This is a genomic window from Peribacillus tepidiphilus (assembly GCF_009466385.1).
Taxonomy (GTDB): Bacteria; Bacillota; Bacilli; order Bacillales; family DSM-1321; genus Bacillus_BN; species Bacillus_BN tepidiphilus.
Map to the genome: position 1 here is coordinate 1 of NZ_WIAQ01000003.1, position 57,671 is coordinate 57,671.

At 37.1% G+C, this 57,671-nt stretch carries 64 protein-coding genes (1 of these 64 running past the window's edge); all 64 read left to right on the forward strand.

The window, feature by feature from the left end; all coding sequences use genetic code 11:
* Nucleotides 1–159: 159 nt before the first annotated feature.
* The gene (gene ftsY / locus GD441_RS03205; RefSeq protein ID WP_153123634.1) at nt 160–1,155 is read left to right on the forward strand and encodes a signal recognition particle-docking protein FtsY; all 996 of its coding nucleotides are present in this window, start codon (nt 160–162) and stop codon (nt 1,153–1,155) included.
* Nucleotides 1,156–1,255: 100 nt separating this feature from the next.
* The gene (locus GD441_RS03210; RefSeq protein WP_153123636.1) at nt 1,256–1,588 is read left to right on the forward strand and encodes a putative DNA-binding protein; all 333 of its coding nucleotides are present in this window, start codon (nt 1,256–1,258) and stop codon (nt 1,586–1,588) included.
* 12 nt (nt 1,589–1,600) lie between these two features.
* Entirely contained in the window at nt 1,601–2,941 is a 1,341-nt protein-coding gene (gene ffh / locus GD441_RS03215; RefSeq protein WP_153123637.1) for a signal recognition particle protein, read from the forward strand.
* Nucleotides 2,942–3,071: 130 nt separating this feature from the next.
* The gene (gene rpsP, locus GD441_RS03220) at nt 3,072–3,344 is read left to right on the forward strand and encodes a 30S ribosomal protein S16 (RefSeq protein WP_153123640.1); all 273 of its coding nucleotides are present in this window, start codon (nt 3,072–3,074) and stop codon (nt 3,342–3,344) included.
* Nucleotides 3,345–3,355: 11 nt separating this feature from the next.
* Nucleotides 3,356–3,586: a KH domain-containing protein gene (locus GD441_RS03225; RefSeq protein WP_153123642.1), complete on the forward strand. Its 231-nt coding sequence runs from the start codon at nt 3,356–3,358 to the stop codon at nt 3,584–3,586.
* Nucleotides 3,587–3,721: 135 nt separating this feature from the next.
* On the forward strand, nt 3,722–4,108 hold the full coding sequence (locus GD441_RS03230; protein WP_153123644.1) for a YlqD family protein: 387 nt from the start codon (nt 3,722–3,724) through the stop codon (nt 4,106–4,108).
* An 85-nt stretch (nt 4,109–4,193) separates the two neighbouring features.
* Nucleotides 4,194–4,712, forward strand: coding sequence for a ribosome maturation factor RimM (gene rimM / locus GD441_RS03235; RefSeq protein WP_153123646.1), 519 nt, complete (start codon nt 4,194–4,196; stop codon nt 4,710–4,712).
* Complete coding sequence (trmD, locus tag GD441_RS03240; protein WP_153123648.1) at nt 4,709–5,443, forward strand: tRNA (guanosine(37)-N1)-methyltransferase TrmD; 735 nt, start codon at nt 4,709–4,711, stop codon at nt 5,441–5,443. The genes rimM and trmD overlap by 4 nt, the downstream gene beginning before the upstream one ends.
* A gap of 132 nt (nt 5,444–5,575) precedes the next feature.
* Complete coding sequence (rplS, locus tag GD441_RS03245) at nt 5,576–5,920, forward strand: 50S ribosomal protein L19 (RefSeq protein ID WP_153123650.1); 345 nt, start codon at nt 5,576–5,578, stop codon at nt 5,918–5,920.
* A 203-nt stretch (nt 5,921–6,123) separates the two neighbouring features.
* Entirely contained in the window at nt 6,124–6,675 is a 552-nt protein-coding gene (gene lepB, locus GD441_RS03250) for a signal peptidase I (RefSeq protein ID WP_153123652.1), read from the forward strand.
* A gap of 86 nt (nt 6,676–6,761) precedes the next feature.
* A complete protein-coding gene (gene ylqF, locus GD441_RS03255) occupies nt 6,762–7,619 on the forward strand; it encodes a ribosome biogenesis GTPase YlqF (RefSeq protein WP_153123654.1) in 858 nt (285 codons plus the stop codon).
* 162 nt (nt 7,620–7,781) lie between these two features.
* The gene (locus GD441_RS03260) at nt 7,782–8,555 is read left to right on the forward strand and encodes a ribonuclease HII (protein WP_153123656.1); all 774 of its coding nucleotides are present in this window, start codon (nt 7,782–7,784) and stop codon (nt 8,553–8,555) included.
* Nucleotides 8,548–10,557, forward strand: a complete 2,010-nt coding sequence (locus GD441_RS03265) for a hypothetical protein (RefSeq protein ID WP_153123658.1) — start codon at nt 8,548–8,550, stop codon at nt 10,555–10,557. Before GD441_RS03260 ends, GD441_RS03265 begins: the two co-directional genes overlap by 8 nt.
* Nucleotides 10,554–10,823 carry an EscU/YscU/HrcU family type III secretion system export apparatus switch protein gene (locus tag GD441_RS03270; RefSeq protein WP_153123660.1) on the forward strand — a complete coding sequence of 90 codons (270 nt, stop codon included), beginning with the start codon at nt 10,554–10,556 and terminating at the stop codon, nt 10,821–10,823. The genes GD441_RS03265 and GD441_RS03270 overlap by 4 nt, the downstream gene beginning before the upstream one ends.
* 342 nt (nt 10,824–11,165) lie before the next feature.
* The gene (gene sucC / locus GD441_RS03275) at nt 11,166–12,326 is read left to right on the forward strand and encodes an ADP-forming succinate--CoA ligase subunit beta (protein ID WP_153123662.1); all 1,161 of its coding nucleotides are present in this window, start codon (nt 11,166–11,168) and stop codon (nt 12,324–12,326) included.
* A gap of 18 nt (nt 12,327–12,344) precedes the next feature.
* Nucleotides 12,345–13,247, forward strand: coding sequence for a succinate--CoA ligase subunit alpha (sucD, locus tag GD441_RS03280; RefSeq protein ID WP_153123664.1), 903 nt, complete (start codon nt 12,345–12,347; stop codon nt 13,245–13,247).
* Nucleotides 13,248–13,333: 86 nt separating this feature from the next.
* Nucleotides 13,334–14,206, forward strand: coding sequence for a DNA-processing protein DprA (gene dprA, locus GD441_RS03285; protein ID WP_153123666.1), 873 nt, complete (start codon nt 13,334–13,336; stop codon nt 14,204–14,206).
* A gap of 420 nt (nt 14,207–14,626) precedes the next feature.
* Nucleotides 14,627–16,702 (forward strand): type I DNA topoisomerase, encoded by a 2,076-nt coding sequence (gene topA, locus GD441_RS03290; RefSeq protein WP_153123668.1) that lies wholly within the window; start codon nt 14,627–14,629, stop codon nt 16,700–16,702.
* A 282-nt stretch (nt 16,703–16,984) separates the two neighbouring features.
* On the forward strand, nt 16,985–18,292 hold the full coding sequence (gene trmFO / locus GD441_RS03295) for an FADH(2)-oxidizing methylenetetrahydrofolate--tRNA-(uracil(54)-C(5))-methyltransferase TrmFO (RefSeq protein WP_153123670.1): 1,308 nt from the start codon (nt 16,985–16,987) through the stop codon (nt 18,290–18,292).
* A gap of 60 nt (nt 18,293–18,352) precedes the next feature.
* The gene (xerC, locus tag GD441_RS03300) at nt 18,353–19,261 is read left to right on the forward strand and encodes a tyrosine recombinase XerC (RefSeq protein WP_153123672.1); all 909 of its coding nucleotides are present in this window, start codon (nt 18,353–18,355) and stop codon (nt 19,259–19,261) included.
* Between the two features lie 19 nt (nt 19,262–19,280).
* The gene (hslV, locus tag GD441_RS03305; RefSeq protein WP_153123674.1) at nt 19,281–19,823 is read left to right on the forward strand and encodes an ATP-dependent protease subunit HslV; all 543 of its coding nucleotides are present in this window, start codon (nt 19,281–19,283) and stop codon (nt 19,821–19,823) included.
* A 27-nt stretch (nt 19,824–19,850) separates the two neighbouring features.
* Nucleotides 19,851–21,257, forward strand: coding sequence for an HslU--HslV peptidase ATPase subunit (gene hslU, locus GD441_RS03310; protein ID WP_153123676.1), 1,407 nt, complete (start codon nt 19,851–19,853; stop codon nt 21,255–21,257).
* A 161-nt stretch (nt 21,258–21,418) separates the two neighbouring features.
* Entirely contained in the window at nt 21,419–22,198 is a 780-nt protein-coding gene (gene codY / locus GD441_RS03315) for a GTP-sensing pleiotropic transcriptional regulator CodY (RefSeq protein ID WP_153123678.1), read from the forward strand.
* A 688-nt stretch (nt 22,199–22,886) separates the two neighbouring features.
* Entirely contained in the window at nt 22,887–23,276 is a 390-nt protein-coding gene (gene flgB, locus GD441_RS03320; protein ID WP_153123680.1) for a flagellar basal body rod protein FlgB, read from the forward strand.
* Nucleotides 23,277–23,278: 2 nt separating this feature from the next.
* Entirely contained in the window at nt 23,279–23,737 is a 459-nt protein-coding gene (gene flgC, locus GD441_RS03325; protein ID WP_153123682.1) for a flagellar basal body rod protein FlgC, read from the forward strand.
* A gap of 15 nt (nt 23,738–23,752) precedes the next feature.
* Entirely contained in the window at nt 23,753–24,064 is a 312-nt protein-coding gene (gene fliE / locus GD441_RS03330) for a flagellar hook-basal body complex protein FliE (RefSeq protein ID WP_153123684.1), read from the forward strand.
* Nucleotides 24,065–24,143: 79 nt separating this feature from the next.
* Nucleotides 24,144–25,736 carry a flagellar basal-body MS-ring/collar protein FliF gene (gene fliF / locus GD441_RS03335; RefSeq protein WP_153123687.1) on the forward strand — a complete coding sequence of 531 codons (1,593 nt, stop codon included), beginning with the start codon at nt 24,144–24,146 and terminating at the stop codon, nt 25,734–25,736.
* A gap of 11 nt (nt 25,737–25,747) precedes the next feature.
* The gene (gene fliG / locus GD441_RS03340) at nt 25,748–26,767 is read left to right on the forward strand and encodes a flagellar motor switch protein FliG (RefSeq protein WP_153123689.1); all 1,020 of its coding nucleotides are present in this window, start codon (nt 25,748–25,750) and stop codon (nt 26,765–26,767) included.
* Nucleotides 26,760–27,527 (forward strand): flagellar assembly protein FliH, encoded by a 768-nt coding sequence (gene fliH, locus GD441_RS03345; protein WP_153123691.1) that lies wholly within the window; start codon nt 26,760–26,762, stop codon nt 27,525–27,527. The genes fliG and fliH overlap by 8 nt, the downstream gene beginning before the upstream one ends.
* A 3-nt stretch (nt 27,528–27,530) precedes the next feature.
* A complete protein-coding gene (gene fliI / locus GD441_RS03350) occupies nt 27,531–28,850 on the forward strand; it encodes a flagellar protein export ATPase FliI (RefSeq protein WP_153123693.1) in 1,320 nt (439 codons plus the stop codon).
* 3 nt (nt 28,851–28,853) lie between these two features.
* Complete coding sequence (gene fliJ, locus GD441_RS03355; protein ID WP_153123695.1) at nt 28,854–29,297, forward strand: flagellar export protein FliJ; 444 nt, start codon at nt 28,854–28,856, stop codon at nt 29,295–29,297.
* A gap of 8 nt (nt 29,298–29,305) precedes the next feature.
* Nucleotides 29,306–29,938 (forward strand): MotE family protein, encoded by a 633-nt coding sequence (locus GD441_RS03360; protein WP_153123697.1) that lies wholly within the window; start codon nt 29,306–29,308, stop codon nt 29,936–29,938.
* Between the two features lie 24 nt (nt 29,939–29,962).
* Entirely contained in the window at nt 29,963–31,303 is a 1,341-nt protein-coding gene (locus tag GD441_RS03365; RefSeq protein ID WP_153123699.1) for a flagellar hook-length control protein FliK, read from the forward strand.
* Nucleotides 31,304–31,311: 8 nt separating this feature from the next.
* Nucleotides 31,312–31,953, forward strand: a complete 642-nt coding sequence (gene flgD, locus GD441_RS03370; RefSeq protein WP_153123700.1) for a flagellar hook assembly protein FlgD — start codon at nt 31,312–31,314, stop codon at nt 31,951–31,953.
* Between the two features lie 14 nt (nt 31,954–31,967).
* The gene (locus GD441_RS03375) at nt 31,968–32,360 is read left to right on the forward strand and encodes a TIGR02530 family flagellar biosynthesis protein (protein WP_153123702.1); all 393 of its coding nucleotides are present in this window, start codon (nt 31,968–31,970) and stop codon (nt 32,358–32,360) included.
* A 70-nt stretch (nt 32,361–32,430) separates the two neighbouring features.
* A complete protein-coding gene (locus GD441_RS03380; RefSeq protein WP_153123704.1) occupies nt 32,431–33,630 on the forward strand; it encodes a flagellar hook protein FlgE in 1,200 nt (399 codons plus the stop codon).
* Between the two features lie 50 nt (nt 33,631–33,680).
* Nucleotides 33,681–33,905 (forward strand): flagellar FlbD family protein, encoded by a 225-nt coding sequence (locus GD441_RS03385; protein WP_153123706.1) that lies wholly within the window; start codon nt 33,681–33,683, stop codon nt 33,903–33,905.
* Nucleotides 33,895–34,323: a flagellar basal body-associated protein FliL gene (gene fliL, locus GD441_RS03390; RefSeq protein WP_153123708.1), complete on the forward strand. Its 429-nt coding sequence runs from the start codon at nt 33,895–33,897 to the stop codon at nt 34,321–34,323. The genes GD441_RS03385 and fliL overlap by 11 nt, the downstream gene beginning before the upstream one ends.
* A 45-nt stretch (nt 34,324–34,368) precedes the next feature.
* The gene (gene fliM / locus GD441_RS03395; protein WP_153123709.1) at nt 34,369–35,367 is read left to right on the forward strand and encodes a flagellar motor switch protein FliM; all 999 of its coding nucleotides are present in this window, start codon (nt 34,369–34,371) and stop codon (nt 35,365–35,367) included.
* Nucleotides 35,357–36,712 carry a flagellar motor switch phosphatase FliY gene (fliY, locus tag GD441_RS03400; protein ID WP_153123712.1) on the forward strand — a complete coding sequence of 452 codons (1,356 nt, stop codon included), beginning with the start codon at nt 35,357–35,359 and terminating at the stop codon, nt 36,710–36,712. The genes fliM and fliY overlap by 11 nt, the downstream gene beginning before the upstream one ends.
* An 18-nt stretch (nt 36,713–36,730) precedes the next feature.
* A complete protein-coding gene (locus tag GD441_RS03405; protein WP_153123714.1) occupies nt 36,731–37,093 on the forward strand; it encodes a response regulator in 363 nt (120 codons plus the stop codon).
* Between the two features lie 32 nt (nt 37,094–37,125).
* A complete protein-coding gene (locus GD441_RS03410; RefSeq protein ID WP_153123716.1) occupies nt 37,126–37,779 on the forward strand; it encodes a flagellar biosynthetic protein FliO in 654 nt (217 codons plus the stop codon).
* Nucleotides 37,776–38,441, forward strand: coding sequence for a flagellar type III secretion system pore protein FliP (gene fliP, locus GD441_RS03415; RefSeq protein WP_153123718.1), 666 nt, complete (start codon nt 37,776–37,778; stop codon nt 38,439–38,441). The genes GD441_RS03410 and fliP overlap by 4 nt, the downstream gene beginning before the upstream one ends.
* A 12-nt stretch (nt 38,442–38,453) precedes the next feature.
* Nucleotides 38,454–38,723 carry a flagellar biosynthesis protein FliQ gene (gene fliQ / locus GD441_RS03420; RefSeq protein ID WP_153123720.1) on the forward strand — a complete coding sequence of 90 codons (270 nt, stop codon included), beginning with the start codon at nt 38,454–38,456 and terminating at the stop codon, nt 38,721–38,723.
* Between the two features lie 4 nt (nt 38,724–38,727).
* Entirely contained in the window at nt 38,728–39,504 is a 777-nt protein-coding gene (gene fliR / locus GD441_RS03425; protein ID WP_153123723.1) for a flagellar biosynthetic protein FliR, read from the forward strand.
* Nucleotides 39,505–40,587 carry a flagellar biosynthesis protein FlhB gene (gene flhB / locus GD441_RS03430; RefSeq protein WP_153123725.1) on the forward strand — a complete coding sequence of 361 codons (1,083 nt, stop codon included), beginning with the start codon at nt 39,505–39,507 and terminating at the stop codon, nt 40,585–40,587.
* Between the two features lie 43 nt (nt 40,588–40,630).
* Nucleotides 40,631–42,667: a flagellar biosynthesis protein FlhA gene (flhA, locus tag GD441_RS03435; RefSeq protein WP_153123727.1), complete on the forward strand. Its 2,037-nt coding sequence runs from the start codon at nt 40,631–40,633 to the stop codon at nt 42,665–42,667.
* Complete coding sequence (gene flhF / locus GD441_RS03440; RefSeq protein ID WP_153123729.1) at nt 42,664–43,860, forward strand: flagellar biosynthesis GTPase FlhF; 1,197 nt, start codon at nt 42,664–42,666, stop codon at nt 43,858–43,860. The genes flhA and flhF overlap by 4 nt, the downstream gene beginning before the upstream one ends.
* Complete coding sequence (locus tag GD441_RS03445; RefSeq protein ID WP_153123731.1) at nt 43,844–44,710, forward strand: MinD/ParA family protein; 867 nt, start codon at nt 43,844–43,846, stop codon at nt 44,708–44,710. The genes flhF and GD441_RS03445 overlap by 17 nt, the downstream gene beginning before the upstream one ends.
* Before the next feature lie 10 nt (nt 44,711–44,720).
* Nucleotides 44,721–45,812, forward strand: coding sequence for a protein-glutamate methylesterase/protein-glutamine glutaminase (locus tag GD441_RS03450; RefSeq protein ID WP_153123733.1), 1,092 nt, complete (start codon nt 44,721–44,723; stop codon nt 45,810–45,812).
* Between the two features lie 24 nt (nt 45,813–45,836).
* Nucleotides 45,837–47,897: a chemotaxis protein CheA gene (locus GD441_RS03455; RefSeq protein ID WP_153123735.1), complete on the forward strand. Its 2,061-nt coding sequence runs from the start codon at nt 45,837–45,839 to the stop codon at nt 47,895–47,897.
* Between the two features lie 101 nt (nt 47,898–47,998).
* A complete protein-coding gene (locus tag GD441_RS03460) occupies nt 47,999–48,451 on the forward strand; it encodes a chemotaxis protein CheW (RefSeq protein ID WP_153123984.1) in 453 nt (150 codons plus the stop codon).
* A 5-nt stretch (nt 48,452–48,456) separates the two neighbouring features.
* Complete coding sequence (locus tag GD441_RS03465; protein WP_153123737.1) at nt 48,457–49,095, forward strand: chemotaxis protein CheC; 639 nt, start codon at nt 48,457–48,459, stop codon at nt 49,093–49,095.
* The gene (locus GD441_RS03470) at nt 49,088–49,585 is read left to right on the forward strand and encodes a chemotaxis protein CheD (protein ID WP_153123739.1); all 498 of its coding nucleotides are present in this window, start codon (nt 49,088–49,090) and stop codon (nt 49,583–49,585) included. The genes GD441_RS03465 and GD441_RS03470 overlap by 8 nt, the downstream gene beginning before the upstream one ends.
* Entirely contained in the window at nt 49,585–49,920 is a 336-nt protein-coding gene (locus tag GD441_RS03475) for a hypothetical protein (protein WP_153123741.1), read from the forward strand. Before GD441_RS03470 ends, GD441_RS03475 begins: the two co-directional genes overlap by 1 nt.
* Nucleotides 49,921–50,146: 226 nt before the next feature.
* A complete protein-coding gene (locus GD441_RS03480; RefSeq protein WP_153123743.1) occupies nt 50,147–50,911 on the forward strand; it encodes a FliA/WhiG family RNA polymerase sigma factor in 765 nt (254 codons plus the stop codon).
* A 28-nt stretch (nt 50,912–50,939) separates the two neighbouring features.
* Nucleotides 50,940–52,301 carry a FapA family protein gene (locus tag GD441_RS03485; RefSeq protein ID WP_153123745.1) on the forward strand — a complete coding sequence of 454 codons (1,362 nt, stop codon included), beginning with the start codon at nt 50,940–50,942 and terminating at the stop codon, nt 52,299–52,301.
* Between the two features lie 67 nt (nt 52,302–52,368).
* Entirely contained in the window at nt 52,369–52,680 is a 312-nt protein-coding gene (locus GD441_RS03490) for a hypothetical protein (RefSeq protein ID WP_153123747.1), read from the forward strand.
* 9 nt (nt 52,681–52,689) lie between these two features.
* On the forward strand, nt 52,690–53,328 hold the full coding sequence (locus GD441_RS03495) for a DUF6115 domain-containing protein (RefSeq protein WP_153123749.1): 639 nt from the start codon (nt 52,690–52,692) through the stop codon (nt 53,326–53,328).
* Nucleotides 53,329–53,486: 158 nt separating this feature from the next.
* Nucleotides 53,487–54,197, forward strand: coding sequence for a 30S ribosomal protein S2 (rpsB, locus tag GD441_RS03500; RefSeq protein ID WP_153123751.1), 711 nt, complete (start codon nt 53,487–53,489; stop codon nt 54,195–54,197).
* Nucleotides 54,198–54,480: 283 nt separating this feature from the next.
* Nucleotides 54,481–55,365, forward strand: a complete 885-nt coding sequence (gene tsf, locus GD441_RS03505) for a translation elongation factor Ts (protein WP_153123753.1) — start codon at nt 54,481–54,483, stop codon at nt 55,363–55,365.
* Between the two features lie 251 nt (nt 55,366–55,616).
* Nucleotides 55,617–56,339, forward strand: coding sequence for a UMP kinase (gene pyrH / locus GD441_RS03510; protein WP_153123755.1), 723 nt, complete (start codon nt 55,617–55,619; stop codon nt 56,337–56,339).
* 1 nt (nt 56,340) lies between these two features.
* Nucleotides 56,341–56,898: a ribosome recycling factor gene (gene frr, locus GD441_RS03515; RefSeq protein ID WP_153123756.1), complete on the forward strand. Its 558-nt coding sequence runs from the start codon at nt 56,341–56,343 to the stop codon at nt 56,896–56,898.
* 348 nt (nt 56,899–57,246) lie between these two features.
* Nucleotides 57,247–57,671: the 5' portion of an isoprenyl transferase gene (locus GD441_RS03520; RefSeq protein WP_153123758.1), read on the forward strand. The gene runs 352 nt beyond the window's last position; the window shows 425 of its 777 coding nt (coding positions 1–425); it begins with the start codon at nt 57,247–57,249; its stop codon lies off the right edge, out of view.

Here is a 57,671-nt window from a genome sequence, read left to right on the forward strand (position 1 = left end):
CCTTTATTTAGGGATTTAGTGTCGGTGTGGTAACCTCACTATTACCTAAATTTCAGGGGGTGGCAATTTTTTTGCTCAAAAAGCCCTCTAATATAGGATTTACTAACCTATTTACTATAAAAGTTTTGACAATACGAAACGAAATAGGGAAGTGGAAATATGAGTTTTTTTAAAAAGCTGAAAGAAAAGTTCACAGCTCAAACTGATAGTGTGACTGAAAAATTCAGACAAGGCTTAACAAAAACTAGAGACTCTTTTGCAGGCAAAGTAAACGATTTAATTGCTCGCTATCGAAAAGTAGATGAGGAATTTTTTGAGGAGCTTGAAGAGATTCTGATCTCAGCTGATGTTGGCTTCGATACGGTCATGCAGCTTGTTGAAGAGTTGAAAATGGAAGTGAAAAGAAGAAATATTTCTGACACAATGGAAATACAATCGGTTATTTCCGAAAAGCTCGTTGAAATTTACCAAGGAGGAGAAGAAAAATCCTCAGACTTAAATATGCAAACAGACGGCTTGACTGTTATATTATTCGTCGGTGTCAACGGGGTAGGAAAAACCACTACGATTGGAAAGCTAGCCCATAAATTTAAGCAGGAAGGAAAGAAGGTGATCCTTGCGGCTGGAGATACATTCCGTGCAGGAGCTATTGAGCAGCTGGAGGTTTGGGGGGACCGTGTTGGAGTTGAAGTAATCAAGCAGGCTGCAGGAAGCGACCCTGCTGCAGTTATGTTTGATGCTATTCGTTCTGCCAGATCGAAAAATGCTGATGTACTTATTTGCGATACGGCTGGCCGCCTGCAAAATAAAGTGAATTTGATGAAAGAGCTTGAAAAAGTAAAACGTGTTATTGAAAGAGAAGTGCCAGGGGCTCCTCATGAGGTTTTATTAGTATTAGACGCAACAACAGGTCAGAACGCACTGATTCAGGCTAAAACATTTAAGGAAGCAACAGATGTTACAGGCATCGTATTAACAAAGCTAGATGGAACAGCAAAAGGCGGGATCGTCTTAGCGATTAAGAAAGAGCTCGGAATACCAGTAAAATTCGTCGGTCTCGGTGAAAAAATGGATGATTTACAAGAATTTGATGCTGAAAAATATGTTTATGGCCTGTTTGCCGACCTTGTTGATAAAGAGGAAACAATTGAGTAAATGAACAAAAGTGTAAAGATAAAAACTTGACAGAAAGCTATAAGATCGGTAAACTATACAATGTAAAGGTTTTTCACTTAACACAAGGGAGGGGAGCTTTATGCTTGAGAAAACGACAAGAATGAACTATTTGTATGATTTTTATCAGTCGTTGTTAACAGAAAAGCAACAAAGCTACATGTCGCTTTATTATTTAGACGATTACTCCCTTGGAGAGATCGCCGAGGAATATGATGTTAGCCGGCAGGCGGTCTATGACAATATTAAAAGAACCGAAGCGATGCTTGAGGAATATGAAGCAAAGCTCCATTTATTTGAAAAATTTCAACAGCGCTCAAAGATTATTTCTGAAATAAAAGAAGAACTTTTGAAGTCCTCTTCCCTCAATGCAAAGTTGGAAGAATTGCTTGAAGTGCTTGAGAAATTAGATTAGGAGGCGGCAAGTATGGCATTTGAAGGATTAGCCGACCGACTGCAAAATACCATTCAAAAAATTCGCGGCAAAGGAAAAGTAACTGAAGCCGACGTCAAAGACATGATGAGAGAAGTACGACTTGCACTTCTCGAAGCGGACGTTAACTTCAAAGTCGTGAAAGATTTTGTAAAGCGTGTCCATGAACGCGCGGTAGGTCAGGAAGTGCTTAAAAGCTTAACCCCTGGTCAACAGGTTATCAAGGTTGTAAAAGAAGAACTGACACAATTAATGGGCGGAGAGCAAAGCAAAATTGCTGTTGCGAACCGACCGCCGACTGTCATCATGATGGTTGGTCTGCAAGGTGCCGGTAAAACAACAACGACAGGAAAACTTGCAAACCTTCTTCGAAAAAAATACAACCGTAAGCCATTGCTAGTTGCAGCGGATATTTATCGTCCGGCAGCGATTAAACAGCTTGAAACACTCGGTAAGCAATTGGATATGCCTGTATTCTCTTTAGGTGATCAGGTAAGTCCAGTTGAAATTGCCAAGCAAGCAATCCAAAAAGCCAAAGAAGAGCATCGTGATTATGTGCTAATTGACACAGCAGGTCGTTTGCACGTAGATGAAGCTTTAATGGACGAGTTAAAAGATATTAAAGAGCTAACAAAGCCCGACGAGATCTTTCTTGTGGTAGATGCTATGACAGGCCAGGATGCGGTAAATGTTGCACAAAGCTTCAACGAACAGCTTGGATTAACAGGAGTTATTCTTACGAAGCTTGATGGCGACACTCGAGGCGGTGCTGCGTTATCCATACGCTCCGTTACGAATACACCGATTAAGTTTGTAGGTATGGGTGAAAAAATGGATGCTTTAGAGCCATTCCACCCTGAACGAATGGCTTCAAGAATTCTCGGTATGGGTGATGTGCTTACTTTAATCGAAAAAGCACAAGCGAATGTAGATGAAGAAAAAGCAAAAGAGCTTGAACAAAAGCTCCGTACGCTTTCCTTTACATTTGATGACTTTTTAGACCAACTTAGTCAAGTAAGGAAAATGGGTCCATTGGATGAGATCTTAAAAATGCTTCCGGGCGCTAACAAAATTAAAGGATTGAATAACATTTCAATCGATGACAAACAAATCGGTCACGTTGAAGCCATTATTCGTTCCATGACAAAGGAAGAAAAGACTCATCCAGAAATCATCAATGCCAGTCGCAGAAAAAGGATTGCAAAAGGAAGTGGAACTTCTGTACAGGAAGTAAACAGACTCCTAAAGCAATTTGAAGAAATGAAAAAAATGATGAAACAAATGACAAACATGCAAAAAGGAAAGAAAAAAGGCTTCAAATTCCCTTTTATGTAAGAAAAGCGGAATTGCAAAAGTAAAGGTAATCCATTAATTTTATACTGTTAAGAAAAAAACCTTTACAAAGGTACTAATTATTTGATAATATACTATCTTGTGTGAAACTATTCGGAGGTGCTTATTTAATATGGCAGTAAAAATTCGTTTAAAACGTATGGGAGCAAAAAAATCTCCTTTCTATCGTATTGTTGTTGCAGATTCTCGTTCACCACGTGATGGTCGTTTCATCGAAACAGTTGGAACTTACAACCCAGTTGCAGATCCAGCAATCGTTGAAATCAACGAGGAACTTGCTCTTAAATGGTTAAAAGACGGTGCGAAGCCATCAGACACAGTTCGCAATCTTTTCTCTAAACAAGGCATTATGGAAAAATTCCACAATGCTAAAAACAGCAAATAATATCATTTGCTATGAAAGAATTAATTGAAAGTATTGTAACGGCACTTGTTGATCATCCTGAAGATGTTGAAGTAACATCCAAGGAAGAAGAGAACCGTATTACGTATTACTTGTCTGTTAATAAAGAGGACATGGGAAAAGTAATCGGTAAACAAGGTCGAGTAGCTAAGGCGATTCGCACTGTAGTATATGCAGCAGGATCATCACAGCAAAAGAAAATCTATTTGGAGATTTCCGAATAAGGGAGGGCTAAAAACCCTCCTTTTTTGGTATAAATTAATGTATAGCTGCTCATAAGTTCTTTCATAATATACATATCTATTATGTCACAATATTGAATAATCCCGCTTAATTATAGAAAACAGGGAGGTGCTGGAATGAAGATTCTGCAAACTGTTGTTGTGAATCAAGTGTTAACCGAAACCAGCAAGAATCAGCTCCTGCAAAAGTATAAAATGAAGCAAATTCAATTTCAAAAAGAGATTGACCAATTGAAATTTGAATTGAAGAAGCTTGAAAAAACAAAGAAATTCCAACCAGCCAGTTTAAAATCCCATTTTGAAAAAGAAGTGAATAATAGACAGGAAAAGATAAAGCTACTCGAATTCCAGATTGAACAGCTTGAAATTTTACCAGTTGGAAGTGAATTAAAGGAACGAGAAGTACAGGCTCTAGTAGACGTAGAAATTGGAGCTAATTGGGATGAACTGATCCAAACAAGGACAATAGTTGTTAAAGACGGAATCGTTGATGATATTAGGTAGATCGTTTTTAAAACAATGTAATAAACCTTTTCCCTCGCATTTAACTACTAGCAGTTTGAAAAAGGACATTCATAGAGGTGAGAGTATGGAAAAATGGTTTAATGTCGGAAAAATCGTCAATACACATGGGATCAAAGGTGAGGTCAGAGTTATATCGAAGACGGATTTTGCTGATGAAAGATATAAGCCAGGAAATAAATTGTTTCTTTTTCGGAAGAATGATACGGAACCGCTTGAACTAACCGTCGCTTCACATCGACAACATAAAAATTTCGATCTTCTTACATTTGAAGGATATACAAATGTAAATCAAGTGGAGCCATTCAAAGAAGGTATTCTGAAAATTCCAGAGTCCTTTCTAACGGAGCTTGATGAAGGTGAATATTATTTTCATGAAATTATAGGCTGCAGCGTCTTCACGACAGAGGGTGAAGAGATTGGGGCAATACGTGAAATCTTAACTCCTGGTGCAAATGATGTATGGGTGGTTAAAGGAAAAAACGGAAAAGAAATCTTGATTCCTTATATTGATGATGTTGTGAAGGAAGTCGATGTTAAAAATAAAAAAATCCTGATCCATCCAATGGAAGGGCTGTTGTCATGAAAATTGATATTTTAACGCTTTTTCCTGAAATGTTTCATGGCGTTCTCGGTTCCTCTATTTTAAAAAAAGCAGAGGAAAAAGAAGCTGTAAGCTATGAAGTCCATAATTTCAGAGAATTCTCGGATTCCAAGCACGGACAAGTCGATGACTATCCATACGGCGGAGGAGCAGGTATGGTGTTGAAAGCCCAACCAATCTTTGACGCTGTTGAGCATTTGGCAAAAAACAAAGATAAACCCCCAAGAGTGATCTTAATGTGTCCACAAGGTGAACGATATACGCAAAAAAAAGCCGAAGAATTAGCTGAAGAGGAACACTTAATATTCATTTGCGGACACTATGAAGGATACGATGAAAGAATTAGACAACACCTGGTGACTGATGAGATTTCGATAGGTGATTTCGTATTAACAGGTGGAGAGCTAGGAGCGATGGTCGTAGTGGACAGTGTGGTCCGACTGCTGCCTGGTGTTTTAGGAAATGAAGAATCACCTAAAAAGGATTCCTATTCTTCTGGACTATTAGAACATCCTCATTACACACGACCAGCAGACTTTAGAGGCTGGAAGGTACCGGATATCCTGTTATCGGGAGACCATAAAAAAATAGAAGAGTGGAGAATCAAAGAGTCTTTGAGAAGAACCTGGAAAAGAAGGCCGGATCTTTTAGAAGTCTATCCACTTACGGAAACAGAAAAAAAATACTTGGAAGAGATAAAAAAAGAAGATTAAATATTGCATGTTATCATTGATTATGCTATGATAATTTTTGTGACTTAGGACACTATCCTGGTCTTGATAACAATGTTCCGCTGCAACTTATTAATGATTTTGCAAGAGCATTTGTGGGAGGAGTTGAAAACGATGCAAAAACTTATTGAAGAAATTACGAAAGATCAATTACGTACAGATCTTCCTTCTTTCCGCCCTGGTGACACTGTTCGTGTTCACGTTAAGGTTATCGAGGGATCTCGTGAGCGTATCCAGGTGTTTGAAGGTGTTGTAATCAAGCGTCGTGGTGGTGGAATTAGCGAAACATTTACAGTTCGTAAGGTATCTTACGGCGTAGGTGTTGAACGTACATTCCCTTTACACACACCGAAAATTGCGAGCATTGAAGTTGTACGCCGCGGTAAAGTACGCCGTGCGAAGCTATACTATCTGCGCAATCTTCGCGGTAAAGCAGCTCGTATTAAAGAGATTCGCTAATTTAGTCCATACAAAGACTTGTGTGGAAATGAAACAAAATGCAAAAAAGGAGCTTGTATATCAAGCTCCTTTTTTAGTAGACCTTTACATAGTTTATTTTTTGGAGATTTCATTGTGTTATTTTAGTTTCATTCGGTATATTTAATCTGTATTAGGTTATGGGTTATTAAAAAACTATATGCTCTCGCTGGTGGTGGATAAAAATGACAAAACAAAAGAGTGAAACATGGGAGTGGTTAAAAGCCTTAATGATTGCCGTATTATTGGCGGCGCTAATCCGTTATTTCCTATTTGCCCCGATTGTAGTTGATGGACTTTCTATGATGCCTACTCTTCATGACCAAGATCGAATGATTGTGAACAAAATTGGCTACACTTTAGGTGAGCCAAAAAGATTCGACATTATCGTTTTTCATGCACCTGAAAACAAAGATTATATCAAACGTGTGATTGGTCTGCCTGGAGATAAGATCGAGTACAAAAATGATACGTTATATATTAATGGAAAGGCTTATAAAGAGCCTTATCTAGACGAATACAAGAAAAAGGTCATTGACGGACCGTTAACTGAACCATTCACACTAAAAGAAATTATTGGGGAAGAAAGAGTTCCAGAAGGACACTTATTTGTAATGGGTGACAACCGGAGATTCAGTAAAGATAGCCGTCATATCGGTGTCATTCCAATGGAAAAGGTTCTTGGAAAAACAAGTATTGTGTACTGGCCTGTAGAAGATATTCGCATTGTAAAGTAAGAGGGCTGAACAGTTGTCTCACTTTTAGGGTGTAATGAATGAAATGTGAAAATGGAAAACCCACTTTTTTAGGAAGGTAGATACTAGTGACAATCCAATGGTTTCCTGGCCATATGGCTAAAGCAAGAAGAGAAGTTACTGAAAAACTAAAGCTAATTGACATTATCTATGAATTAGTGGATGCAAGAATTCCGCTTTCATCAAGAAATCCGATGATTGACGAAATCATCCAGCATAAACCACGCCTAATTTTATTGAATAAGGCAGATCTGGCTGATCCAGAAAAAACGAAGGAATGGATTGACTATTTTTCATCGCAAGGACATAAGGCAATAGCCATTAATTCCCAAGCGGGAAGCGGGTTGCATCAAATCACCTCCACTTCTAAAGAAATTTTGCGTGAAAAGCTAGAAAAAATGAAGTCAAAAGGTATAAAGCCTCGAGCAATACGAGCGATGATCGTAGGAATTCCAAATGTAGGAAAGTCAACCTTTATTAATCGTCTAGCTAAAAAGAATATTGCTAAGACAGGAAACACTCCTGGAGTGACTAAAGCACAGCAATGGATCAAAGTCGGAAAAGAGCTAGAGTTATTAGACACCCCAGGAATTCTATGGCCAAAGTTTGAAGACCAAGAAGTAGGCTTAAAGCTAGCCTTAACGGGTGCCATAAAGGATACGTTGTTAAATCTTCAGGACATAGCTGTATACGGTCTTCGTTTTTTAGAAAATGAATATCCTGAGCGTTTAAAGGAACGTTATCAATTAACAGACATTCCAGAAAACATAGTTGAACTTTTTGATGAAATTGGAACAAAAAGAGGTTGCTTAACCGGAGGTGGAATTGTCGATTACGACAAGACAGCCGAATTGATTGTTAGAGAAATCCGCTCAGAAAAGCTTGGCAGATTAACATTTGACAGACCGATTAAAACGATTGATTAGTGGTCCAATACATGTATAGAGACAAAAAATTAAGTTTGTTTTCGTAACAAAATTAAAGCCTTAATGAAAATGGAGTGTAGTAGATGATCACTCCATTCATTTTAGGCTTTATTTTTTGTAAAAAGAACCGATAAAAAATTTAGCGAGTTGGAAGGTACAAAAATGAAACAAAGAAGTATAAAAGAGATACAGTCTATGTTAAAAGATGTGACTCATCCCGACCATCCTTTTCTTCAGGAGTGTCGTTCTGATTCAAGAAAAGGTGTCGTGTCATTGTTGAATAAATGGGAAAAAGAAATGGAAAAAAAGCAAGAGCTTCAATTACAGTGGCTAAATATGAACAAGTACGAAAATGAATTAAGAAAACAAGGCTTCCGATACATAGCAGGGATCGATGAAGTGGGTCGTGGACCTTTAGCTGGACCAGTTGTGGCTGCAGCAGTCATTTTACCTTTAGATTTCTATTTACCAGGACTGAATGATTCAAAAAAAATCTCTGAAAAAAAACGCGAAGAGTTTTATGAAGCTATCGTTCAACAAGCGATTTCCTATGGAATTGGAATCATTAATAATGAAGAGATAGATGAAGTAAATATTTATGAGGCTACAAAAAAGGCCATGTATCAAGCTATCAAACACTTAACTGTAAATCCTGATTATCTTCTAATTGATGCTATGAAACTAGAAACTCCGTACCCACAAGAATCCATTATTAAAGGAGATTCAAAAAGTGTGTCCATTTCTGCAGCATCGATTCTCGCGAAAGTAACCAGGGACCGAATGATGAAGGAGTATGCACTTCAATATCCCCAATATGGGTTTGAAAAAAATATGGGCTATGGAACGAAAGATCATTTACAGGCATTAAGTGCCTATGGAGTTTCACCTTTGCACAGAAAGAGCTTTGCTCCTATTAAGGATATGATACATGAATAAGGTAGCGGAAGGACGTGATATCTTGCAGCCGGCTAATATCGTTAATAGTTTAAATAGTAAACAGCCAATGACAGAGCCGTTCTCATTAAAAAATGGACAGATTGTTTATGGGAAAATCAACAAGATTTTTCAAAATGGGACGGCTGAAGTACAAATCGGTTCACAAAAACTTCTGGCAAAGCTTGATGCACCCCTTCAATCAGGTGAACGGTATTGGCTGCAGGTTCATGCTGGTAGTGAGGGAATTAGTTTAAAAGCATTACAGACTTCTAATCCCTTAGTTTCCATGAACAGAAAGGATGCTGCTTCCCAGCTTCTCTTCCACCTTTCTCTACCTAACACAAAAGAAGCTAATCAGCTGGCGCAATACTTCTTGAAGCATTCTATTCCAATTACGGCAGAGAACTTTAGTAAGGCGTTAGAATGGATCAAAAACACTCCTGATTTTCAGAGTTCTGCCAACATCATCAGAATGATGCCTGCTTCTAATCTCCCTTTTTCAAATGAAGTCTTTAGAAGCCTGCATTCTTTTGAAAAAGGTGCTCCTCTTCATGTATTATTAGGTGAATTGCAAAGGTTTCTTCAAGATATGAACTCTGATACAAGCAATAGGCTTAAGCTGCTTTTACAGACTATTTTGTCAAACGAAGGAACAAAACTTGCCCAACATACAATGCATAAACTGCTTCAGCTCTGGATCACACAAGATCAAGGGAAGGAGGCTGAAAGCTCTGCTGCCTTTAAACTCTTACAAGGAGCAGGGTTTATTTCGACAGATGAAAATGAACATCAAGTGATTGCGAGGTTTCTCGATACTGTTAAACAAGGTGAAGCGACTAAATGGCTGTCTAAGGATCTTATTCCTTTAAAAGAAGGATTACAGGTGATGGCTGAACTATCTTCTGCCTTAAAAGGGAATCGAATGAGCGAATTACAGCTTGGGATTACAAAGCTTCAAGAGTGGAGCTCACAGCTATTATTATCCCAGAATAAAGGGAATCTTTCCCTTCCTACATATCAAGAAATACAACGAAATGTACAGATTGTTTTAGCATCGTTGCAATATACCGAAAATGAGCGATCTAATCAAGTAAATAACAAAATAATGCACGCAGTTACTCAAATAACCAAATTGATGGTCTCGCTAGCATTAGCGGATGATGGAAATGAACATCTTCAGCAGGTACAATTTAACGAATTCGTAAAAGCTTTAACGGGAAAAAGTGAGCGTGAGCTTCTTGCAATAAAAGATGCTTTAGGCAAAGTGTTACTTGAGAAAAAAGAAATCCCAAATGTAATCAAATCAGATTCTGATCAAATGGGATTGCTAAATCGGTTAACGAATGCAGGGAATTCATCGTTTGATTTGACCAGAGGTACTGCTGTAGCTTCTATGTTAAAAGAAATGATCCAATCGCTTGGATTAGGGTTTGAGCATTATTTAAATGAACATAAGGGACAAGATTTAGAATTACAAACTCTAAAGCCTCTTCTATTAAAACTATTGAATGACATACCGCCAAACTCTGCAAAGGATGTTGTCGAACAAGTACTGCATCGAATTACCGCTCAGCAAATTCTCTCTCAAGAAGCAGGTCCTCTTCAAAATCTCATTGTCCAAATCCCTTTAACTCTTGGGGGATTCCGTACGGACTTGAATATGCAATGGAGCGGCAGGAAAAAAGAAGATGGCACTCTTGACCCACACTATTGCAGGGTATTATTTTATTTGGAACTAGAGTATTTAGAGAGAACGGTTATTGATCTACAAATCCAAAACAAAGTGATGAAAGTGACAATCATAAACGAAAAGATTGAAGAAATTAAGCAATTAGCTCAAACATTTTTACCTCTTTTAAAAGAAAATCTGGAGAAAATTGGTTACCAATTATCAACTGTCGCATTTGAAAAACCAGACGACAACAGGTCTAAAGGTTCTTCTGAGAAATTGAGAGGTATTCCTGAAACTAATTCATACAGCGGAGTGGATATTCGAATATGACAGTGGAAAAAAGAAAGGAAGCTATAGCCCTTCGTTATAACAGCGATAAAGAAATAGCGCCGAAAGTAATTGCTAAAGGAAAAGGAAAAATCGCTGATAACATTTTAGAAACGGCAAAGAATCACAATGTGCCGATTCAAGAGGATCCTTCACTTGTAGAGCTTTTAGGGAAACTGAATATTAACCAAACAATCCCTGAAGAATTGTATCAAGCAGTTGCAGAGGTATTTGCCTTTATTTATAAAATAGATAGACATTCTCGTTAAATCTATACTTCTACAACAATTCCATTATTTAGTCCTAACCGCATGAATACTTTATTATAATAAAAATCACAATGTTTTATTAAAATATTTTTGTATATGGATCATGTTTATATAATATTAAGTTTTACAACCTTTTAATAGTAGAATAATAAGATTTTATTATTATTTCTTTAGTAAATTCTTTTGAGTAGTAGACAACTATTTTTTCTTTTTATACAATGAAAGCGCAGTCTATTTTTAGTTTTTTGGAATTTGTTCATAAATTCCGAAATAGTGAATCAAAATTTAGAATTCTATCATTTGTTAGAATTCGGATTGTCACAGTCGATAGGAGGATGGGAAATGAATATCCACGAGTATCAAGGGAAAGAAATCCTTAGAAAATACGGCGTTACCGTTCCAAACGGTCGTGTTGCATTTTCTGTGGAAGAAGCTGTGGAAGCTGCAAAAGAACTCGGTTCTGAAGTGTGCGTTGTTAAAGCACAAATTCATGCTGGCGGCCGTGGTAAAGCAGGTGGGGTAAAAGTTGCCAAAAATCTTGATGAAGTTCGTACATACGCTCAAGAAATTCTTGGAAAAACACTCGTAACCCATCAAACAGGTCCTCAAGGAAAAGAAGTAAAACGCTTACTGATTGAAGAGGGCTGCGATATTAAGAAGGAGTATTATGTAGGTCTTGTTCTAGACCGAGCAACATCCAGAATCGTCCTTATGGCTTCTGAAGAGGGCGGCACTGAAATTGAGGAAGTTGCTGCAAAAACTCCTGAAAAAATCTTCAAAGAAGTGATTGATCCTGTTGTGGGGTTAACAGGCTTTCAAGCGAGAAGAATTGCATTTAACATCAATATTCCAAACGAATTGATAGGTCAAGCTGTAAAATTCATGATGGGCCTATACAATGCATTTGTTGATAAAGACTGCTCAATCGCAGAAATCAACCCACTTGTTGTAACTGGCGATGGCAAGGTTATGGCATTGGACGCAAAATTAAACTTTGATTCTAACGCATTATATCGTCATAAAGATATTTTAGAATTTCGTGATCTTGATGAAGAAGATCCAAAAGAAATTGAAGCTTCTAAATATGATTTGAGTTATATTTCTTTAGATGGAAACATCGGCTGTATGGTTAACGGTGCAGGTCTAGCAATGGCAACGATGGACATCATTAAGCATTATGGAGGGGAGCCAGCTAACTTCCTTGATGTTGGGGGCGGTGCAACGGCTGAAAAAGTAACAGAAGCTTTCAAAATTATTCTTTCCGACAAAAATGTTAAGGGGATCTTTGTAAATATTTTTGGCGGTATCATGAAGTGCGACGTTATTGCAACAGGAGTAGTGGAAGCAGCAAAGCAAATTGGACTTGAAGTTCCTCTTGTTGTTCGTCTCGAAGGAACAAACGTTGATCTTGGAAAGAAAATCTTGAACGAGTCCGGATTAAACATTACTGCTGCTGAATCCATGGCAGACGGAGCACAAAAAATCGTTTCATTAGTAGGCTAATAGTCAGGGGGGAGAAAAATGAGCGTTTTTATTAATAAAGACACGAAGGTTATCGTACAGGGGATCACAGGTTCTACTGCACTTTTCCATACAAAGCAAATGCTTGAGTACGGCACACAAATCGTGGCAGGAGTAACTCCAGGAAAAGGCGGAACAGAAGTCGAAGGTGTACCTGTATTTAATACGGTTTTAGAAGCAAAAGAAAAAACAGGTGCTAATGCGTCTGTCATCTATGTTCCAGCACCATTTGCTGCGGATGCCATTATGGAAGCTGTTGATGCTGAGCTTGATATAACAATCTGTATTACAGAGCATATTCCTGTTTTGGATATGGTAAAGGTAAAACGTTATATGGAAGGTAAGAAAACTCGCCTTGTTGGACCAAACTGCCCAGGTGTTATTACACCTGAAGAGTGTAAAATTGGAATCATGCCTGGCTATATTCACACAAAAGGCCATGTCGGTGTTGTTTCCCGTTCCGGTACATTGACATACGAAGCTGTCCACCAGCTTTCTCAAGCAGGCATCGGTCAGTCTACAGCAGTAGGAATTGGTGGGGATCCTGTAAATGGTACAAACTTTATCGATGTATTAAAGGCTTTCAATGAAGACCCAGAAACATATGCGGTGATCATGATTGGTGAAATTGGCGGAACTGCTGAAGAAGAAGCTGCTCAATGGGTAAAAGAAAACATGACAAAGCCAGTTGTAGGCTTTATCGGTGGACGTACAGCACCTCCAGGTAAGCGCATGGGACATGCGGGTGCAATTATATCTGGTGGAAAAGGTACAGCTGACGAGAAAATTCGTGTAATGAACGAGTGCGGCATTAAAGTTGCTGAAACACCTTCTGTTATGGGAGAGACATTAATCTCTGTCCTAAAGGAAAAAGGTTTATACGAAAAATGTAAAACACACTAAGACTAACTTGTGCGTAAAACATACTTTGTTTACAATTTAATCGCCTCCTTAAAGGGGGCGGTTGCTTTTTAAGGAGTTGAAAGTAGTTGCTTGAATTCAAGAAAAAATTAATTCTTCTTCACCATTGTAAAAGTGCAACATGGAAGTCTATACAAGACATTTTACGATTTGACCCAGCCCTTTCAAGAATGTTTCAGTGGACAGAAAGTGAGCTCCAAAAAAACCTCTACCTTAAGCCTTCTCAAATTCATAACATCCTTCGTGAAATACATGCTTTCCCATATCACACCCAATTCAATCTCTATGAAAATAACAACCTTAAAATCATCACGATATTTGACGATGAATATCCAGAAAAATTGAGAAATATCCATACACCTCCATGGGTTTTATACGGAAAAGGTGATTTTTCGCTGTTAAAAAATAAAAACATGCTTGCCGTTGTAGGTTCAAGAAATCCTTCTCCATATGGTAAAAGTGCCATTAAACAAGTGATTGAACCATTAATTCATAAAGGGTTCACCATTATTAGTGGGTTAGCAAAAGGAATCGATCTAGAAGCACACATCCTTGCGATCAGAGAAAAAGGAAAAACGATCGGCATATTAGGTGGAGGTATTTTTCATTTGTATCCTAAAGAAAACATTCCTTATGCTTTAGAAATGATGAAAAATCATTTGGTATTCTCTGAATATCCTCCTTTTACTAAACCGGAGCCATGGATGTTTGCAGCTCGAAATCGTCTGATTAGTGGTGTTTCGGATGGTATTCTTATTGTTGAGGCAAAAGAAAAAAGTGGAACGTTAATAACCGTCAATTATGCTCTAGAACAAGGGAAAGAAGTTTTTGCACTTCCTGGAAATATAACGAGCGAGTTATCAAAAGGAGCGAATTTTTTGATACAAGAAGGAGCGAAGCTGGTTTTATCTGCTACAGATATAGAAAATGAATTCTATTGATCAAGCTGATATAATAGAAGAAAAAAGATGATGATAGGGCTGAGAGGGTAGTTACTATTTTAGAGGCTGCCCTTTTATTTTTGTAATACTGAAAAACGGAAAAAAACAGTGGTAGCAGAATATGTAGAATTTTGTAGAAATGTGAAAAAAAGAGAAAAATAGTTCAGTAATCCATATAAAAAGGTTGAAATATTTCTAAAACTGTTATAAATTGACCATCAGGTATCTTTTTTTTGACATTATCGAAAAAAGATTCCCTAACTACATGAAAAAAAGTGTGAATGAAACCGTTTACGATATCAGTTGTTTTATTTTAATAGAGCTATGAATACATATAATCATGAAATTACGATTGACAAATGATTTTTGTTTGATTAATAATAGTGAAGATTTATTAAAACCTCTTAAGGAGGACAATACATGTCAGATTACCTAGTTATTGTGGAATCTCCTGCTAAGGCAAAAACGATCGAAAAATACCTTGGCAAAAAGTATAAAGTTAAAGCATCAATGGGGCATGTTAGGGATTTACCTAAAAGTCAAATGGGTGTTGATATTGAACATAATTTTGAACCGAAATATATTACAATCCGGGGAAAAGGTCCAATTTTAAAAGAATTAAAAGCGGCAGCAAAGAAAGCTAAACGGATTTACCTGGCTGCCGACCCAGATCGCGAAGGGGAAGCAATCGCGTGGCATTTGGCTCATACTTTGGATATTGATACAACTTCTCCATGTCGTGTGGTATTTAATGAAATTACAAAAGATGCTATTAAAGAGTCATTTAAATCTCCTCGCCCCATTAATATGAATCTTGTCGATGCTCAACAGGCAAGACGAGTATTGGATCGGCTTGTAGGCTATAACATAAGTCCTTTGCTTTGGAAAAAAGTAAAAAAAGGACTAAGCGCCGGTAGGGTACAATCCGTAGCTGTCCGTTTAATTATTGAGAGAGAACATGAAATTAAAAACTTCATACCTGAGGAGTATTGGACAATAAAAGCGGATTTTCAAAAAGGCAAAGACGTTTTTGAAGGGGTTTTCTTCAGTTTAAATGGAGAAAAAATAGAGCTATCAACAGAAGAGGATGTCAAAAAGGTCCTTTCAAAAATAAAAGGTAATGAATTTGTGATCGCTTCGGTATCGAAAAAAGAAAGAAAAAGAAATCCTGCACTGCCATTTACAACTTCATCGTTGCAACAGGAAGCTGCACGGAAGTTAAATTTTAGAGCGAAGAAAACGATGATGCTTGCTCAACAGCTCTATGAGGGGATTGATTTAGGGAAAGAAGGTACTGTCGGTTTAATTACCTATATGAGAACAGACTCAACCCGTGTATCGGAGCTTGCTCAGAACGAAGCAGCTGCTTATATTGAAGAGCATTTTGGGAAAGAGTACCTCTCTTATGAAAAAAGAAAAGAAAAGAAGAGTGCTAATACTCAAGACGCCCATGAAGCGATTAGACCTACAAGTACAATGAAAGATCCTGCTTCTGTTAAAGAATTTCTATCAAGAGATCAGTACAGACTTTATAAATTAATATGGGAACGTTTCGTTTCCAGCCAAATGGCTCCTGCTGTGCTTGATACAATCAGCGTAGACTTGAAGAACGGTGATGTGCTTTTCAGGGCAAATGGTTCAAAGGTAAAATTCCCAGGCTTTATGAAGGTGTATGTTGAGGGAACGGATGATGCTGTAGAAGAGAAAGAAAATATGCTTCCATCTCTTTCGGAAGGAGATACAGTATTTTCGAAAGACATTGAACCGAAACAGCATTTTACTCAGCCACCTCCAAGATATACCGAAGCAAGACTCGTAAAAACTCTGGAGGAATTAGGAATAGGACGTCCATCTACATACGCTCCTACTCTTGATACAATCCAAAAACGTGGTTATGTGGCATTGGATAATAAGCGTTTCGTGCCAACTGAGCTTGGAGAAATTGTATTTGAATTAATCATGGAATTCTTTCCAGATATAATAGATGTTGAATTCACTGCTAAAATGGAAGAAGAATTCGACAATATTGAGGAAGGAAAAACGGAATGGATTAAAGTTATAGCCGACTTCTTTGAAGAATTTGAAAAGCATTTGGAAAAAGCTGATGCTGAGATGGAAAAAATAGAAATCAAAGACGAGCCTGCTGGAGAAGATTGCGAAGCATGCGGTAACCACATGGTATTTAAAATGGGCAGGTTCGGAAAATTTATGGCTTGCAGCAACTTTCCTGAATGTAGAAATACTAAACCAATTGTTAAAGAAATTGGTGTTTCTTGTCCAAAGTGTGAAAAGGGCCAAATCATTGAAAGAAAAAGTAAAAAGAAAAGATTATTTTATGGATGTGACCAATACCCACAGTGCGATTTCATCTCTTGGGACAAACCAATTGCAAGAAAATGTCCGAAGTGCGATGGACTTCTTGTAGAAAAAAAGCTCAATAAAGGAATTCAGGTTCAGTGTATTTCTTGTGATTACAAGGAAGAACAGCAGAAGTAAAAGGGGGGATGAGTCCTCCTTTTACTTTTTAAAAAAAATTTCATTGATTTTTAATCTATTGCTTTTCAATTTTCGCATAGTAGGTTACAATGCATATGGATATTTTCGTTAAGGTTTTTTTACTTTAATGTGTACTCGGCGCTGGCTGAGTTTTTCTATTTTATAGACGTAACATATAAAAATAGGAAATTGTAGTTTGGAGCAATATTAAAACAAAATTTTGTCTAATAAGTGGTAATTAAACCAAGAATAAAGATAAACACTTCATTTGGAGGTTAACGGATGGTACATAAGGAAGTGAATGTAATAGGGGCAGGGTTAGCAGGTAGTGAAGCTGCATGGCAAATCGCATCAAGAGGAGTAAAGGTAAATCTTTATGAAATGCGTCCAATCAAACAGACACCTGCGCATCATACAGATAAATTTGCAGAGCTTGTTTGTAGCAATTCTCTTAGAGCTAATTCATTAACAAATGCTGTAGGTGTATTAAAAGAAGAAATGAGACGATTACGTTCTGTTATCATTTCTTCAGCTGATGCTTGTTCAGTTCCCGCAGGCGGAGCTCTAGCAGTAGATCGTCATGAATTTGCTGGACGCGTTACACAAATGGTGAAGGAGCACCCTAATGTGACGGTTATTCATGAAGAAGTTACAGAAATTCCAGAAGGGATTACCGTCATAGCTACCGGCCCTTTAACAAGTCCAGCTCTTTCTGAAAAATTAAAGGCATTGACTGGTGAGGAATATTTGTATTTTTATGATGCTGCAGCTCCTATTATCGAAAAGGACAGTATTAATATGGATAAAGTGTATTTAAAATCGAGATATGACAAAGGAGATGCAGCGTATTTAAATTGTCCGATGACCGAAGAAGAATTTAACAGATTTTATGATGCCTTAATCTCTGCAGAAACAGTTCCGTTAAAAGAATTTGAAAAAGAAATATACTTTGAAGGGTGTATGCCGATTGAAGTGATGGCACTCAGAGGAAAGAAAACCATGCTTTTTGGACCTCTTAAGCCTGTCGGGTTAGAAGATCCAAGGACAGGGAAGAGACCATTTGCTGTTGTTCAGCTAAGGCAGGATGATGCTGCTGGAACGTTATATAATATTGTAGGATTTCAAACTCATTTAAAATGGGGAGCGCAAAAGGAAGTCATCAGATTAATACCTGGTCTTGAAAATGCAGAAATTATCCGGTATGGGGTCATGCACCGAAATACTTTCATTAATTCACCTAAAGTACTAAAGCCAACTTATCAGTTTAAAAATAGAAGTAATTTATTTTTTGCTGGTCAAATGACAGGTGTAGAAGGATATGTTGAGTCTGCAGCTTCAGGACTAATTGCTGGTATTAATGCTGCAAGATTAGCGAATGGACAAGAACCTCTTGTATTTCCAAAGGAAACCGCAATGGGAAGCATGGCACACTATATCACTTCAACTAGTTCAAAAAACTTTCAGCCTATGAATGCAAATTTTGGTCTGTTTCCAGATCTACCTGTAAAGATTAAGGCGAAAAAAGAAAGATATGAAGCACATGCAAAAAGAGCATTGGGAACAATTCAGAACTTTGTGAAAAGTTTGTAAAATTAATTGCAAGGGCTATTCAAGTATGATAATATGGAATAGCCTTTGCGAGGTGAATCAATGGAGAATGTGAAAAAATTGGTACATTCCTTTTTAGAATATTTACAACTTGAAAAAAATTACTCAAAATATACAATCGAACATTATCAACGTGATATTAGTGAATTTATTATGTTCATGTCTGAGCAAGCTATTGCAGACATACATACAGTAACATATTTCGATGCTAGATTGTTTTTAACAAAGCTCTATGAAAAAAAGCAATCAAAACGAACCATTGCAAGAAAAACCTCATGTCTGCGAAGTTTTTTTAAGTTTTTGCTTCGGGAAAACATCGTGAAAGAAAACCCTTTTGCATTAGTATCCTTGCCCAAAAAAGAGCAAAAGCTACCGCGCTTTCTTTATGAGGAAGAAATTGCTACCCTCTTTCATTCAATAGATCATACTCAACCATTAGGAAAAAGGGATTTAGCATTGCTAGAGCTTTTGTATGCAACAGGCATCCGGGTAGGGGAATGCTGTAGCATTCAATTGAGGGATATCGATTTTTCACTTGGAACCTTGCTAGTTCATGGAAAAGGAAAAAAAGATCGATATGTTCCATTTGGCGGATATGCGAAAGAAGCATTAAAGGACTATATACAAAATGGCAGGAATAAACTGTTACAAGTGGGATTACAGGACCATGAGATGCTGTTCGTGAATTCCCGCGGTGGACCTCTTACACCTAGGGGAGTCAGATATATCCTTGATACAATCATTAAATCTGCATCTAGTTCGGTAGGATGCGATCTACATCCTCACCTATTAAGGCACAGCTTTGCTACCCATCTCCTGAACAATGGGGCAGATTTAAGAAGCGTCCAAGAATTGTTGGGTCATTCTAAAATTTCATCTACGCAAATATATACACATGTGACGAAGGACCAGCTAAAGAAAGTTTATCAGTCATCACATCCGCGGGCTTAAGCTGTGAAAGGAGAAGAAAATGGGAAATTTTCATGCTACCACAATATTTGCAGTACAACATAAAGGGAAAAGTGCTATGTCAGGAGACGGGCAGGTTACTTTTGGAAATGCTGTGGTAATGAAACACACGGCCAAAAAGGTAAGAAGACTATTTAAGGGTAAGGTATTGGCCGGCTTTGCTGGCTCAGTAGCTGACGCTTTTACTCTATTTGAAATGTTCGAAGGAAAGCTTGAAGAATTTAACGGTAATTTACAAAGGGCTTCTGTAGAACTTGCAAAACAATGGAGAAGTGACAAAGTATTAAGAAGACTTGAAGCCATGCTAATTGTGATGGATGCTGAAAACTTGTTACTGATTTCTGGAACAGGGGAAGTAATTGAACCGGATGACGGAATTCTTGCCATCGGTTCAGGTGGTCATTATGCACTTTCCGCAGGAAGAGCGTTAAAGCGATTCTCGGGCGATCATTTAAGTGCAAAAGAAATTGCTGAAGCAGCCCTTCAAATTGCCGCGGAAATCTGTGTTTACACAAATTCGAATATCATCGTTGAAGAACTGTAAATATTCCCTTAAATAGGAGTGGTAATGATGAAAGATAATCGGCCGAATTTAACTCCAAAACAGGTTGTTGAAAAGCTGGATCAATATATTGTCGGGCAGCGCGATGCGAAAAGAGCTGTAGCCATTGCCTTACGTAATCGTTATCGAAGAAGCCTTTTAAATGAACAATTACGTGATGAAGTTGTACCAAAAAACATTCTAATGATCGGTCCGACTGGTGTAGGGAAAACAGAAATTGCTCGTAGAATGGCTAAGCTAGTAGGAGCACCTTTCGTAAAGGTGGAAGCGACTAAGTTTACTGAAGTAGGTTACGTTGGTCGTGATGTGGAATCTATGGTACGCGACCTTGTTGAAACATCGGTCCGTATTGTCAAAGAAGAGAAAATGCAAGAAGTTCGTGAACAGGCAGAACAGAATGCAAACCGTAGATTAGTGGAACTATTAGTCCCATCTACTAAGAAAAGCAATCATTTTAAAAATCCACTTGAGATGCTCTTCGGAAATTCTGCTCAACCAGATCAAGAGGTGAGTCAGACAGAAGATACGAATCTTCAAGAAAGAAGAAGAGAAGTTGAAGCTAAATTAGCCAGAGGTGAGCTAGAAAAAGAGTTTGTCACTGTTGAAGTAGAAGAACAACCACCTTCCATGTTCGACCTGCTACAAGGATCAGGCATGGAGCAAATGGGCCTGAATATGCAAGATGCTCTCGGAAGCTTAATGCCTAAAAAGAAAAAGAAAAGAAAACTAACCGTTTCTGAAGCGCGCAAAGTTCTTACAAACGAAGAAGCTTCTAAGCTTATTGACATGGATGAAGTAACTCAAGAAGCCGTCATGAGAGCTGAGCAGTCAGGAATCATCTTTATTGATGAAATAGATAAGATAGCAAGCAAATCCTCGGGAGGTTCTTCTGCAGATGTATCACGGGAAGGGGTTCAGCGGGACATCCTGCCAGTTGTGGAAGGATCAACAGTCGTTACTAAATACGGTTCTGTAAAGACAGACTACATTCTTTTTATTGCTGCAGGAGCATTTCATATGGCGAAACCGTCTGATCTAATTCCTGAACTTCAAGGGAGATTCCCAATTCGAGTTGAATTAAAAAAATTAACGGTGGAAGACTTTGAACGCATCCTTCATGAACCGGATAATGCTCTTTTAAAACAATATGCGGCATTATTGGAAACTGAAGGTATACAAATTGAATTTTCTGACGAAGCTATTCGTAAGATTGCTGAAGTGGCATATGAGGTTAATCAAAATACGGATAATATAGGAGCAAGAAGACTTCACACCATTATGGAAAAACTCCTTGAAGATTTGTCCTTTGAGGCTCCTGACATTACAATGGAGAAAATTTTGATTACTCCACAGTATGTAGAAGAAAAGCTGGGAAGCATTTCTAGAAACAAGGATTTAAGTCAATTTATTTTGTAACGAGCGAATATGCAAATTTGTGATTTTAACACTGTATCTTTTTAAGGGGTACAGATTTAAAATAACCTTTCCTATAGATATCATTTATTTCGTTATAACGATCACATTTTATACATGAAAAAAACTTTGTAATTTTTGAAAACGTATAGGAGGAAACCAGAATGAACTTATTAGAAAAAACAAGAAAAATAAATGCCATGCTTCAAAATACAGCTGGCAAACCAGTAAATTTTAAAGAAATGGCTGAAAGCTTAAGTGAAGTCATTGAATGTAATGTTTTCGTAGTAAGTAGAAGAGGAAAGCTGCTTGGTTTTGCTATTCATCAACAAATTGAAAACGAGCGTATGAAAAAAATGTTAGAAGACAGACAATTTCCTGAAGGATATACGAACAACCTATTTAATATTAAGGAAACTTCTCCAAACTTGGATGTAAATAGTGAATACACAGCATTCCCTGTTGAGAACAAGGAATTGTTCAAAAATGGACTAACGACAATTGTGCCAATTATCGGTGGAGGTGAACGTCTAGGAACTCTCATTTTAGCCCGTCTTGAGGAGAAGTTCCATGATGATGATCTCATATTGGCTGAATATGGTGCTACAGTGGTAGGTATGGAAATTCTACGTGAAAAATCTGAGGAAATTGAAGAAGAAGCCCGTAGCAAAGCTGTTGTACAAATGGCAATTAGCTCACTTTCATATAGCGAGTTAGAAGCTATTGAACACATTTTCGAAGAATTAAAAGGTAACGAAGGTCTTCTTGTTGCATCAAAAATTGCAGATCGTGTAGGAATTACTCGCTCGGTCATTGTGAATGCACTTCGTAAATTGGAAAGTGCAGGTGTAATTGAATCTCGTTCACTCGGTATGAAAGGAACATATATCAAAGTTCTAAACGACAAGTTCCTAGTAGAATTGGAAAAGTTAAAAAATCATTAATAAATGACTGTTTAGAATAAAAAAGAGGAGAGGTGCAGAGATGCACCTCTTTTTTATTTTAGACAAAGTATATTTCTGTACATTCAGATTTGAAAGTACAAACTATACACCAAATATTCAATCATATATTGTATTTGCAATGTAAAAAGGTTCCAAAGAGAAATTCTAGACGAATACTATTCTGTCTGTAAACGTGAATTTCTTGCGTGAATTTTTCAAGATTATGCATCAAACTGTAAAAAAATCGTACTAAATTTTAGTTCTTTATACTTATTGACGATTAGTAATCATTTTAATTTAGGCGTAGAAACGTCAATTTTTTTCAATATTTTCCCAGTTTTTTGGAATTATATATCAATACTTCCTTATATGGACAAAAAAATTACGTAAAAAATTTGTGAACATTGAAAAATAGGACGTTTGTACCCGTTATTTTTTCTGTATTTTTCTTTATTATTATGAAAGACATTATGTAATATTATGTTGATTTTTGTAAAACAAAAATCATTTATTTGTATTATTTATTACACTTTTGACATTTTCGACAAATATTCACAAAAAAGGAAATCGGTAAAAAAGAAAAAAGGCAGTATACATAGACATACCTATACTTATTCATTACAATAGTTAGTAAAGTTAAAAGGATTTTCAAATTTCGACAATGATTGGAAATATGGAGTGACAAAATATGAGTTTATTTTCTGGGACGATTTTAAGGCTTGAGAAAGCATTGGATTATTCTTCTCTTAAGCAAAAAGTCATATCTCAAAATATCGCCAATGCCGATACTCCGAGTTATAAGGCCAAAGATGTCCAATTTAATAAAATGTTTCAAAGTGAATTGGATTCATTAAAGGCGAATAAAACGGATAAACGACATATTGATTTTAAGCAGACATCTGGAAATCCAGCAATCATCGTGAAAAAGAATATGATTTACAATCATTCAGGAAATAGTGTCGATCTCGATAAGGAAATGTCTGACTTGGCGACTAACCAAATTTACTATAACGCTGTAACGGACCGTCTTGCAGGTAAGTTTCAGTCCCTTCAAACTGTCATAAGGGGAGGTAAATAATCATGACGATTTTTCATAGTATGAACACTACTGCATCTGCTCTTACAGCGCAACGATTAAGGATGGATGTTATTTCCTCAAATATGGCAAACGTTGATACAACAAGAGGCAAAATAGTTAATGGTCAATGGCAGCCGTATAAAAGGAAAATGGTTGTTTTTGAACCTAAAGAACAGGGTTTTTCTAGCTTCTTGAATATTGCTATGAATAAAAAAGGCGTTCAGAACATAGGAGAAGGTTTGAAAGTATCAAAGATCATTGAAGATGAAACACCTTTTAAAATGGTATACGATCCCGAGCATCCCGATGCCAATCAGGATGGCTATGTTGCGATGCCGAATGTAGATCCATTGAGAGAAATGGTGGATCTGATGAGTGCTACAAGGTCATATGAAGCGAACGTCACCGTTTTTAACGCTTCAAAAAATATGATGATGAAAGCCTTAGAAATAGGAAAATAGATAGGAGATTGAAAAATGCAAGGAATCAGTTTTACTCCTAATAGTGCTTTTAAAACGATTGAATCAACTAAAGCATTATCCAATTCATATACACCATACGAAGCCCAACAGAAATTTTCGTCCGTATTAAAAGAGTCTATTGAAAAAATTAATGAGGCTCAAAACCAATCGGATCAAATGACAGAAAAGCTGATTAGAGGGGAAAACGTAGATTTACATAATGTAATGATTGCATCACAAAAAGCTAGTATTACCCTTCAGACTTCATTAGAAATCAGAAATAAGGTAATAGAAGCTTATCAAGAGATTATGAGGATGCAAGTTTAATCGTTTATCATATATTACCTCAAAAAAGATAGTTAGATTTTAAATGAACAAGATTAAAGAGAAAAACCGGGGGATTGTGATGAATGAAAAACTGCAAAACCTAATGTATGGGATAAAAACCTTTTGGACGAGTAGAAGCAAAAACCAAAAACTAATGTTTATTGGGGCTGTCGTACTCATCATTGTTTCTGTTACTGCAGTTTCAATTCTTGCTTCTAGAACCACAATGGTACCACTATATAGTAATCTATCTCCAGCTGAAACAGGTACTATTAAAGAAAATTTGGATGGCAGGGGAATAAAATCTGAAATTGCTGACGGTGGAACAACCATTTTAGTTCCTGAAGAGAATGTTGATACATTAAAAGTTGAATTGGCTGCAGAAGGAATTCCTGAATCTGGGAGCATTGATTATTCTTTTTTCGGTAAAAATGCCGGAATCGGTATGACTGAAAATGAATTTAATGTTTTGAAACTGGATGCAATGCAAACTGAGTTAGCAGACCTTATTAAGGGAATCGAGGGTGTTGAAGACGCAAAAGTCATGATCACCTTGCCCGAAAAAGGTGTTTTTGTAAGTCAAGGAAATGAAGAAGCATCTGCTTCAATTGTTTTGAAAACTAAACCAGGATACAAATTTAAAGAAGAAAGTATAAGAGCGCTTTATCATTTAGTTTCAAAAAGTGTTCCAAACCTTCCTACTGATAATATCGTCATTATGAATCAAAATTTTGAGTATTTTGATTTGAAAAATGAAAATAATTCACAACCCGGTGCTGACTTTGCCACTCAATATCAAATAAAGAAAGAAATAGAACGAGATATTCAAAGACAGGTCCAGAATATGCTTGGTACTTTGATGGGTCGGGACAAGGTTGTTGTTACAGTATCTGCTGATGTTGATTTTACTCAAGAAAACCGAGAAGAAAATCTTGTAACACCAGTAGATGAAGAAAATATGGAAGGCATTGCTATTAGTGCCCAAAGGATTACTGAAACCTTTACAGGAAATGGGGATCAAGTTGGCGGTGTTCCTCAAGGAGAGGATCCTGCTGACTCTTTAGGCTCGAGTTATTTGGAATCTAACGGATCCAATGGCGATTATGAGCGAATCGAAGAGACGATAAATAATGAGGTCAACAGAATTAAAAAAGAGATTGTTGAAAGTCCTTACAAAGTAAGAGATTTAGGAATTCAAGTAATGGTTGAGCCACCGACTCCTGATGATCCAAATTCACTTCCGCAGGAACGTGTAGATGACATTACGAGAGTTCTTGGCACAATCATTAGAACTACGATAGCAAAAGATGAATTAGGACAAGAATTAACAGAAGAAGATATCAATAATAAAATTGCAGTTACTGTCCAACCGTTTAATGGAAAAATCGAGTTTCCTTCTGATGAGCCGTCATCTCTTCCTTTATGGGCGTATATTGTTGGTGGAATTCTTTTACTAGCGTTAATTGTGTTAATTTTCTTGTTTATCCGATCTAGAAGAAGACAGGAAGAGGAAGACCTCGTTCTTGAAGAACAAGGAGCAATAGAATTGCCTGATGTAAATGAAGAGCACGAAACGGAAGGAACATTGAAGAGAAAACAACTTGAAAAGCTTGCAAAAGAAAAGCCTGAGGAGTTTGCAAAGCTTCTTAGATCTTGGTTAGCAGAGGACTAGGGGGGAGTAAGATGCAAAAGAAAGACAAAAAAGGTGGACTTACAGGTAAGCAAAAGGCTGCTATCCTACTCATTTCCTTAGGCCCTGATGTTTCTGCTTCTGTATATAAACATTTATCTGAAGAAGAAATCGAACGGTTAACATTAGAGATTTCTAGTGTAAGAAAGGTAGATTCTCAAGAAAAAGAAGAGGTATTAGAGGAATTCCATAATATCGCATTAGCGCAAGATTACATTACACAAGGCGGTATAGGATATGCAAAAACCGTTTTAGAAAAAGCATTGGGAGCTGACCAGGCAGCTGCCATCATCAACAGGCTGACTTCATCCCTACAGGTTCGGCCATTTGATTTTGCAAGAAAAGCGGACCCAGCTCAAATATTAAATTTCATCCAAAATGAGCATCCACAAACTATTGCTCTAATTTTATCTTATTTAGAACCAACCCAAGCGGGGCAAATACTTTCGGAGTTGCCTCAAGAGGTCCAAGCGGATATTGCTCGAAGAATAGCCATAATGGACAGTACATCACCAGAAATAATAAATGAAGTGGAACAAATCTTGGAAAGGAAACTTTCTGCGACTGTAACACAGGATTATACACAAACAGGTGGTATAGAGGCAGTTGTGGAGGTATTAAATGGTGTAGATCGAGCTACAGAAAGAACGATATTAGATGCTCTTGAGATACAAGATCCAGAACTCGCTGAAGAAATCAAAAAGAGAATGTTCGTATTCGAGGATATTGTTACGCTTGATGGCCGAGCAATTCAAAGGGTTATTAGAGATTCAGATAATGAAGACCTCAAGCTTGCTCTAAAAGTGGCTAGTGAGGAAGTTAAGGAAATTGTATTTAAAAATATGTCTAAACGTATGGTTGAGACATTTAAAGAAGAGATGGAGTACTTGGGTCCAGTGCGTTTACGTGATGTTGAGGAAGCACAGTCTCGTATTGTAGCAGTAATCAGACGACTTGAGGAATCAGGAGAGATTGTAGTCGCTCGTGGCGGAGGGGATGATATTATTGTCTAGAATTATCAAATCCATCTGGACTAGTCCCAATGAACAAAAAAGCAAAGTGATAAAGATCAGATCTTTTCAAGAAAATGTTGAAGACGAGCAGGAGTATGAACATAAACTCGCCGTTGAAGAAAGAGCAGAAAAAATCATTGAAGAGGCAAAGAGAGAGGCTGAAAATATTCTCTCTCTTGCCCATCATGAAGCGAATAACATTCGGAAAGAATTGGAGGATGCAAAAAAAACTTGGCAGGAAATCGAAAAACCTAGACTTATTGAAGAGATATCGACCCAAGCCTTCCAATCTGGGCATGAGCAGGGATTAAAAAAAGGATACGAAGAAATGCAAGAATCGATTCAGTTCGCTAAAGATATCGTCCAGTCTGCAAGAGAAGAATATCATCTTCATATCGAATCTTCAGAAAAGACTATCTTACATATAGGTATGAAGGTTGCAGAGAAAATTTTAGGTAAAAAACTTTCCGAGTCAGAAGAAGAATTTTTATCAATCGTCAGAAAAGCAATCAAAGAAGCAAGAGATTATAGGGAAGTTCAGGTGCATGTGCATCCCGTCCATTACGGATATCTCGTTTCTCAAAAAGAAGAATTGCAAAATATTTTTCCAAAGGGTGCCGACCTATTTATATATCCAGATGAAGAACTCCAAGAAACAAGCTGTATAATTGAATCATCTAACGGAAGAATTGATGCGAGTATAGATAGCCAGCTTGAAGAAATTAAACAAAAGCTTTTTGAGCTTTTGGAAGGAGAGTAAACATTGAAGGCTGAACAATTGTTGCCTTTTATAGACGATTTGGATTCTTTTAAACGATACGGCAGGGTAAAACGAGTAGTTGGATTAATGATTGAGTCCCAAGGTCCCGAAAGCTCAATTGGAGATGTTTGTTTTATACATGCTGGTGTAAAAGGCAAGAAAAAGTTGATTCGTGCAGAGGTTGTCGGGTTTAGAGAAGAAAATGTCATCCTCATGCCTTATACCGTGGTAAGTGATATTTCTCCTGGAAGTTTAGTAGAAGGTACTAATCGCCCTCTTGAAGTAAAGGTTGGTCCAGGTTTAATTGGGAAAGTCTTGGATTCGTTAGGAAATCCTCTGGATGGCAGCACCTTGCCAAAAGGGTTACAGACTGTTCTGGTTGAACAAGAACCTCCTAATCCGATGGAAAGACCGCCTATTGATGAACCGATCGAAACGGGAGTTCGTATGATCGATACTTTACTGACAGTGGGGAATGGTCAGCGTGTCGGTATATTTGCAGGTAGTGGAGTTGGAAAAAGTACACTTTTAGGCATGATTGCGAGGAATACGACAGCAGATTTAAACGTAATAGCATTAATAGGTGAGCGTGGCAGAGAGGTTCGGGAGTTTATTGAAAAGGACTTAGGACCAGAAGGACTCAAGCGTTCAATAGTTATAGTGGCAACTTCTGATCAGCCCGCGTTAATGCGTATTAAAGGTGCCTATACAGCAACGGCCATCGCTGAGTATTTCCGTGATAAAGGGATGAACGTAATGCTAATGATGGACTCTGTAACCCGTGTTGCAATGGCTCAAAGGGAAATCGGGCTTGCTGTTGGAGAACCTCCAACCACCAAGGGATATACTCCATCTGTTTTTGCCATTCTACCGAAGTTATTAGAGCGAACCGGGACAAACAAAATGGGTTCAATTACTGCTTTCTACACGGTACTGGTTGATGGAGATGACATGAACGAACCGATTGCGGACACTGTTCGAGGAATATTGGACGGACATTTCGTTTTAGACAGGTCGTTAGCCAACAAAGGTCAGTATCCTGCTATTAATATCTTAAAAAGCATAAGCAGGATTATGAATAATATCGTGGATGAACGACATAAAAAAGGCGCGGAACGATTAAGGGAAATGTTAGCGAAATACATTGAAAACGAAGATTTAATTAATATTGGAGCATACAAACGAGGCTCTTCAATCGAAATAGATGAAGCGATCAAAAAATACCCAGAAATCATCTCGTTTATTAAACAAGGTACAGATGAAAAAGTATCAAAGGTGGAAAGTATTGAAAGACTTTTTACTTTGATGGAACTTGGTGATTAGACTATGCGCTATCAATACAAATTTGAAAAAATATTAACGCTGAAAGAAAAAGAAAAAAAAGATGCTTACGCTAGATATAGCGAGGCTCTGAAAGCATTTGAAGAAGTAGCCGAAAAGCTCTATAGGCTTTTGAAAAAGAAAGAGGATTTGCTCGCGCTTCAACAGGAGAAGCTAATAAGCGGTCTTTCTGTTCAAGAGATTAGACATCAGCAGGTTTTTTTAGACAATCTCGAAAAAATTATTGAACACTACCAGAAGGAAGTAATTCAAGCAAGAAACAAATTAAATCTTTTTCAGAACATCCTTCATGAAAAAAATATGGAAGTTAAAAAGTATGAGAAGATGCAAGAAAAAGATTTTAATAGATTTCTCGAGATCATCAAAGTACATGAAAACAAACTAATGGATGAAATTTCAATCCAACAGTTTATTAGTAAAGAAAATTAGGTGATTGTATGGCAAAAGTAGTAGAAGAAAAGTTAATAGAAGAAGAAAAAAAACCATACAATAAACTTCAATGGTTTCTGTTCCTTATTGTTATCCCTTTGCTATTTACTATTACTATTGCGTTGATCGTATTAACCATAGCAGGAGTAAACGTATTTGAGCTTTCGAAAGGATACTCTAGTAAAATTCCTTTATTGTCTAAATGGACTCAAACTGAAGAGGCACCATCTATAAATGAATACCAAAGCAAGATCATTGATTTGGAAGCGGAGATCAAGGACCGTGAAGCATTGGTTGCGAAACTAGAAGATATCATTGAATCAAGAGACCAAGAAATTCAAAATATAGAGCTAGAAAAACAAAGGCTAGAAGACGAAATAAAAGAACTTAGGGCAGTCCAGGAAGAGGATAAGCGCACTTTTAAAGACATTATAAAAACCTATGAAACCATTTCACCAAAAAAAGCGGCACCTATTTTAACTTCATTAAGCGATGAAGAAGCTGTAAAAATCTTATCCAATATAAAAGCAGATACATTAGCGAAAATTCTTGAGCAAATGGAGCCTGAAGATGCAGCTAGATTGACCCAGAAGCTAACAGTAGAATCTGACATCGACCAACAATTTGAACAGCCACAATGACGTAATTGAAAGGAGGTGAAAGTTTTGAATACGCCTACTATATTACCAAATCAATTAGGCTCGGTCCTTGCAGGAGTCCAATCATCTAAAATGGGTGTGTCTAGTGCAGAAGCATCTGGAATGGCATCGATATTTGGAAAGGTCCTTGCGCAAAGTATGCAGCTAGCAAATTCGGAAAATACAAAGCTGCTAGACATCTCAAAATTATCACAACTGACACCGTTACAGTTAGAGGATTTAACTAATTTATTAGATTTCCTTCAGCTAGGACATCTAACGGAAATTGAAGGCAGCAGTGAATTTCTTTCCGAATTCATGCTGGATGGAGCAAAACTTGAAAATCATCCCTTCTTACAGGAAATTTTAGGAGAGAATGTTTCCTTCGAACAATTGCTTGAAACTTTAAAGGATGAGCTTGATTTAGAGGTACAGGATTTTAAAGAAGATTATTCAGAGAATATCTTTCTGGGATTTCCTCAAATCACTCAAATCATTCAAGCGCTAATTGAAAAAATGCAAACAGAACCAAGCTTTACCGTCTCAAAAGAAGCCGCTCATATTTTGAAAATTGCGAAAGTACAAACCTTGTTGAACAGCTTTGTTGATACTGTAGAAAAAGATCAGAAAATGGTAAACGAAATCAAGGACCTATTAAAAAGTTTCACTAGAGAACTTCAAAAGCTTGCAAAGGAAATGAAGTCAACTGTTTCTTCAACTAATACAGAGAGGCTTTTCATTGCACCAAATAAAAACAGTACAGATTATCTAATAAATGTGTACAACCGAAATTTCTTTAAAGGGAGCCAAGATCAAGAAAAAAATAATGGCTTGCAAGTGAAAACCGGAGGAAACGAGATCTTTGGTGGACAACCATTCAATGGACAAATGACCAGAGCAGAACAGCTTGTTTTGACACTGGGCAAAACAGAGCAACCGATTAATCAAGAGCAATTCATCAAAGCATTTCAAAATATTCTGGCTAAATCATCTTTGCAATCGGCAAAAGGCATGCAAAAATTATTGATCAAATTGAATCCGGAACATCTTGGTTCACTAAGAATCGAGATCATTCAAAAAGATTCCATGTTAACGGCAAAAATTTTGGCAACAACAGGGAAAGCGAAAGAAATACTCGATTCACAGTTAAGTGGATTGAAGCAAGCATTTGCTAATCAAAATATTGCTGTAGAAAAAATTGAAATAGCGCAAAGCTTTAATCCGTTTTCTCAAGATCGTTATTTACAGCGAGATCAAGACGGGTCAGGCCAGCGTCAGCATCAGCAGCAAAACAATACTAGACAAGATAATGATAGCGAAGAATTTAAGGAAAGCTTTGAAGAAGCACTACTAAGCTTAGAAGTGTAGGTGAAAATGTGACTGTAATAGATACAAAGCTACTATTGTCTACCTATCAACAGGAACAACGAAAAAGTAAAGGCGATGTCCTCGGCAAAGACGATTTTTTGAAGATTTTGATGACCCAGCTTCAAAACCAGGATCCATTGAATCCCATGCAAGATAAAGACTTTATCGCACAAATGGCGACTTTTTCAACTTTAGAACAAATTACAAATATGGGAAAGTCTATTGAGCAATTTGTGTCAGTGCAACAGCAAAGTCAATTAATTGCGTATAATCAATTTGTTGGAAAAGAAGTAACATGGCATAAGATTATACCAAATGATGACCCAAATGAAAAACCAGTTGTACAAGAAGGGAAAGGTTTGGTTACTTCTGTTCAGTTTAAAGAAAACAGTGTGATCTTTTTGTTAGATGATGGAACGAAGCTTGAACCAGGAAATATTTCTCAAGTCAATCATGTTTCTTATAGCAACAATCTGATGCAGGCAAGTGAATTAATTGGCAAAACGGTCACGTGGAAAAATGAAGGTGGCGAAGAACAGTCAGCAAAGGTCAAATCTGTTCAAATAAAAGAAGGTAAAACCCTTTTTGAGCTTGATGATCAAGATGGCACAAAAATCACAAGTGAGCAAATGATCAAGATTTCTGTCTAGGAAGGGGTGAATGAATGGATAAACCAATGTTCCGGCCGATTTACACCCAGCCGATTACCCCGGGCGTTAAAAATACTCGAGATGTTAAGCATACAGGTACTTCTGGGTTTGCCCAGCATTTACAAAATGCGGTTTCTTCGAAGAGCGAAAAACTAACTTTCAGCAAGCACGCTCAACTGAGAATGAACCAGAGAAATATTTCAATTAGTCAAGACCAATTGCGGTTAATGGAAGAAAAAGTCCAAGAAGCAAAGAAAAAGGGTGTAAATGATTCTCTCGTTCTATTAAAAAATGCAGCACTGATCGTTAGTGCAAAAAACAATACGGTCATTACCGCTATGGATCGGGAAGAAGCGGCTTCCCAAATTTTCACCAATATAAACGGAACAATTCTAATGGATCACTAGGCTGGACCTTTTAGGAAGCCTAAGGCTTGCGGAATGACAGAAGCAGCCAATCGAGAAAGGGGAATAAATCATGTTAAGATCAATGTACTCCGGCATCAGTGGACTAAAAAACTTTCAAACGAAATTGGACGTAATCGGAAATAACATTGCAAACGTTAATACATTTGGATACAAAAAAGGCCGCGTTACTTTCAAGGATACAATGAACCAAACCATAGCAGGGGCAAGTGCCGCCCAAGCGAACCGTGGTGGTAAAAACCCAATGCAGGTTGGTTTAGGTTCAACAATAGCATCCATTGACACTGTCGACACACAATCAAGCTTGCAAACAACTGGACGTCCTTTAGATTTAGGGATTTCCGGGGATGGTTATTTTGTTTTGAAGCAAGGAACAGCTCTATTTTATACTCGTGCAGGGAATTTTTATATCGATGATAATGGTAATCTAGTAAATGGAGATGGAATGAAAGTACAGCAATTTAAGAATGGTCTGTTAGACGATATTGTTGTGAATGTTAACGCTACATTACCCGCAACTTCCACGAAAAAATTCTATATAGAGGGAGATTTACCTGATCCTAGTACATTAGCTGCAGGGGTAGCTAGTGCTGTACAGCAAATGAAGATTGTAGATACCAATGGAGTAGAGCATACCTTAGATTATCAATTCAAGCCTAATGGTACTGACTGGGATATTGTAATCACTAATCAAAGTGCCCCACCAGATACAGAACCTGTAACGATCAAGATAACCTATGATGCTACTACAAAACAATTCGACGATGGAAATGATAGTATAGACCTAACTTCAATAGGTTTAGCAGCTGGAGAAACTGAGGTAACATTAGATTTAAGTAAATTAAGACAACAAGGAACATCAATAGCTGCTATAACAAATCCTGATGGAAATGTACCAGGTTCACTAGAAAGCTTCAACATTGGTCAGCTAGGCGAAATTAATGGTGTTTACTCAAACGGCCAAGTTGTTCAGTTAGGTCAACTCGCTTTAGCTAAATTCTCTAACTCATCTGGTTTAACAAAAGCGGGTAACAACCTATTCCAAGAATCGATCAACTCTGGAACTGCAAATATTAACGTAGCTGGTAACGGCCGTGGAACAATCGCTTCAGGCGCACTTGAAATGTCCAATGTTGACTTATCCGAGGAATTCACAGAAATGATTACAGCTCAGCGTGGATTCCAAGCGAATACACGTATTATTACAACATCAGATGAAATCCTTCAAGAGCTAGTGAATTTAAAACGATAATTTAAGGGAGGGTAGGAGCTAAGGACTTCTGTTCTTAGCTCCCCATAAATTTGATTAAAGTAACGAGATTAAATGGTAAAAGCTACAATATTAACGCTTTATACATAGAAATGGTGGAGTCTCATCCAGATACGATCATTACTTTAACGAATGGGAAAAAATATGTGGTTGCTGAATCCGAGGATGAAGTAAGAGATGCCATTATTCATTTTTATCGTTCTGTAAATGTTCTTGGATTTCAGAAAGATGTGGAGGATTTTGAAAATGAAGAATAAGCTTTTGACAATCATGTTAATATTGTTAGTTTCCATTACCCTCGTTGGTGTAATTGCTGTCGTTGTCATCATGAAGTTTACAGGTGATGAAGCGGCTTCAAATGAGCCGACAATTGATGAAATAATCGAAGCCTCTGTGGAGGTCCCTGAGATCACGACAAATTTGGCAAGTGGAGATTTTATCAAAATTTCCTTTACGATTCAAACAGATAGCAAAAAAGCAAAAGAAGAGCTTGAGAAAAGAAATTTCCAAGTGAAAAATATTATTATTACTGAACTATCAGAACTGAAATCTGAAGAACTGGAAGGCAAAGCAGGGAAGGAAAAATTGCAGGAGAAGCTAAAAACAAGGTTTAATAGCATTATGCAAAAAGGAACTATTGAAAAGGTGTATATCACTTCATCGATCCTCCAGTAATCTTAGATTCAATAGCTTATCTTTAGAAATCCGGAGGTGAATGGATTGTCAGGTGAGGTTTTATCACAAAGTGAAATAGACGCACTGCTCTCAGCCCTTTCGACTGGGGAAATGAGTGCGGACGAATTAAAAAAAGAAGAGTCTGAAAAAAAGGTCAAAAGCTACGACTTTAAGCGTGCATTACGGTTTTCTAAAGATCAAATCAGGAGCTTGACAAGGATTCATGAAAACTTTGCAAGACTTCTTACAACCTTTTTCTCGGCTCAATTACGGACTTATGTGCAAATAACCGTCGCTTCTGCTGACCAAATTCCATACGAGGAGTTTATTCGCTCCATTCCAAAGATGACGATCCTCAATGTATTTGAGGTTCCGCCATTAGACGGAAGAATTCTCATGGAGGTTAATCCTAATATTGCGTACGCTATGATGGATCGCGTGTTAGGGGGAAGAGGTGCTAGCATTAACAAAGTTGAAAACTTGACAGAAATTGAAACGAAAATCATGTCGAATCTTTTTGAAAGAGGGTTTGAAAATTTACAGGAGGCATGGTCAAACATTGCGGATATTGATCCGGTTCTTACTGAATTTGAGGTAAACCCCCAATTCTTGCAAATGGTATCACCAAATGAAACGGTTGTTGTGATTTCTTTAAATACCCAAATTGGTGAAACAACCGGCATGATTAATATATGTATTCCACATGTTGTACTTGAGCCGATTATTCCAAAGCTTTCTGTACATTATTGGATGCAAACCTCAAAGAAGGAAAGACTTCCTCAAGAAATTGAAATGCTTGAAAAACGAGTGAAAAAAGCTGTGGTTCCAGTTATCGCAGAAATAGGTTCCACAGAAATCTCTATTCAAGATTTTTTGATGCTTGATGTAGGAGATGTGATTGATTTGAATAAAAGAATTGAAAGCTCTTTTGTAGTAAAAATTGGTGATGTGCCAAAATTCTTGGCACAACCTGGGAAAATCGGCCGGAAATTGGCCGTGCAAATCATAGAAAATGTGAAGGGGGGAGACGAGGATGATAAGTGATGAAATGCTGTCTCAAGATGAAATTGATGCTTTATTGAAAGGAACAGAAGATGATTTAGACATTGGGATGGATTCTCCCCTTGTAGATGATTATTTAAGTCATATGGAGCAAGATGCACTTGGAGAAATTGGAAATATCTCTTTTGGCAGCTCCGCAACTGCTTTGTCCACTTTATTAAATCAAAAAGTGGATATTACTACACCAACTGTGAGTTTGGTAAGTAAATCTAAGCTATCTGAAGAATTTCCACAACCATATGTAGCCATTCAAGTTAACTATACTTCCGGCTTTTCAGGAGTGAACCTGCTGGTCATTAAACAAAGCGATGCCGCAATCATCGCCGATTTGATGCTGGGTGGGGATGGATTAAATCCTACTGATATGCTTGGGGAAATTCAACTAAGTGCAGTTCAGGAAGCAATGAACCAAATGATGGGTTCTGCGGCAACTTCCATGTCGACGATTTTCAATAAGAAGGTGGATATTTCACCTCCAATCATTGACTTATTAAACATGGAGCAGGGTGAAGGAGAAGAGAATTTCCCTCCAGATGATCTTTTGGTGAAAATTTCTTTCCGACTTAAGATTGGGGAATTAGTTGACTCCAGTATCATGCAGCTGCTTCCAATAAAATTTGCTAAAGATCTTGTAAATGAATTATTAAATCCTTCTTCCGGCAATACGGAAACCATTGATCCAATAAAAGAGGAGCCTAAACAAGAACCATCACTGAACACTACTGACTTCAGTTCGAACATGAGTGGCTCAATAAACGATCAGCAAAATTTTAATTCAGCGCAACAAGCTGGCATGAACGTACATCAGCCCGTATTTACAGGTGCTCAAAATTATGATCAGCAGCAAGGAGCGTACTATCAAGGATATGGGAATCCACCACAAGGAGTTCCAAATATTGGATATGGGTATCCGCCACAAGGTAATCCTAATCTCCCGCCACAGGGTATGCTTCCTCAAGGAGGACCGCAGCATTTTGGTTCGATACATACAGGAACGGGTCAGACAGTAAACATTCAGCCTGCTAGTTTCTCTAGCTTTGAACCTTATCAGCTACAGGAATCTGAAACGAAAAATTTAAATATGCTATTAGATATTCCGCTTCAGGTTACGGTTGAACTTGGAAGAACGAAAAGATCTGTAAAAGAAATTCTGGAATTATCAAGTGGGTCTATTATTGAACTTGATAAATTAGCCGGAGAACCGGTTGATATTTTAGTGAATAATAGATTGATAGCTAAAGGAGAAGTTGTAGTCATTGATGAAAACTTCGGTGTAAGAGTAACGGATATTATCAGTCAAACAGACAGATTAAAAAAATTACGTTAATGTGGGGGTAATTAGTAAATGGCGCACAAGATTTTGATTGTCGATGATGCAGCATTTATGAGAATGATGATTAAAGATATTTTAACAAAGAATGGCTTTGAAGTAGTTGGAGAAGCAGCAGATGGTGTTCAAGCAATCGAAAAATACAAAGAAACACAGCCTGACCTTGTAACGATGGATATAACGATGCCTGAGATGGATGGGATCACTGCATTAAAAGAAATTAAGAAAATTAATCCCGCAGCTAAAGTTATCATGTGTTCTGCGATGGGTCAGCAAGCAATGGTCATTGATGCAATTCAGGCAGGCGCCAGAGATTTTATTGTGAAACCTTTTCAGGCTGACAGGGTACTTGAAGCAATTAATAAGACGCTAAGCTAACTTTTAGTAGCAGTTAGAGGGTGTAAAACATCTTGCTAAAAAATAAGGTTATTTATGTAATTTTGGCTATTTTTGTTCTTGTTCTGTATGGATTGGATGTTCCTGTTCATGCAGAACAAGTTGAAAAAACTGTAAAAGATTTTTATGAAAAATCGGACAATATCAATAAGAGCTCCACAGAAAAACAACATTTAGAAGAAAATGTTAGCAATGATCAAGCTTCAACTGGTTTTTCATTCTTAGATTTTTTACGAATGATTGCTGCAACTATATTCGTAGTTGCACTTCTTTATTTTGTCTTAAAGTTTATTAACAAAAAAAGCCGCTCCTATCAAAAGGTACGTTATGTACAGAACTTAGGAGGTACAAGCCTGGGTTCGAATCGTTCTGTTCAATTAGTCAAAGTAGGCAACTCGATTCTAGTTGTAGGAGTGGGCGAATCGATTCAGTTACTGAAGGAAATCAATGATCCAAAAGAGTACCAGGAACTTCTTGATAGCTTTAATGAAGATGTAGACACAATGCTTCAAGCCGGTGATCTATTCTCAAGGATGCTCAATAAGAAAAAACATGAAGAGATTACAATTAGTTTTACGGAAACATTAAAAAAGCAATTACAGGATATTTCTCAATCAAGAAAAAAGATAAGTAGTGAAGTGAAAAAGAAGGGAAATGACAGCAAATGAATGAGTTTATGGAATTTTTCAATAGCAGTGAACCATCCACAGTCTCAACTTCTGTTAAGCTGCTCCTTCTTTTGACTGTTCTTTCTCTTGCACCTAGTATTCTTATATTAATGACTTGTTTTACTAGAATTATTATCGTACTTGGTTTTGTTAGGACATCCTTGGCAACACAACAAATGCCTCCAACACAAGTGTTGATTGGATTAGCATTGTTTCTTACTTTTTTTATTATGGCTCCAACTTTTCAAGAGGTAAATGAGCAGGCCTTAACACCTTTGTTTAATGAAGAAATCAATCTTGAACAGGCTTATGAGAAAGCAGCTGGTCCTTTTAAAGAGTTTATGAGCAATCACACAAGACAAAAAGATCTTGAGCTGTTCCTGTCGTATGCAAAAATGGATCAGCCTAAGTCAATCGATGACATTCCACTCACAGCTCTAGTACCTGCGTTTGCGATCAGCGAGATCAAAACAGCTTTTCAGATTGGTTTTATGATTTTTATACCATTTCTTGTCATTGATATGATTGTCGCTAGTGTTCTTATGTCTATGGGAATGATGATGCTTCCGCCTGTAATGATATCTTTGCCGTTTAAAATTTTATTATTCGTTTTGGTCGATGGCTGGTACTTAGTTGTAAAGTCATTGCTCCAAAGCTTTTAGATGGTGATTGTAATGAACCATGAATTAGTTATCAAAATTGCCGAGCAAGGGGTTTATACCGTTCTTATTATTTGTGGTCCGTTATTATTGTTAGCCTTGGGAATTGGACTTTTGGTCAGTATTTTCCAAGCAACCACACAAATTCAAGAGCAAACTCTTGCTTTTGTTCCAAAAATTATTGCAGTTTTGCTGGGATTGATTTTCTTTGGTCCTTGGATGCTCGAACATATGTTGTCGTATGCAAGTGAAATTTTTAGCAATCTCAATAGGTTTGTAGGTTAACAGAATGGAAGATTTATTGCCTCAGTTTTCAGGATTCTTACTAGTTTTCGTACGGGTTACTTCCTTTTTTGTAACGATGCCGATTTTTTCTTATCGGACAATCCCTACAACGCATCGGATCGGTTTTAGTTTTTTCTTAGCTTGGATTATGTATTATACATTGGAAATTCCAGAGCTATCGATTGATTATACGTATTATCTCCTTATTATAAAGGAGGCGTTGGTCGGGATAATTATTGGATTTTTTGCCTATGTGATCATGTCTGCTATTCAAATTGCTGGAGGATTTATTGATTTCCAAATGGGTTTTGCAATTGCCAATGTGATCGATCCCCAAACGGGTGTGCAAAGTCCTCTGATCGGACAGTATCTTTATACATTTGCCTTGTTGTTTTTACTAGCTACAAACGGTCACCACTTACTATTAGATGGTATTTATTATAGCTATCAATTCATACCGCTTGATCAAGTTTTTATACCATTTGGAGATGAAAATTTACTGAAGTTTGTAGTTCGTAGTTTTAATTCAGCATTCATCATAGCATTTCAATTAGCGATTCCAGTCGTAGGAAGCTTGTTCATTGTAGATGTTGTATTAGGAATATTGGCAAGGACCGTTCCGCAATTAAACATTTTTGTTGTAGGTTTACCTTTGAAAATTGGTATTAGTTTTCTTGTCCTATTAGTTGTTATGGGGATTCTTCTTGGCTCAGTCCAGCAATTATTTGAATATACTATTACGACGATGAGAGGGCTTATGGAATGGATGGGAGGAGTTTAATTGCAACTACTCCGATTGGATTTACAATTCTTTTCTGGAGAAAAAACTGAAAAGGCGACCCCTAAAAAAAGGCAGGACGCTAGAAAGAAAGGGCAAGTGGCCAAAAGCCAGGATGCCAACACTGCTATTGTTCTTTTAGGAGTTTTTTTCTTGTTATACATGACTGGCAGCTATATGTTAAAGCTTGTCTTGGGGCTATACAAACAATCTTTTGAAGAGTTCATGATTATGCCTTTAACAGAAGCTAATATTCATATGATTTTCATTCAGGTAACCGAAAAGGCAGCGTTATTTCTGCTTCCAGTCATGGGTGTGGCCATGATTGGTGGCATAGTTGCTAACTATTTGCAGGTAGGATTTTTGTTTTCTACAGAAGCCATTCAGTTTAAATTAAGCAAGATTAACCCAATTAATGGTTTTAAAAGGATTTTTTCCCTAAGGGCAATTGTTGAGCTCTTAAAATCTATACTGAAAATCAGTTTTGTTGGTTTTATTGCTTTTATGGTTGTATGGATTAGGATGGATGAAATTCTAATCTTGTCGAAAAAACCAGTAGGGGCTGCGCTTGTAACCTTGGCAGATATTACGATTAAAGTAGGTCTTTTTTCTTCACTCGCCTTATTGTTTTTATCTTTATTGGACTATTTATATCAAAAATATGATTTTGAAAAAAGCATTCGGATGTCCAAACAGGATATAAAGGATGAATATAAGAATATTGAAGGGGATCCGTTGATAAAATCGAAAATTAAGCAAAAGCAAAGAGAAATGGCCATGCAGCGCATGATGCAGGAAGTGCCAAAAGCAGATGTTGTCATAACAAACCCTACACATTTTGCGATTGCTATTAAATATGATGAAAAGAAATTTGATGCCCCTTTTGTTGTAGCAAAAGGTGTAGACTTTATTGCACAAAAGATTAAATTTGTTGCGAAAGAAAATGATGTACCGATGATTGAAAATCGCCCACTGGCCAGAGCATTATATGATCAGGTTGAAATCGGGCAAACCATCCCAGAAGAATTTTTCAAGGCAATTGCTGAAATTTTAGCTTTTGTTTATAAAACGAAGAAAAAATTGTAACTCTTATATTCTTCAAATTGCAAGTTAGTTAGGAGAGAAAACGATGTCAGCAAGAGATTTATCTGTTCTCATTAGCGTAATTATAATTATTGCAATGCTCATTATTCCACTGCCTACTTGGCTATTAAGTTTTTTAATTCTATTAAATATATCTCTTGCCCTTTTAGTGCTTCTAACTGCCATGAATATGAAAGAGCCGCTTGAGCTTTCTATTTTTCCTTCGCTGTTACTACTTCTTACATTGTTTCGACTGGGTTTAAACGTTTCTACAACCCGTTCCATACTTAGTAAAGGTGAAGCAGGTGGAGTGGTTGAGACGTTTGGGACGTTTGTAGTAGGCGGAAAAGTTTTGGTTGGTATGGTAGTATTTCTTATTCTTGTCATTATTCAATTTATCGTCATTACCAAGGGAGCTGAACGTGTTTCAGAGGTTGCTGCCCGCTTTACACTTGATGCGATGCCAGGTAAGCAAATGAGTATAGATGCTGACCTGAATGCCGGAATGATCACAGAAAAGGAAGCTCGTGAGCGTCGAGAAAAAATTGGTCAAGAGGCGGATTTTTACGGATCCATGGATGGTGCCAGTAAGTTTGTAAAAGGAGATGCCATTGCTGGGATCATTATTGTATTAATCAACTTGATTTTTGGCATGATAATCGGCATTATGCAGCTAGACTTAAGTGTTTCAGAGGCAGCAGTACGCTTTTCACTTTTGACGGTTGGTGACGGAATCGTCAGTCAGATTCCAGCTCTTTTGCTTTCTACAGCTACTGGTATTATCGTGACAAGAGCGGCTTCTACAGGAAGCTTTGGAGAAGACATTTCTAAGCAGTTGTTTTCATATCCTAAAATGCTTTATGTGACTGGGGGGACTATATTACTTCTTGGACTTTTTACACCAATTAATGATTTATTTACGATCCCAATTGCTGCTGTCTTAACTATTGGCGGGTATATGATAAATAGAGCACCAAAACCTAATGAAATAGAAATGCAGGAAATTGAACAAGAAATCGAAATAGACGAAATGAAGAGTCCAGAAAGCGTTGTAAATCTATTGAATGTCGATCCAATTGAATTTGAATTCGGTTATGGATTAATTCCTCTAGCGGATACAAATCAAGGTGGAGATTTGCTGGATCGTGTTGTCATGATACGGAGACAGCTTGCCATCGAAATGGGACTTGTCATACCCGTAGTACGAATTAGAGATAATATTCAATTAAATCCGAACGAATACCGTTTGAAAATTAAAGGGAATGAAGTGGCAAGGGGAGAGCTACTCTTAGATCATTATTTGGCAATGAGCCCTGGGATTGAGGATGACTCCATTGAAGGAATTGATACGATCGAACCTTCCTTTGGATTACCTGCAAAATGGATCAGTGAAGATATGAAAGAACAGGCAGAAATGATGGGATACACTGTAGTAGATCCACCAAGCGTAGTTTCCACACATATAACAGAAGTGATTAAATCAAATGCACATATTTTAATTGGAAGACAGGAAACGAAGCAGCTAATTGACCATTTAGCTGAGAGCTCACCAATACTGGTTGAAGAAGTAACTCCAAATCCTTTATCTATTGGTGAAATTCAAAAAGTTTTGGCAAAGTTGTTAAAAGAAAAAGTTTCAATCCGCAATTTACCAATCATTTTTGAGACTCTAGCTGATTATGGAAAGGTGACAACTGATACAGATTTACTGACGGAATATGTTCGACAAAATCTTGCTAGACAAATTACAAGCCAATATATCGGACAAGAAAATCATGTAAAGGTTTTGACGGTTTCGGGCAAAGTTGAAAAATTGATCGCAGAAGGTATTCAACAAACAGAACATGGAAACTATCTCTCAATAGATCCGGATGTTTCACAGGCGATTCTTCAATCGCTCGCAAATAAGCTTGAAGAGATGTCCTTAATGGAGCAGACGCCAATTGTACTTTGTTCACCAGCAATAAGGATGTATTTTAGACAGCTTACGGAAAGGTATTTTCCTCACGTACCAATCCTTTCTTATAACGAACTAGAATCAAATGTTGAGGTACAAAGCGTTGGGGTGGTGAATATAGATTGAAAGTGAAAAAATATGTTGCACCTTCTATGTCAGAAGCAATGAAAAAAATACGCACTGAGCTTGGCAGTGATGCAGTCATACTTAACTCTAAAGTTGTATATTCTGGTGGTTTTTTGGGCTTGTTCAAAAAAAGAAGCATCGAGGTAATTGCAGGTGTTGATGCTAGCGTGAATGAACTTCAATCCCCTGTCTTAAAAGAAAAGCCAAAAAGCAAAAAAGAAACTCTACCATCTAATGTTTCTACAAAGGGAGTATCACAATCTATTAAAACCTATCAGGTTAGTACAGTACCATCGGAAGAAAACGGATTAAAACTATTGAAAGAGATTAGTGATCTTAAACAAATTGTGAAAGACATTCATGTAAAAGCAGGAAAAGCAACCGTTTATCCAAAACCCATTCTTGAAATAGAAGAAATGTTAAGGGAGCAAGAAATTCATGAGTCTGCCATTCTATCCTTTATGGAGGAGTTATTATCGGTATATGAAAAAAATGAAGGAACACGATCAAAAGAAGAGCTTTTAAATTATGTAAAATCAAAAATGACTCAACAACTTAACGACTTAACCGAACAAAAATATGCTTTTCAAAAAAAATTTATTAATGTTGTAGGACCCACTGGGGTAGGGAAAACTACAACGTTAGCAAAACTCGCTGCTGAAAACGTGATAAAACACAATAAAAATGTCGCTTTTATTACAACTGATACATATCGAATTGCGGCAATCGACCAATTACAAACGTATGCAAAGATCTTAAATGTACCGATTGAAGTGGCCTATAACCTTGAGGATTTTAAAAAAGCTGCCGAAAAATTCAATCATTATGATTTAATTTTCATTGACACTGCAGGTAGAAATTTTCGAAATCAGGAGTATGTTAAGGATTTGATGCAGTTAATTGATTTCGATAATGATATGGAAACGTATTTGGTTCTATCACTAACTGCCAAACAAAAAGATATGGAAGCTATTTATAACCAGTTTTCCATCATCCCAATTCATCAGGTTATTTTTACAAAAATGGATGAAACTTCTTCTTTTGGTGCTATGTATAATATGATCACAAATTATCAACTATCTGCAGCTTATATTACAAATGGCCAAAATGTCCCTGATGATATCATTAAAGCCTCACCTGAATTTATTACTCAATCTATATTTGGAGTCGAAAACCATGAGGGATCAAGCTGAAAAATTACGAGACCAATTAAGAGATTTTTCTCAGATCACATACGGAAGGACTCTTGCTGTAATTAGTGGCAAAGGGGGAGTGGGAAAATCGAATTTTTCGTTAAACTTTTCCATTTGCTTATCCCAAAAAGGCTACAGCGTGTTACTATTTGATATGGATATAGGAATGGGAAATATTGATATTCTTATGGGAAACAGTTCCGACAAAAATATAGTTGATTTTTTTCAAAAAGGTATGTCATTAGAAGAAATTATTACAAAAGGACCAGAAAATGTGTCATTTATAAGTGGAGCAACTGGTTTGTCATTTATTTTTCAAATGACTGATCATCAATTCTTGAGATTTCAAGAAGAATTTCAAAAAGTTCTTGAGAAATATGATTATATCATTTTTGATATGGGTGCTGGAATTTCACAGGAATCATCGAAATTCATTAGATGTGTAGATGATATTATCACGATTACGACACCAGAGCCAACCTCCATTATGGACGGATATTCCATCATTAAGTATATTACATCCTTAAAAAAAGACATTCCCTTTTTCCTTGTTTGCAACAGGGTACAAAACGAGAAGGAAGGAAAGGAAACCATTGCAAGATTGCAAAACGCAATTCGGAAATTTCTGCAAAAAGAGATTACACCGCTTGGATACATACCGGATAATAAGCTAGTTTCTAAAGCAGTATCCCGACAAATTCCTTTTCTTCTTTTCAGTCCTCAATCTGATGTGTCCCTGGCAATTGAAGATATTACTTTGCGGTATGTAGATCGAAGTACCGAGGGAAACTTATCTATAAGAAAAAATAATTTTCTAGGTAGATTAAAAAACATTTTTGCACGAAAGTAGGACTTTACCTATGAAAAAGATTAAAGTTCTGATTGTTGAAGATTCGGCATTTATGAGGAAGCTAATATCTGATTTTCTAAACGAAGATCCACGTATTGATGTTATGGGAACAGCCCGTAACGGCGAGGATGCTTTATTGAAAATTAAAACAATGAAGCCAGATGTTGTAACTTTAGATATTGAAATGCCTATCATGAACGGTCTTGAAGCTTTAAAAAGAATTATGAACGAATGTCCCACTCCAGTGGTCATGCTTTCAAGTACGACACTTGAAGGCGCTGAAAATACATTGCGAGCCATGCAATATGGCGCATTTGATTTTATAGCTAAGCCATCAGGAGCCATATCCTTAGATTTGCACAGGATTAAGGAAGAACTCAAGGAAAAAGTAGTTGAGGCCAGCAAAACGAGTGTTCATAAATTACAAAAAAATTCTATCATTGGAAAAACAACACTGTCAGAAGCTAAAGGTTATAGTAAAATAGAACCGAAGAATAGGAATATATCCGTTCCTTATTCTTGGAATTCTGCATCCAAGAAACTGATCTGTATAGGTACTTCAACTGGGGGGCCTAGGGCCTTACAATATGTTCTAACAACTTTTCCGAAAACCATCGATGCTCCTATTCTTGTCGTTCAGCATATGCCTCCTGGTTTTACCAAATCATTGGCTTCTAGATTAGATACTATTTGTGACGTTCATGTAAAGGAAGCAGAAGAAGGTGAAATCATTCAAAAAGGTACAGTTTATATAGCTCCTGGAGGCTATCATCTTAAAGTGAGAAAGGTAGGATCAAGCCTTGCCATTCGGCTCGATCAAACCCCTCAGAAGAATGGACATCGACCTTCAGTTGATGTGATGTTTGAATCAGTTAGTGAGTTGTCGGATTATTCCGTCATAGCAGTCATCATGACAGGCATGGGAACAGATGGTGCTAAAGGACTAATAGAATTGAAGAAAAATAGGAATACGGTTTGTATTGCTGAGGCCCAAGAGACCTCAATCGTTTTTGGTATGCCTAAAGCTGCGATTGCCACAAATATGGTGGACATAATTGAACGTGTTGAACATATAGGGGAAGCGATTTTGAAATATTGTTAATTATTGAGGGGTGTGGGTAATAATATGGATATGAATCAGTATTTAGAAGTTTTTATCGAAGAAAGTAAAGAACACCTTCAAACATGTAACGAACAATTACTTGAACTGGAGAAAAATCCTGAAGACTTGACCATTGTGAATGAGATATTCCGTTCAGCTCACACATTAAAAGGAATGTCTGCAACAATGGGATACGAGGATTTAGCTAATTTAACCCATAAAATGGAAAATGTGCTAGATGGAATCCGTAACCACAAAATAAAAGTTTCGCCTGAAATTTTAGATGTAGTGTTTGAAGCGGTAGATCATTTGGAGGAAATGGTCATGTCCATTGCATCGGGTGGAGATGGGAAACGAGACGTATCTGACGTTGTTTCAAAGCTTCAGATTATTGAAAAGGGAGAATCTCCACTTAAACAAGGAAACGCCAAGGCAGAGGTTTCAGCAACTACTGTTGTGGAAAATAACGTCTCATCTAAAAGCCATTATGATGAATTCGAGCTAACCGTACTGCAACAATCAAAAGAGCAGGGATTTGAAAGTTATGAGGTTACAGTTCATTTAAGGGAGGACTGTCTTTTAAAAGCAGCTAGGGTTTTTATGGTTTTTGAAGTGTTAGAGAAAATCGGTGAAGTCATTAAATCTACTCCTCCAGCTGAACAATTAGAAGAAGAACAATTTGATTCCGAGTTTACTGTAACATTGGTTACAAAAGAATCGGCAGAAGATATCCAGAAAAAGGTATTGAAGGTTTCTGAGGTAGAAAAAGTTGAAGTAATCCCGGTGAATTTCAACTCAATAAGAAATGCATCTGAACATGAAAATGTACCTGTCATTGTATCAGAAAATGTAAAAGATACCCAATCTGTGCCATCAAATTCCGAAAAAAATAAATCTGAGGATCAAACGAAGAAAGCTGGAAACAAACAGGCCAATACCAATAAGACAATCAGAGTGAATATTGAACGACTGGATATTCTTATGAATCTATTTGAAGAACTAGTGATTGATCGTGGAAGGCTTGAACAAATTTCTAGAGATTTAAATAATCAAGAACTTCATGAAACTGTCGAAAGAATGTCCAGAATTTCAGGAGATTTACAGAATATTATACTTAACATGCGGATGGTCCCTGTTGAAACAGTGTTCAATCGATTCCCTAGAATGGTTCGTCAGTTGGCACGTGATTTAAATAAGAAAATCAATTTGGAAATCGTAGGTGCTGAAACGGAGCTTGATCGAACGGTTATTGATGAAATTGGTGACCCATTAGTTCATCTATTACGAAATGCAATTGATCATGGAATAGAGGTACCGGAAGAACGTGTAAAAAAAGGAAAGCAAGAAGAGGGAAATGTAGTCCTAAAAGCGTACCATAGCGGTAATCACGTATTCATTGAAATTGAAGATGATGGTGCTGGTATTAGTAGGGAAAAAGTGCTGAAAAAAGCAATTTCTAAAGGGATTGTTTCTGAGCAGGCAGCTGCGTCCATGTCTGACCGACAGGTATTTGAGTTAATATTTGCTTCTGGATTTTCCACTGCAGAGAAAATTTCAGATGTTTCAGGACGTGGGGTAGGGCTTGATGTCGTCAAGAACACAATTGAATCTCTTGGAGGATCTGTTTCCATTGATTCAAAAGAAGGAGAAGGCTCAGTTTTCTCGATTCAGCTTCCTTTAACGTTATCGATTATTTCCGTTATGCTTGTTGAAATTCAAAAAGAGAAATTCGCTATTCCACTTTCATCTATTATTGAAACGGCCATTGTGAGAAAAGATGAAATCTTGAATGCCCACAATCAACAAGTCATCGATTTTAGAGGTAAGGTCGTTCCATTGTTAGATTTGAAAGAAATCTTTGAAATACCAGTGTACGATGAGGGAGATGAATTCTTCTCAGTTGTTATCGTAAGAAAAGGAGACAAAATGGCTGGACTTGTTGTAGACTCATTTATCGGTCAACAAGAAATTGTCCTCAAGTCTCTTGGTAATTACTTAAATTCTGTCTTTGCTATTTCCGGTGCTACGATTCTCGGCGATGGTCAAGTTGCCTTAATTATTGATTGCAATGCTTTAATAAAATAATAATCTTAGAGTTTTTAATATATATAGTTATCATTAACCAAGTGTGACAATCATGGATCATGCGGTTGTTAAAGGGGGAGTAGATGGTGGTGCAAGTTGCAATGACGGATATTAAAGTAATTGTTTTTCAATTGAAAGGGAAAGAATATGCCATTCCGGTTAACCAAGTTCGCTCGATCGAAAAAGTTCAACATATAACAAGGGTGCCTAAAACAGCTCCTTATGTAAAAGGGGTTATCAATTTGAGAGGGGTTGTTACTCCGATTATTGACCTTCGTTCCCGTTTTGAACTTGAAGAATGTGAATACTCGGAAAGCACAAGAATTATCATTGTCGCCTTGAATGATATGGAAGTCGGTTTAATTGTAGATGCAGCAAATGATGTTATTGATATACCAAGTCAAAATATTGAACCACAGCCCGAAGTAGTTGGAACTGTGGAAGCTGATTATATAAACGGGGTAGCAAAAATTGACAAAAGACTTCTCATTTTAATTAACCTAGAAAAAGTTTTAAATCCACAAGGATTAAAAGAAGTGCGCGGAGATGAATAATCATTATGTCATTTATTAATAAAATTTCTTCCATTCATCTCGATATCTTAAAGGAAATCGGAAATATCGGGGCAGGTCATGCTGCAACTGCCTTATCCACTTTGTTAAATAAAAAAATTGATATGAAGGTCCCCGATGTCCGGATCGTTTCATTTGACGAAATGATGGAATTGGCGGGAGGTCCTGACAATATCGTTGCCAGTGTTTTTTTAAGAATTGACGGAGAGGCTCCAGGGAGCATGTTTTTCGTTTTATCCTTGGAGCAAGCGAGTCACTTCATTTATCAGATGACTGGAGAGGAGAATATTGACTTTACCTCTCCTCCCTATCCAGAAATAGCTGTTTCTGCGCTTCAAGAGCTTGGAAATATACTCTCAGGATCCTATCTTTCTTCCTTATCTGATTTTACAAGATTACATCTATACCCTTCTGTTCCAGCTCTGTCTATCGATATGGTTGGAGCAGTTATTAGCTTTGGTCTCTTGGAACTTTCTCAAGTGAGTGATTACGCGATTGTCATTGATACTGCTTTGAATGAGGATGATGCACAATTCGGTAGCGTGAAAGGGCATTTCTTCTTATTACCAGATCCGAACTCTTTTGAAATTATTTTCTCTGCACTAGGAGTTCCTGTGAATGAATGAAATCGCAAAAGTCATAAAAGTAGGGATTGCTGATATGAATATTGTACGCTACCCACATGTGATTCGAACATCAGGGTTAGGTTCTTGCGTTGGAGTTGTCATTTATGACCAAATTAAAGAATTGGCCGGTATGGTGCATGTGATGTTACCAGATTCTTCTTTGGCCAAGGAAGGGCACATTAATATTGCCAAATATGCTGACACAGGTATTAATGAACTAGTCAAGAGACTCATTCGTGAAGGTGCAAGGCCATCTTCCTTAAAAGCAAAGATTGCCGGAGGAGCTCAAATGTTCCAATTTTCTAGTGGAAATGACTTAATGAGGATCGGACCAAGAAATGTTGAAGCGGTAAAACATTGTTTAAGAAAGCTTGGAATCCCAATTGTTGCTGAAGATGTAGGTGGAAACAATGGAAGAACGATAGAATTTAATCCAAAGACATGCTTGTTGAATGTAAGAACAGTAAATAAAGGAGCTGCCGATATTTAATGGTCGGTTCGATTTGGATCAATATTCTCTTTTCAATTTCAGGGTTTTTGATTTATTTATTGCTTACATATAGTAAGTATTATCCCCTTCAAACCATATTGGAATCAGCAATAATAGGATGTATTTTTTTTATCGTGGCCTTTCTGTTTCGTAGACTATTTTTTTTATCATTAAATGAACAAAAAAGTGACAATGTAGAGCCTATAAAACAAGGTGCTCAAGTTGAAAAAGTCGTTAACAGCCTATCAAAGAATCAACACATGGACCTTTCAGAGGAAGATGTAAAACAAGTTACTGCTTATATTCAGAAATTAATGAGTGATAGTAAGAAGTAATAGTCAGCACAGTTCTGTAACTTTGCTGACTATTTTTTTAAATGTTTTTTGCATGTTTTAGAGAAGGGACTTAATGAAAGATTCTTATAGAGTAAATAATTGATCTATAGGTAGGAAACTACAATAATTGCAGCTTACCTACTTTCATTCTCTATAAATATAAGTGTTAATTTGATATAATAATAGAAGCAAAAGCTTCTGTATCAGGGTGTTAGGAGGAGAAAAATTGTCTCAACTGACTAACGTTGAAGAACAGCTACTATGGAAAAAATGGATTGATAGTCGTGATCAGCACGCAGGTGATTTGTTAGTCAAAAAATACTTGCCACTTGTTTCCTATCACGTTCAACGAATCTCTGTAAATTTGCCAAAGAGTGTGAGCAGAGAGGACTTAAGAAGTTTAGGTATGATGGGGCTTTTTGACGCTTTGGAACGCTTTGATCCCAATAGAGATTTGAAATTTGATACATATGCTTCTTTTCGGATACGTGGAGCCATAATTGATGGATTGCGGAAAGAAGATTGGCTTCCTAGGGGAACCCGGGAAAAAGCAAAAAAAATTGAATTGACGATTGAAAAATTAGAGCAAAAGTATATGAGGAATGTGAGTGCTGATGAAATAGCAAAAGAGCTTGGACTTTCAGTAGAAGATGTAATAACGACTATGAATGAAAGTTTTTTTTCAAGCATTTTATCCATGGATGATCATCCTTTAGATTCAGAAGAAAAAGAAGGGGTCCATTATCACATAAGAGATGAAAAAGCAATTCTACCTGAAGATCATTTAGTTAAAAATGAGATGTATGAAGAACTGTCCAAAATAATTTCTACGCTTAACCCAAATGAACAGCTTGTACTTCAATTATTTTATAAAGAAGAGCTAACCTTAACGGAAATTGGACAAGTTATGAATTTATCAACGTCTCGAATATCACAAATTCATTCAAAAGCGTTGTTCAAAATAAAACGTATTTTAGAAAATGTAATGTAATAATGTTTATGGAGAGTAGGTGCAGTTTGTGAATGAATTCTTCGAATTAGTCCTATCAAAAGATCATATGTCGGCATCAGTAAAATTGAGAGATCTCCCTCTCGACATCTCGCTAGAGGAACAATCCTTTAAGGAATGGCTACATGAGAAAAAAATAATATTCGGTCTGAAACATGAAGCGATTCATTCATTGTGCTCAAATCCGCATCAATGTCAATATCCTGTTTTAGTTGCAGAAGGGATCGCTCCTTCAAATGGTAGCGATGGATATATTAGACCAGAATTCAATACGTCAGAAGAAAAATCAATATCTGACAATAGGAACTTTAATTTTAAAAACATTATGAATATTCCTTCTGTAAAAAGCGGGCAGCTCGTAGCTACGATCATTCCACCAACTCTAGGTGTTAGTGGAATGGATGTTTATGGTAATAGTGTACCTGCAAAAAATGGTAGACCCGCAAGGTTGAGACCAGGAAAAAATATACTTTTTCACCAGAATCAAGTTTATGCAACGACGGATGGTCAAATAAGCATTACTTCCAATTCCATTAATGTTTTTCCAGTTTTTGAAGTCCAAGGTGACCTTGATATGGAAGTGGGCAATATTGATTTCATTGGGAATGTAGTGATTAAGGGGAATGTTCCGACAGGATATTCGATCAAAGCTGGAGGAGATATTAAAATTTCTGGTTTAGTGGAAGGAGCAGAGTTAATTGCAGGAGGTTCAATCTCAATTTCTGGAGGTATTGCCGGTGCATCAAGAGGGATGGTGAAAGCTGGCGTAAACATTTATACTCGATATCTAAATCAAGCATTTTGTAAAGCAGGAAACGATATTTACGTAGAGACTTCTATTTTACATAGCACAGTAGAAAGTGGAGGACATGTATTTGCACCAAAAGGACAGATTATTGGCGGAAGAGTTTCTGCCAATAAAGGGATTGAAGTAGGTGAGATCGGAAACGAGCATTACACGAAAACAGAAATTTTAGTTGGCAATTTACAATCCATACTGAACCATGAAAAAGAGCTTAAAAAAGAAATAGATGAAGTAAAAGAATCTTTAGAAAAATTACATGTGTTAAAAAATAAACTTAAAGGTGTTTTACATTCGCGAAAAAATTTAACGCAGCAAGAACAACTCTTATTGAACAAACAACAGACCACCTCGCTATCATTGGAAAAAAAGCTGATGCTGCTTCAAAATGAATATAATCAATTAATGGAAGAATATACGGAAAATAAGGATGCTTATGTAAAAGTTCACGGTACGATTCATCCAAATACCCAAATTTGTTTTGGTAAATATCGTAAATTAACACAACAAGCAGTTAAAGCTTGTAAGTTTGTTTTTAGACAAGGAGAAATCATCACCATTCCTTTATAATCGATATGTACAGACCTAATAAATGGACTTTTTTGTAAGGAATCCCTCTGAAAAAGGAAGTGTATGCATGTCTTTAAAGGCCATTGAAATGCAGGTTGCGTTGCCTAGGACACAAGACGCAGGGAAAATTCAAGAGCAATTGCAGCAAAGAGGGCAACTTTCACAGGATTTTGCTTCGCTAGAAATGAAAAAGGAAAGCGAAAAGCAGCAAAAAACGGTTTTGAAAAGCAGCCAAAAGGAAAAGGCTGAATTTAATAAGGAAGGGGAATCGAAGGAATCAGGGCAGGATCCATCACAAAATAATAAAAAGCAGAATAAAAAAGGACATGCAAAATTAAACCATCCCTACAAGGGGAATAAAATAGATTACTCAGGATAAGAGGTTGTTATGATATTTTTTATTATTCTTAGTTTTATCATAAACTTCATTGCGATATTTGCGATCATTGTCTTGTATCAACGTCAAAATCTTTTGATTAAGGGAGAAAAAAAGCAAAAACAACTGATAAACGAGCTCGAGGAAATTTTTCAATCCTTCATTTTGGAAATGAAGGAGGAAAATGAAAAGCTACTCGAAATGGTGTCAAAAAGACATGAAAACCCATCAGCCTTAAAAGATCATAATCTTGAACGGAATACGGTACAAACTTCGACAAATCGTGGGGAAAATGTCCAAAAAACAGTACCTTCTATTCGTCAAGTTCAAAACGTTTACAAATATGGTAACTCGGATACAGATGTAAAGGAGATAGAGGAATATAGTAAATTAATGAAGATCGAAGACTCTTTGGAAATTAAACATAACTACATTAAGGCAAATAAAAAAGACAGGCAGACACTTGGCAATCAAAACAAGGCTAAAACTTCGTTTGAAAAGCAGCTACAAAAACATAATGAGGATATAAAATTGACACTAACAGAGCAGGTGGTTTCTTTATATAAAGAAGGGTTAGAACCGGAGGAAATCGCCAAAAAGCTGAATAAAGGTAAGACTGAAATAGAGTTATTATTGAAGTTCAACTCATAAAAATGTGAAATCTACTTGATTCCACATTTTTTTTATGCTATAGTTTCAAATGGTGTTATTACACACGTTCAAGGATTCGGTCAGCAGGTGCTGTTCATAACAGTTTCTGGCCGGAGATGATCGGAACGGAGGAAATTTAAAACCTAGGAGGAAAAATTATGTCAGTAATTTCTATGAAGCAATTACTAGAAGCTGGTGTACATTTCGGACACCAAACTCGCCGTTGGAATCCAAAAATGAAGAAGTATATCTTCACTGAGCGTAACGGCATTTATATTATCGACCTTCAAAAAACTGTGAAAAAGGTTGAAGAAGCTTACAACTTCGTTAAGGAAGTAGCTGCAAATGGCGGTACAATCCTTTTCGTTGGTACTAAAAAGCAAGCTCAAGATTCTGTTAAAGAAGAAGCGATCCGCTCTGGGCAATTCTATGTAAACCAACGCTGGTTAGGTGGAACTTTAACAAACTTTGCAACAATTCAAAAGCGTATTGCTCGTCTTAAAGAAATTGAAAAAATGGAAGAAGACGGAACTTTTGAAGTGCTTCCTAAAAAGGAAGTTATCCAACTTAAAAAGGAACATGAGCGCTTAGAAAAATTCTTAGGCGGAATTAAAGATATGAAGCAACTTCCTGATGCGATCTTTGTTATCGATCCACGTAAAGAGCGTATTGCTGTTGCTGAAGCTCACAAGTTAAACATTCCACTTGTTGGCATTGTTGATACAAACTGTGACCCAGATGAAATTGACTACGTAATTCCAGCGAACGATGACGCAATCCGTGCAGTAAAACTTCTTACTGCGAAAATTGCTGACGCTATTTTAGAAGCTAAGCAAGGCGAAGAAGTAACTGAAACAACAACTGCTTAATTTAAAAAGGTGATAAGAGGACAAGGCCTTTTATCACCTTTTTTTAGACTAAATGATGGCAGACAAAGTTACAATCTGGTTGATGAATAAAGCAGTTGTCATTCGGCAAATATGCCTTTGATGACATTTTCATACAGGTTGAAGGGTTGTTAGTTGATAATTCTTCTCTCTTTTAGGCAAAATGATTAAGAGCAAGTTTAGAAATAAATACAGAAAGAGCACATTCGTAAAAAAAACAAGCTACTTTCTATAAAGTACATAATAATTAAGGAGGAACTCCACTATGGCAATTACTGCACAAATGGTTAAAGAACTTCGTGAAAAAACTGGTGCCGGAATGATGGATTGTAAAAAGGCACTTACTGAAACAAACGGTGATATGGAAAAAGCAATTGACTACCTTCGTGAAAAAGGAATTGCAAAGGCTGCTAAGAAAGCAGATCGCATTGCTGCAGAAGGAACTACTTACATTTTAACTGAAGGTAACGAAGCAGTTATCCTTGAAGTAAACTCTGAAACAGATTTCGTTGCAAAAAATGAAGGATTCCAAATTCTTGTTAAAGAGCTTGCTGCACATCTTTTAAGCAAGAAGCCTGCTACTGTTGAAGAAGCATTAGAACAAACTATGGACAACGGTTCAACTGTTGGTGACCATATCAATGCTGCAATTGCAAAAATTGGAGAAAAAATTACTCTTCGTCGCTTTGCTGTTAGAACTAAAACGGATGCTGATGCATTTGGTGCATACTTACACATGGGCGGACGTATCGGAGTATTAACAGTAGTGGAAGGTTCTACTGATGAAGAAGCTGCAAAAGATGTGTCCATGCACATTGCTGCATTAAGACCACAATATGTTTCTCGTGATCAAGTTACACCAGAAGAAGTTCAAAGAGAGCGTGAAATACTAACTCAACAAGCTCTTAACGAAGGCAAGCCAGCAAACATCGTTGAGAAAATGGTAGAAGGTCGCCTTGGCAAATTCTTCGAAGATATTTGCTTAGTTGACCAAGCATTTGTTAAGAATCCAGATGTTAAAGTTGGACAATTTATCCAATCTAAAGGTGGAAAAATCGCTGATTTCGTAAGATATGAAGTTGGTGAAGGTATTGAAAAACGTCAAGAAAACTTTGCTGAAGAAGTAATGAGCCAAGTTAAGAAAGACTAATCTTTGTCGTGCGATTTGATATTGTGGAAATTTACCTGTTGAGGTTTTTCCTCTCTCAATTCGTGCAAATTTCACGATTGGGAAGTTGATTGTCCGTTAGCTCGCACACTATGTATGCTATAGAATTACGGATCATCATACGGGATAAATAATAGGGGACACATTGTGTTCCCTATTTTTTGAATAAGGCTTTTAATGAAACGGAAGACCTTATGCGAGTTTTCTACCATCTTACATAGCTGGAGGTTCTAATGAGTAGCGCAAAATATAAACGAGTAGTATTAAAATTGAGCGGTGAAGCTTTAGCTGGAACAGAGGGCTTTGGAATCAATCCATCAGTTATTAAATCTATCGCAGAGCAAGTGAAGGAAATTGCCGAGCTTGGTGTCGAAGTAGCGGTTGTAGTAGGCGGAGGAAACATCTGGCGAGGAAAAATCGGAAGTGAAATGGGCATGGATCGAGCAACAGCTGATTACATGGGAATGCTTGCTACTGTTATGAATTCTTTAGCACTTCAAGACAGCTTAGAACACCTAGGAATTGAAACGCGTGTTCAAACTTCAATCGAAATGCGCCAAGTGGCCGAGCCGTACATCCGTAGAAGAGCTATTCGACACTTGGAAAAGAAACGCGTCGTCATTTTTGCTGCGGGAACTGGTAATCCTTACTTCTCTACTGATACTACGGCTGCATTAAGAGCTGCTGAAATTGAGGCAGAAGTTATACTTATGGCAAAAAATAATGTAGATGGAGTATATAACGCAGATCCTCGTAAGGATGCAAACGCGGTCAAATATGATACACTCTCCTATTTGGATGTCCTTAAAGAGGGATTGGAAGTAATGGATTCAACAGCTTCCTCTTTATGTATGGATAACGATATACCACTTATTGTCTTTTCTATCATGGAAAAAGGAAATATTAAACGCGCCGTTATGGGCGAAACTATCGGAACGATTGTGAGGGGGAAATAATATGCCAAAACAAGTAATTTCTAATACAAAAGAAAAAATGGAAAAGGCTGTGCAATCACTTTCCAGAGAGCTTGCAAGCATTCGTGCAGGCAGAGCCAATGCCTCTCTTCTTGATAAGATTGTAGTGGATTATTATGGTGCTCCTACACCTATTAACCAATTAGCAGGTGTATCAGTGCCAGAAGCTAGACTATTAGTAATACAGCCATATGATAAGTCCATCGTAAGCGATATTGAAAAAGCAATCCAAAAATCAGATTTAGGATTAAACCCAACAAGTGATGGAAGTGTGATCCGAATCGCAATTCCACCATTAACGGAAGAGCGAAGAAAAGAACTTGCAAAACTTGTCAAAAAAGAAGCGGAAGAAGCAAAAGTTGCAGTTCGTAATGTCCGTCGTGATGGAAATGACGAGCTTAAAAAGCTTGAGAAAAACGGTGAAATTACTGAAGATGAACTACGTAGCTACTCAGATGAAATTCAAAAATTAACAGATAGCTTTATTAACAAAATTGATGGAGTGGCAAAGGAAAAAGAAAAAGAAATTATGGAAGTTTAATGATCCATTCAAGAAAAACTTCATATTCTTTTTAAAGCCCCTCTCTGAAGGGGCTTTTAGATTGTAGGCCATAAAAAGCGACGCACAATTAGTAGGCTTTAAAATGCTTGTCAGTCGAGGAGCAAACTTGTGCGGGGAACGAAGTAGGGTTCTTACCAAAGAATACGATCGTTTTTTCGGGCAGTCTGCTTTACAATTTTACTATCCACCCATTTTTTTATACTATTTGTAAGGAAAATTGCTATATTATAGTAATATGGACAAATTAGTCATTAGACGAATGAAAAGTGAGTTCTTACATATAGTAACGTTTTTTGTTTTGTAATTGCCATAATGGGGGACACTTATATGAGAAAACTTTGGAATCTTTTTGCAAATAAAAATGAAGCGATAGAAACAACACTAACTGTTGATCAAATAAAAAAAGAACAAATTCCAGGTCATATTGCAATTATTATGGACGGGAACGGACGCTGGGCAAAGAAACGTTCACTTCCGAGAGTTGCAGGTCATCATGAGGGTATGAAGGTCGTAAGAAAAGTTACGAGACTGGCTAATCAATTAGGTGTTAAAACCTTAACGTTGTATGCATTTTCAACGGAAAATTGGAAACGACCTAAACCAGAGGTAGAATATTTGATGAAGCTCCCGGAAGAGTTTTTAGGGACTTTTTTACCGGAACTCATGGAAGAAAACGTAAGAGTTGAAATGATTGGCGATAAGGAATTATTGCCTGCACATACAAAAAAAGCTGTTGAAAAAGCAATGAACGA

What these genes read in the sequence shown, in the direction of transcription:
- ftsY (WP_153123634.1), top strand. Translation starts at nt 160, where the DNA reads ATGAGTTTTTTTAAAAAGCTGAAAGAAAAGTTCACAGCTCAAACTGAT.
- GD441_RS03210 (WP_153123636.1), top strand. Translation starts at nt 1,256, where the DNA reads ATGCTTGAGAAAACGACAAGAATGAACTATTTGTATGATTTTTATCAG.
- ffh (WP_153123637.1), top strand. Translation starts at nt 1,601, where the DNA reads ATGGCATTTGAAGGATTAGCCGACCGACTGCAAAATACCATTCAAAAA.
- rpsP (WP_153123640.1), top strand. Translation starts at nt 3,072, where the DNA reads ATGGCAGTAAAAATTCGTTTAAAACGTATGGGAGCAAAAAAATCTCCT.
- GD441_RS03225 (WP_153123642.1), top strand. Translation starts at nt 3,356, where the DNA reads ATGAAAGAATTAATTGAAAGTATTGTAACGGCACTTGTTGATCATCCT.
- GD441_RS03230 (WP_153123644.1), top strand. Translation starts at nt 3,722, where the DNA reads ATGAAGATTCTGCAAACTGTTGTTGTGAATCAAGTGTTAACCGAAACC.
- rimM (WP_153123646.1), top strand. Translation starts at nt 4,194, where the DNA reads ATGGAAAAATGGTTTAATGTCGGAAAAATCGTCAATACACATGGGATC.
- trmD (WP_153123648.1), top strand. Translation starts at nt 4,709, where the DNA reads ATGAAAATTGATATTTTAACGCTTTTTCCTGAAATGTTTCATGGCGTT.
- rplS (WP_153123650.1), top strand. Translation starts at nt 5,576, where the DNA reads ATGCAAAAACTTATTGAAGAAATTACGAAAGATCAATTACGTACAGAT.
- lepB (WP_153123652.1), top strand. Translation starts at nt 6,124, where the DNA reads ATGACAAAACAAAAGAGTGAAACATGGGAGTGGTTAAAAGCCTTAATG.
- GD441_RS03260 (WP_153123656.1), top strand. Translation starts at nt 7,782, where the DNA reads ATGAAACAAAGAAGTATAAAAGAGATACAGTCTATGTTAAAAGATGTG.
- GD441_RS03265 (WP_153123658.1), top strand. Translation starts at nt 8,548, where the DNA reads ATGAATAAGGTAGCGGAAGGACGTGATATCTTGCAGCCGGCTAATATC.
- GD441_RS03270 (WP_153123660.1), top strand. Translation starts at nt 10,554, where the DNA reads ATGACAGTGGAAAAAAGAAAGGAAGCTATAGCCCTTCGTTATAACAGC.
- sucC (WP_153123662.1), top strand. Translation starts at nt 11,166, where the DNA reads ATGAATATCCACGAGTATCAAGGGAAAGAAATCCTTAGAAAATACGGC.
- sucD (WP_153123664.1), top strand. Translation starts at nt 12,345, where the DNA reads ATGAGCGTTTTTATTAATAAAGACACGAAGGTTATCGTACAGGGGATC.
- topA (WP_153123668.1), top strand. Translation starts at nt 14,627, where the DNA reads ATGTCAGATTACCTAGTTATTGTGGAATCTCCTGCTAAGGCAAAAACG.
- trmFO (WP_153123670.1), top strand. Translation starts at nt 16,985, where the DNA reads ATGGTACATAAGGAAGTGAATGTAATAGGGGCAGGGTTAGCAGGTAGT.
- xerC (WP_153123672.1), top strand. Translation starts at nt 18,353, where the DNA reads ATGGAGAATGTGAAAAAATTGGTACATTCCTTTTTAGAATATTTACAA.
- hslV (WP_153123674.1), top strand. Translation starts at nt 19,281, where the DNA reads ATGGGAAATTTTCATGCTACCACAATATTTGCAGTACAACATAAAGGG.
- hslU (WP_153123676.1), top strand. Translation starts at nt 19,851, where the DNA reads ATGAAAGATAATCGGCCGAATTTAACTCCAAAACAGGTTGTTGAAAAG.
- codY (WP_153123678.1), top strand. Translation starts at nt 21,419, where the DNA reads ATGAACTTATTAGAAAAAACAAGAAAAATAAATGCCATGCTTCAAAAT.
- flgB (WP_153123680.1), top strand. Translation starts at nt 22,887, where the DNA reads ATGAGTTTATTTTCTGGGACGATTTTAAGGCTTGAGAAAGCATTGGAT.
- flgC (WP_153123682.1), top strand. Translation starts at nt 23,279, where the DNA reads ATGACGATTTTTCATAGTATGAACACTACTGCATCTGCTCTTACAGCG.
- fliE (WP_153123684.1), top strand. Translation starts at nt 23,753, where the DNA reads ATGCAAGGAATCAGTTTTACTCCTAATAGTGCTTTTAAAACGATTGAA.
- fliF (WP_153123687.1), top strand. Translation starts at nt 24,144, where the DNA reads ATGAATGAAAAACTGCAAAACCTAATGTATGGGATAAAAACCTTTTGG.
- fliG (WP_153123689.1), top strand. Translation starts at nt 25,748, where the DNA reads ATGCAAAAGAAAGACAAAAAAGGTGGACTTACAGGTAAGCAAAAGGCT.
- fliJ (WP_153123695.1), top strand. Translation starts at nt 28,854, where the DNA reads ATGCGCTATCAATACAAATTTGAAAAAATATTAACGCTGAAAGAAAAA.
- GD441_RS03360 (WP_153123697.1), top strand. Translation starts at nt 29,306, where the DNA reads ATGGCAAAAGTAGTAGAAGAAAAGTTAATAGAAGAAGAAAAAAAACCA.
- GD441_RS03375 (WP_153123702.1), top strand. Translation starts at nt 31,968, where the DNA reads ATGGATAAACCAATGTTCCGGCCGATTTACACCCAGCCGATTACCCCG.
- GD441_RS03380 (WP_153123704.1), top strand. Translation starts at nt 32,431, where the DNA reads ATGTTAAGATCAATGTACTCCGGCATCAGTGGACTAAAAAACTTTCAA.
- fliL (WP_153123708.1), top strand. Translation starts at nt 33,895, where the DNA reads ATGAAGAATAAGCTTTTGACAATCATGTTAATATTGTTAGTTTCCATT.
- fliY (WP_153123712.1), top strand. Translation starts at nt 35,357, where the DNA reads ATGATAAGTGATGAAATGCTGTCTCAAGATGAAATTGATGCTTTATTG.
- GD441_RS03405 (WP_153123714.1), top strand. Translation starts at nt 36,731, where the DNA reads ATGGCGCACAAGATTTTGATTGTCGATGATGCAGCATTTATGAGAATG.
- fliP (WP_153123718.1), top strand. Translation starts at nt 37,776, where the DNA reads ATGAATGAGTTTATGGAATTTTTCAATAGCAGTGAACCATCCACAGTC.
- fliQ (WP_153123720.1), top strand. Translation starts at nt 38,454, where the DNA reads ATGAACCATGAATTAGTTATCAAAATTGCCGAGCAAGGGGTTTATACC.
- fliR (WP_153123723.1), top strand. Translation starts at nt 38,728, where the DNA reads ATGGAAGATTTATTGCCTCAGTTTTCAGGATTCTTACTAGTTTTCGTA.
- flhA (WP_153123727.1), top strand. Translation starts at nt 40,631, where the DNA reads ATGTCAGCAAGAGATTTATCTGTTCTCATTAGCGTAATTATAATTATT.
- GD441_RS03445 (WP_153123731.1), top strand. Translation starts at nt 43,844, where the DNA reads ATGAGGGATCAAGCTGAAAAATTACGAGACCAATTAAGAGATTTTTCT.
- GD441_RS03450 (WP_153123733.1), top strand. Translation starts at nt 44,721, where the DNA reads ATGAAAAAGATTAAAGTTCTGATTGTTGAAGATTCGGCATTTATGAGG.
- GD441_RS03455 (WP_153123735.1), top strand. Translation starts at nt 45,837, where the DNA reads ATGGATATGAATCAGTATTTAGAAGTTTTTATCGAAGAAAGTAAAGAA.
- GD441_RS03460 (WP_153123984.1), top strand. Translation starts at nt 47,999, where the DNA reads ATGACGGATATTAAAGTAATTGTTTTTCAATTGAAAGGGAAAGAATAT.
- GD441_RS03465 (WP_153123737.1), top strand. Translation starts at nt 48,457, where the DNA reads ATGTCATTTATTAATAAAATTTCTTCCATTCATCTCGATATCTTAAAG.
- GD441_RS03470 (WP_153123739.1), top strand. Translation starts at nt 49,088, where the DNA reads ATGAATGAAATCGCAAAAGTCATAAAAGTAGGGATTGCTGATATGAAT.
- GD441_RS03475 (WP_153123741.1), top strand. Translation starts at nt 49,585, where the DNA reads ATGGTCGGTTCGATTTGGATCAATATTCTCTTTTCAATTTCAGGGTTT.
- GD441_RS03490 (WP_153123747.1), top strand. Translation starts at nt 52,369, where the DNA reads ATGTCTTTAAAGGCCATTGAAATGCAGGTTGCGTTGCCTAGGACACAA.
- GD441_RS03495 (WP_153123749.1), top strand. Translation starts at nt 52,690, where the DNA reads ATGATATTTTTTATTATTCTTAGTTTTATCATAAACTTCATTGCGATA.
- rpsB (WP_153123751.1), top strand. Translation starts at nt 53,487, where the DNA reads ATGTCAGTAATTTCTATGAAGCAATTACTAGAAGCTGGTGTACATTTC.
- tsf (WP_153123753.1), top strand. Translation starts at nt 54,481, where the DNA reads ATGGCAATTACTGCACAAATGGTTAAAGAACTTCGTGAAAAAACTGGT.
- pyrH (WP_153123755.1), top strand. Translation starts at nt 55,617, where the DNA reads ATGAGTAGCGCAAAATATAAACGAGTAGTATTAAAATTGAGCGGTGAA.
- frr (WP_153123756.1), top strand. Translation starts at nt 56,341, where the DNA reads ATGCCAAAACAAGTAATTTCTAATACAAAAGAAAAAATGGAAAAGGCT.